The sequence below is a fragment of the Bradyrhizobium iriomotense genome (assembly GCF_018129405.1).
GTDB classification, from domain to species: Bacteria; Pseudomonadota; Alphaproteobacteria; order Rhizobiales; family Xanthobacteraceae; genus Bradyrhizobium; species Bradyrhizobium iriomotense_B.
Map to the genome: position 1 here is coordinate 1 of NZ_JAFCLP010000016.1, position 57,671 is coordinate 57,671.

The following is a 57,671-nucleotide window of genomic DNA, read 5'->3' on the forward strand; positions in this document are numbered from 1 at the left end:
AGTACCTGCTTCCTGCTGGAATAGCCGGGCATGCGCTGCGACACAGTGAATCATTCCCCGGACAGCCCTGCCCTTGCTGGAGAAGGTGGCGCGAAGCGCCGGATGAGGGGTTCGATCCGCGAACTCAAATGTGAGACGGACTCGCGGAGAGTCCCCCTCACCCGGAATTTGCTCTCGCAAATTCCGGCCTCTCCCCGCAAGCGGGGAGAGGCGAAGAGCGAGCCCTAGAAATTCACTCCGAACACCAATCGCGCCTGATGCCGCTCGAAATTGACGAGGTCGAGATTGCCGCCTGAGCCGGCCGGGCGGCCCCAGGCCTGCATGCTCCAGCTCATGGTCAGCCGCGATTTCTCCGATAGCTGGAAATACGCCGTTGGGCCGACAAACAGGGCCTGGCCTGAAAACTCGCCAAGGCCAATGCCCTCATATTGACGGAAGTAGCGCATCTCGCCGCCGAGCAGCACATTGGGGCGCACCCGCGCCAAGGCGGCGAACGCAGCGCCGATCGTCGAACTCTTCTCGGACGTCCCCGCAACCTCGAAGCGCGCCCATTCCGGCTGATAGATCAAATTGAGCGCGCCGATGACGAAGTTCGGAACGAGCTCGCGGTCGAAGGCGAGCGTGAATTCGGTGCCGTACATCCGACCCTTCGCGCCGCTGGTCTCATCGATACGGTCGCCGTGGAGCTCGGCAGCGACCGTGAACCCAAACGGTGACCGTTCGCGGTCGAGCAGGCGATAGCGCAGGTCGAGCGAGGCGCCCTGGAAGTTGAACTGGCGGCGGTCGTCGATGTCAGGAACGCCCGTGATGTCGTGCAGGCTGGCGGTGGCGCCGAGCTCGATGCGAAAGTTCGGCAGCGGCACGACCTCGATCTCGACCTCGTGCTCGAGGGCGCGATAAGTGCCCCCGCCCCTGCCGAAGCGCCCTGTCGTCTGGGTCTGGAATTCGCGCTCGCCGACGTTGCCGACGTCGGTGCCGATCATGAAGCCGAAGATATGCTCGGTGTCAAAGCCCTCCTCGGCCCTGGCGCATGCCGGCGGGAGCGCAACCGTGCACGCGACCGCCATCCAAATTGTGTGAGCTCCAATGCGCATCCGGCGAACACTACCACGGCTCCGATGGCATTCGCCACCGAAGCCGCGGCAGGTTCGTCAGTCTTACTTGCGCGCAGCGCAGGCGTACATGTTGATTTCCATGCCGACCGGCACTTCCACGATCTTCGGAGCTTTCCAAGCCATTCGGGGTCTCCCCAAGGTATTGAGCGCGACATCGCGCGGGGCAAAACCTAGGGCTGCGTCAAGCACAGCGCAAGCTGGAATCGAACCGACGATACAGCGAACTGTCGCATATTGCTTGCGAATTTCGCTCTCGTGCAAATCGCCTTCGCTCCCAGTCAAGCGCTGCCGCACTCACCGCAACAAGCGCAGCAGCGCGCGGCCTGCGCGCGAGTTGAGCTCCTTTGCATCCAGCGTTCCGTCCTTGTCGGGATTGGCCGCATTGAAGCGCTGCTCCACCACGGACAGATATTCGTCCAGCGTGAGAGTCCCGTCGCGATCGGGATCGGCGGCGGCGAGCTCTTTGGCCGTCAACCGTCCGCGCAATTCGCGCGCGTCCAGCGTGCCGTCGTGATCGGGATCGAGTTTTGCGAACAGCGCGGTCGCGGCCTTCTTCACCTCGGCCAGATCGAGCGTGCCGTCATTGTCGGTATCGAACATCTTGACGGCGGATGCCGACCAGGCCGGACCGGACAGAACTGCAAGCGTGAGCGCAAGCGCAACAGAGCGACGCGATATCATCATGACCTCCCAGACCAAGAGCCCCGATTCGGGCGGGATCAAACAACATTAAGTCCGCAAGGCGAGCCCCGGTTCAAGCGGAATTGCAACCTGCGCGCCGCAACCTCAGGGAACCCAACTGCCCGCAGCTGCGTCCGGCACTGCATCATGCCGCGGAATTTTTCCAGCGCCTGCGCACAAGTGAGAGCAGGCTGTAAGGTCTCCGTCAGGTGACCGGCATCTGGCATCCAACATATCGGCAGCGCGCATTCGACTTTCGTATTGACGCGTTTTGCATTCGGGCGGAGTGTTGCTGTCGCAGCGTCAAAAGGCGCGCATATTGGGAGGAACGGATGAAACGCTTTGCGATGGCCGCGAGCCTCGTCATGCTTGCATCGAATTGTGCGTACGCACAGACCACCGAGCAGCTGGTCAAGGGCGCGACCGATACATCGAACGTTCTCAACTACGGGATGGGCTACAATCTGCAGCGCTTCTCGACCCTGAACCAGATCAACAAGGACACCGTCAAGAACCTCGTCCCGGTCTGGAACTACTCCTTCAACGACGATCGCAGCGAGGAATCGCAGCCGCTGGTGTACCAGGGCGTGATCTACGTGACCTCGCACAACGCGACCATGGCGGTCGACGCCAAGACCGGCAAGCAGATCTGGAAATCCAAGGTCGAGTACCCCGCCGAGACGCCGCGTATCGTTTGCTGCGGCATCATCAACCGCGGCGCGGCGCTCTATGACGGCAAGGTTTTCCGCACCACGCTAGATGCCAACGTGATCGCGCTCGACGCCAAGGACGGCAAGGAGCTGTGGCGGCAGAAGGCGGCCGACATCAAGGAAGGCTATTCGATGACGGTGGCCCCGCTGGTCGCCGACGGTGTCGTCATCACCGGCATCTCCGGCGCCGAGTTCGGCACCCGCGGCTTCATCGACGGCTGGGATCCGGCGACGGGCAAGCATCTCTGGCGCACGCATTCGATTCCCTCGCCGGACGAGGCAGGCGGCGACACCTGGAAGGGCGACACCTGGAAGCTCGGCGGCGGCTCGACCTGGATCACCGGGTCCTACGATCCTGAGCTGAACACGGTCTATTGGGGCATCGGCAATCCCGGCCCGTTCAATTCGGCGGTGCGCCCCGGCGACAATCTCTACACATGCTCCGTGCTGGCGATGGATCCCAAGACCGGCAAGATCAAGTGGCACTACCAGTTCTCGCCGAACAATCCGTTCGACTATGACTCGGTGGCCGAGATGGTGCTCGCCGACATGAACGTCGAGGGCAAGCCGACCAAGGTCCTGATGGATGCCAACCGCAACGGCTTCTTCTACGTGCTCGACCGCACCAATGGAAAGCTGCTCGCGGCCAATCCTTACGTGAAGGTCAACTGGGCGACCGGCATCGACATGAAAACGGGCCGTCCGATCGAAACCGACGTTTCGAAGGACGCGCGCGATGGCAAGAAGGTGACGGTCTATCCATCGATCCTCGGCGGCAAGAACTGGGAGCCGATGTCGTTCAACCCGCAGACCGGCCTCGCCTATGCCAACACCCTCGCCTTCGGCGGCAGGTACAAGACCGAGCCCGTCACCTTCAAGCAGGGTGAATGGTATCTCGGCATGGACCTCACCGACCTCTGGGAATGGGGTGACGGCCCGCGCGGTCATCTGAAGGCGATCGATCCCATGACCGGCAAGGCCAAGTGGGAAGCTCCCGCCGACATCCCGCGTTTCTCGGGCGTGCTGTCGACCGCGGGCGGCGTGGTGTTCACGGGCGCGCTGACCGGCGAGTTCGAGGCGTTCGACGCCGACACCGGCAAGAAGCTCTGGCAGTTCCAGACCGGCTCGGGCATCGAGGGACAACCGGTGACCTGGCAGCAGGACGGCGTGCAATACGTCGCCGTGACGTCCGGCTATGGCGGCGTCTACTCGCTGTTCTCCGGCGACGAGCGACTTGCCAAGGTGCCGCCCGGCGGCTCGCTGTGGGTTTTTGCGGTCAAGCAGTAACCACGGCACGATGCTGAAAGACGTAGCTCAGAAGACGGTGGCGACGATCGCCACCGTCGGGGTGCTGACGGTCGCGCTTGCGGCGACCGTTCGGGCCGCGGATGACGCAACCGGCAATCCCCTGCAGGCGCAGATCGACCATGGCAAGTCGACCTATGCTTCGAAATGCTCGCACTGCCATGGTCCCAACATGATGAACTCCGGCACCATCACACCGGATTTGCGCGTCTTCCCCGACGACAAGACGCGTTTCGTCACCACCGTGAAGAACGGCAAGAACAACAAGATGCCGCCCTGGGGCGACATCCTCAGCGACGACGAGATCGGCGATCTCTGGGCCTTCGTCTCGAGCCGGAGGAAACCGTGAGGGGCCGGCTGGCGCTCGGTCTTGCCGCGTTGCTCGCCGCGTTGGCGACGCCCGCGCGCGCGGCCGATCCCTTGAGCATCTGCCTCGACGAGGACCGGCCGCCGCTCTCGGCGCATCGCAAGGGCAAGCCGGACGCCGGCTTCGACGTGCTGCTGGCGCAGGCGATCGCGGAGCGTCTTGGCCGGCAGCTGAAAATCCAGTGGTTCGAAAGCAAGCTGGACGAGGATTCCAGCCCGCAGCTCGAGGCCAATGCACTGCTCTCCGACGGTCGATGCTCGCTGGTCGGCGGCTATGCGCTGACGCAGGATTCGCTCGTGAAGCCCGGGATGAAGACGGCGCGCCTGCCGGACTTTGCCGGGGCCACCCGCGAAGACCGCCGCCGCCGCGTCGCGCTCGGCGTGCTCGCGCCGAGCCGGCCTTACGTCTATTCGCCCATGACAGTGGTGCTCGGGCCGAAGGCGCAGGGGCGCAAGATCGCCGACATCGGCGATCTCACCGGCCTCCGCCTGGTGATCGAAAGCGGCTCGCTCGGCGATGCCATCCTGATGACCTTCGACAAGGGGCGCCTGATCGACAGCATCACCCATCTCGTCCCCGGCCGCGACGATCTCCTCGGTGCGCTCAACCGCGGCGACCATGACGCAACGCTGATCGACCTTGCGCGCTTCGACGCCTATCGCGCCGCGCATCCTGATACGGCGATCGCAGCGTCCGGCTACTACTACCCGATCGGCGCCAATCGCGGTTACGTCGGACTCGCCAGCGACCCAACCCTGATCGACGCGGTCAACGAGGCGCTGACGGAGCTTGCGGCGGACGGCAAGATCGCAGAGTTCGGCAAGCAGGCCGGCCTGACCTATCTGCCGCCGCGCGAGCCCGCGATCCTCGGCGATGTCTGGATGAAGATCATTCGGAAGTAGAGGCGGCTCACGTGCCTCCACACTACGCGGTGTCATGCCCCGGCTTGACCGGGGCATCCAGTACGCCGCGGCGGACGTGGCGAGAGCGAACTCTTCAATGCCGGCCTCTGGAATACTGGATCGCCCGTTGCGGTTCTCGCGGCCACCCTCACGCTGATCTCGTTCTCCCGCTATTTCCTCGGCTTCGGCCTGCGCTGCTTGTTCATTGCGCTCGCCGCCTCCTTTGCCGGCGGCGCCAGCGGCATCGCCGAGGAGCGCATCATCAACGTGCTGATCGGCGGCACGTTCGGCCTGATCGCGGTGGCCCTGACCGAGATCGTCTGGCTGCGGGTCATGCGACAGGTGCGATCGTCCGGGTGACGCACACATGAGCACCGCGCCAGCCTGACCGAATGCGCCAATCTGTCTCGCCCACCGGGCCATGCCGGCGCCAGCCTGATGCAGTACCTTCGGCAAAAATCCGGGAGAGAATCATGTCCGCAAAACTCGATCGCCGTCACTTCGTCGCCGCCGGCAGCGCCGCACTCGCGATGCCCTTTGTCTCGCGCAGCGCCTCGGCACAAGGTACGTGGCCGTCGCGGCAGATTCGCATGATCTGCAGCTACCCGGCCGGCGGACAGACCGACCTGCTGGCGCGCGCCTACGGCGAATTCATCTCCAAGCAGGTCGGCAAGACCGTCGTTGTCGAGAACAAGCCCGGCGCCTCCGGCGCGATCGGCACGGCTGAAGTCGCCCGCGCGGAGCCCGACGGCCACACGATCCTGTGCTCGATCTCGACCACCTACATCATGAACCGGGTGGTGATGAAGAACCCGGGCTACGACATGGACAAAGACCTGACCCTCGTCAGCGTCATTCCGGGCGCCGGACTGTTGCTGGTGGCAAACCCCAAGACCGGCGTCAAGACGCTGGAGGATTTCGTCGCGTTTGCGCGCAAGAGCGGCAAGGTGAATTTCGGCACCTACAGCGCGGGCTCGTCGCCGCACATGACGATCAACGAGCTCAACAAGCAGTACGGCCTCAACATCGAGCCGGTGCACTATCGCGGCGAGGCGCCGATGTGGACGGGAATGCTGGAGGGCACGCTCGATGCCGCCATGGGCAGCTACACGGCCGCGCAGTCGGTTCTGCAAAGCGACCGCGGCACCGTGTTTGCGGTGCATTCGAAGAAGGTCGACGCGATCCCGAACGTCAAGACGCTGCCGGAACAGGGCGCGACGTCAAAATTCTTCACGGTGAGCGGTTTCTCAGGCTGGGCCGTGCCGAAGGCGACGCCGCAGCCGGTGGTCGATCGCCTCGCCGAGCTCTGTGTCGCCGCCAACAGCGATCTGAAGGTGAAGGAGGTTCTCGCGACCTTCGTGCTCGAGCCCGCGATCGGATTCAAGGAAAGCAACGCGCTGTACCAGCGCGAGCTGCCGATCTGGATCGAGAGCGCGCAGTCGCTCGGCCTCGAGCCGGCTTGAATTCGAGCCGCCGCCCGGCGCGCCAGTTGCTCCCATCCCGGCCCGGCGTCCGACCAAAGCCTAGTGTCGGGAACGCATTTTCCCGCTATGATTGTGCGCCGCCGGAAGCCTTGCAAGGGCGGTCAAAAAGGGGCCGATCGCATGACACCGGATGCAGTCGCCGTCGCCGTTATGGTCGTCCTGCTCTTTCCGATGGGCTATTTCACGCTGGCATCGCCCGCCTTCCTGCTGGTGAAGCTCGATATCAAGCCCGTCGCCCAGTTGCTGCGTGGAATGTTCAATGCCCATTTCCTGGTGATGCGCGTTGCCGGCGTCGTCGGAATGGCGGCTCTCCTCCTCGACGGCCGCCTGCTCGCCGCGATGGGCGTCGGAATCATCGCAGCCCTGGCCATCTGGGGACGCGGGTGGTTCATGCGACGGATGGACGACCAGCTCAGCGCGAGGGATGCCGGCGATGCCGAGGCCCCGCGACGGCTGCGCCGGCTGCACTGGAGCGGAATGCTGGGCAATGCGGCGCTGCTCGTCGCTCTCGTGGCCAGCATTCCCTATATCGCGGCGAAAACGTAAGCGCGTCGGCCACCGCGCCGGAAGTTCTCAGGCATGCGCCTAATGCCCGCTCGAGCTTGCCGTGCTCTGCTGCGCCTTGTGGATCGAGGACGGCACCACGCCGAAATATTTCCGGAACACGCGGCTGAAATGCGACGAGCTTGAGAAGCCCCAGGAGAACGCCACGTCGGTGATGGTCTTGCCGGCGTGGGCCTCGAGCTCCTGGCGGCAGTTCTGCAAGCGCGCCTGCCAGATGTAGTCGCTCACCGTGGTGCCGCGCTCGGAGAACAGCATGTGCAGATAGCGCTTGGAGCAGCCGAGTTCGGCGGAGATCTGGTCGATGCACAGGTCCGGATCGCGCAGGTGCTCACGGATGAAGAACTGGGCGCGCACATACATCGCTTCGGGCCCGACACGGTCGAACATCGTATCGGCTTCGCGCAGCGGCAGCAGCAACAGGTCGATCAGAGAATCGGCGACGCCGACCGCGCTGTTCGCCGACAGTTTTGCCGCCTCGTCGAAGGTCGCATGGACGAAATCGTGGGCGATCCGCCCCGTCCCTGTCTTCGCCGACAATTTGCACGCAGGCATCCGCTGCGAGGGGAAGCCGCGATCGCGCAGCAGCGCCTTCGGCACGATCACCACGTCGTGACGCGTGAAGGCGGGGCTGATGATCGAATGCGGGCAGGAGACGTCATAGGCGATGATGTCGCCGGGGTTGATTTCGATGTGGCGGCCTTCCTGCTCGAAATAGGACACGCCGTAGGTCTGGAAGTGAATCTTGATGTACGGGTGTTCATTGGCCTTGGCCCGCGCCATCGTGTGCGCGATGCGGTGCTGACTGACCTCGATCTGGCAGAGCTTCAGGCGCGAGACCGTGGTGTAGTCGATGCGGCCTTCGAGCGAGGACGCCTCCAGCGGATCGACGTCGAAATACCCGCACAGGCTCGTCAGCCCGTCGATCCAACTCTGGATCTGCCGCTTCGGCGTCATTCCGGTCGTCGAGAGCGTGTGAATTGTGTCGGACATTAATCCAGCCACTGGTTTGATCCGGAGATTCGACGCGAATCGCGACCAGCGCTGCCGGAGCCCTCAGCCGTGATTGCGTGACGTTTACCTCGAAATTGAGTGGTCTTTTGCAACGAGCGCCATCGTTCCATTGCCACTCTTGAAACTTAATCCTCCGCCTTAGTTGCAGCGCCGTCAAGGGGAACCTGAGCGTAGAAGGCGGTGCAAAAGGCTTACCGAAGCCGCTGAATTCGCTACTGCAAAATCAAAATCTTCGCCTCCGTGCGCTGTCGAGCAAACCGCCTTCTCTCTTGGGCAAGTTTCCCGGTGGCGAAGTGGCTAGGGATTGCGTCAGGAACAACAAGAACGGGCCGCTCCTGCACGTGGACCCGTGGCTCTCATCAGGAGGAGGAAACAGCACAGCATCGTTTCTGGTCCCAATCGTGACCGCCCTGCACGAGCAGACGCCGGACGAGAAGCCCGGTGATTGAGCATTGCTTCGGAAACAATAAACGAGACCAACGGAGGAAATGACTATGCGCAAGGTGCTACTGGCGACCTATCTTGGCTCCGCGGCGGCTCTCGCCGTCGGCAGCGCTTCAGCTAATGACGAGCTGATCAAGATGTCGCAGAACCCGAAAGACTGGGTCATGCCGGCGGGGGACTACGCCAATACCCGCTATTCCAAGCTGAACCAGATCAACGCACAGAACGTGGGCAAGCTCCAGGTCGCCTGGACCTTCTCGACCGGCGTTCTGCGCGGCCATGAAGGCGGCCCGCTGATCATCGGCAACGTCATGTACGTCCATACGCCGTTCCCGAACAAGGTCTACGCCATTGACCTTTCCAACGAGAACAAGATCATCTGGAAGTACGAGCCCAAGCAGGACCCGAACGTCATCCCGGTGATGTGCTGCGACACGGTCAATCGCGGCCTGGCCTATGGCGACGGCAAGATCATCCTGCATCAGGCCGACACCAACCTCGTCGCGCTCGATGCCAAGACCGGCCAGGTGGCCTGGAGCTCGACCAACGGCAACCCTGCGAAGGGTGAGACCGGCACCTCGGCGGCGCTCGTCGTCAAGGACAAGGTCCTGGTCGGCATCTCCGGCGGCGAGTTCGGCGTGCAGTGCCACGTCACCGCCTATGACCTCAAGACCGGCAAGCAGGCCTGGCGCGCCTTCTCCGAAGGTCCGGACGACCAGATCAAGTTCACCGCTGCCACCACCGCGCTCGGCAAGCCGGTCGGCGCTGACTCCTCGCTGAAGACCTGGCAGGGCGATCAGTGGAAGATCGGCGGCGGCTGCACCTGGGGCTGGATGTCCTACGATCCCGCTCTGAACCTCGTGTACTACGGGTCGGGCAATCCCTCGACCTGGAATCCGAAGCAGCGTCCGGGCGACAACAAATGGTCGATGACCATCTTCGCGCGCAACGCGGACACCGGCGAAGCCAAGTGGGTCTATCAGATGACGCCCCACGACGAGTGGGACTATGACGGCGTCAACGAGATGATCCTCTCGGATCAGCAGATCAACGGCCAGGCACGCAAGCTCCTGACCCATTTCGACCGCAACGGTCTCGCCTACACCATGGACCGCGAGAGCGGCGAGCTGCTGGTCGCCGAAAAGTACGATCCGAAGGTGAACTGGACCTCCGGCGTCGATATGGACAAGAACTCGCCGACCTATGGCCGTCCGAAGGTGCTCGACGCGGCTTCGACCGACAAGGCCGGTGAAGACCACAACGTGAAGGGCATCTGCCCGGCCGCGCTCGGCACCAAGGACGAGCAGCCGGCAGCCTACTCGCCGGACACGCAGCTGTTCTACGTTCCGACCAACCACGTCTGCATGGACTACGAGCCGTTCAAGGTGAGCTACACCGCGGGCCAGCCCTATGTGGGAGCGACGCTCTCGATGTATCCGCCGCAGGGTGAAAGCCACATGGGCAACTTCATCGCCTGGGACGGCAAGACCGGCAAGATCGTCTGGTCGAACAAGGAGCAGTTCTCGGTCTGGTCGGGTGCGCTCGCGACCGCCGGCGGCGTGGTGTTCTACGGCACGCTCGAAGGCTACCTGAAGGCGGTCGACGCCAAGTCCGGCAAGGAGCTCTACAAGTTCAAGACTCCGTCCGGCATCATCGGCAACGTCACGACCTATGAGAACGGCGGCAAGCAGTATGTCGCAGTGCTCTCCGGCGTCGGTGGCTGGGCCGGCATTGGTCTCGCCGCAGGCCTGACTGATCCGACCGCCGGTCTCGGCGCAGTCGGCGGCTACGCGGCCCTCAGCAACTACACGGCACTCGGCGGTACGCTGACCGTGTTCTCGCTGCCCAACTAGGCCCTTCAGCATCGCTCCGGCGCGTGGATCGCTCCACGCGCCGGCTCGTCTCCACCGAACGCCTTCCGAGGAAAAAACTCTTGCGTAAAATCTGCTTTGTCATTGCTGCGATGATGTTCGTTGCGTCGGGAGGAATTGCGACCGCGGACGGTCCGGGCGACCCGGCCGCCGTGAAGAAGGAAGAAGACGGCAAATGGCTCGATAAGGAAGGAAACCCGACCTACAAGATTTCGGCCGACGGCACCGTGGACTGGTTCACCTATTCCGGTTACCGCCGCTATCACTCCGACTGCCACGTCTGCCATGGCCCCGACGGCATGGGATCCACCTACGCACCGGCGCTGAAGGATTCCGTCAAAAGCATGAGCTATGGCGACTTCCTCGGCGTGATCGCCTCCGGCCGCAAGAACATCTCGACGGCGCAGGAGAACGTCATGCCGGCCTTCGGCGACAATCCGAACGTCGCCTGCTACATGGACGATCTGTACGTCTATCTGCGCGCGCGCTCCACCGAAGCCTGGGGCCGGCAGCGTCCCTCCAAGAAGGAGGAGAAACCCGAGGCCTACACCAAGGCGGAAGACGCCTGCATGGGCAAGAAATGAACGCTACAGGGACTGCCGAGACTACTTCCTGGCGTCTTACGAGAATTTGAGGAGCTACCAATGAAGACACGTGCCGCAGTCGCTTTCGAAGCCAAGAAGCCGCTTGAGATCATCGAAGTCGACCTGGAAGGGCCCAAGGCCGGCGAGGTTCTGGTCGAGATCAAGGCAACAGGCATCTGCCATACCGACGCCTACACGCTCGACGGCTTCGACAGCGAGGGAATCTTCCCGTCGATCCTCGGCCATGAGGGCGCCGGGATCATCCGCGAGATCGGCCCCGGCGTGACCTCGGTGAAACCGGGCGATCACGTCATCCCGCTCTACACGCCGGAATGCCGGCAGTGCAAAAGCTGCCTGAGCCAGAAGACCAATCTCTGCACCGCGATTCGCGCGACGCAGGGCAAGGGCGTGATGCCCGACGGCACCAGCCGCTTCTCCTACAAGGGCAAGCCGATCTACCACTACATGGGCTGCTCGACCTTCTCGAACTTCACCGTGCTGCCGGAGATCGCGGTCGCCAAGATCCGCGAGGACGCGCCCTTCGACAAGAGCTGCTACATCGGCTGCGGCGTCACCACCGGCGTCGGCGCCGTCGTCAACACCGCCAAGGTCGAGCCGGGCGCCAACGTAGTCGTGTTCGGCCTCGGCGGCATTGGCCTCAATGTCATCCAGGGCGCCAAGATGGCCGGCGCCGACAAGATCATCGGCGTCGACATCAACGACTCCAAGGAGGATTGGGGCCGCCGGTTCGGCATGACCCACTTCGTCAACCCGAAGAAGGTCACCGGCGACATCGTCCAGCACCTGGTCGGCCTCACCGATGGCGGCGCCGACTACACCTTCGACTGCACCGGCAACACCACCGTGATGCGCCAGGCGCTGGAAGCCTGCCATCGCGGCTGGGGCACCTCGATCATCATCGGCGTCGCCGAAGCCGGCAAGGAGATCGCCACCCGCCCGTTCCAGCTCGTCACCGGGCGCAACTGGCGCGGCACGGCCTTCGGCGGCGCGCGCGGCCGCACTGACGTGCCGAAGATCGTCGACTGGTACATGAACGGAAAGATCCAGATCGATCCGATGATCACCCATGTGCTCAAGCTCGAGGAGATCAACAAGGGCTTTGACCTCATGCACGAGGGCAAATCCATCCGTTCAGTCGTCGTATACTAGCCTACAGACATCACACCCAGGAGGATCGACCCATGACTGTTGCACTCCATCCATCGATCGACAACGGCGTCAAACAGGGTAGCGGCAGCTTTGCCGGCGGCACCCTGGTCTGCAAATGCAGCGACCATCCGGTCAAGGTCGGCATCAAGGGCGACGTCGCCCATAACCACGCCTGCGGCTGCACCAAATGCTGGAAGCCGCAAGGCGCGACGTTCTCCGTCGTCGCCGTGGTGCCGCGCCAGAACGTGACCGTGCTCGAGAACGGCGACAAGCTCCAGATCGTCGACCCCTCGGCGGTGATCCAGCGCCATGCCTGCAAGGCCTGCGGCACGCACATGTACGGCCGCATCGAGAACAAGAACCATCCGTTCTACGGCCTCGACTTCATCCATCCCGAACTGTTCCAGGAGCAGGGATCGCAGGCGCCGCAATTCGCCGCCTTCGTCTCCTCGGTGATCGAATCCGGCGTGAAGCCGGAGCAGATGGCCGGCATCCGTGCGCGGCTGAAGGAGATCGGGCTCGAGCCGTATGACTGCCTGTCGCCGGCGCTGATGGACGCGATCGCGACCCACGTGGCCAAAGCCAAGGCAGCTTGAACTGAACAGGCCGCCTGAGCCGGCGGCCTACGCTCTCGCCACGCCCGTCCGATCGCTGGTTCCCCCTCCCCCACTCCCAGCGAACCGGACGGGCCTGGCTCCCGGACGATCGCGGCGAAGCCGCCTCCTCGCCTGCGCTGGACTGGCGAGAACCGTCGGCTCCCTCAGTCCTGGTCTCTGAATGACTGCGCAGTGCCGCACGCTTCCTGCTTGAGGTTTGCGGTCCCTGCGTTTCTCCCTCCCTCGACTGAGGCATCCTGCTTCGTCCGCGCAGTTTTCCTGGCGGACGAAGCCTTTTTGCTGCAAGGCGCATTTGCGGCCGCGCGATGCACGCGGCGCGATGTTCGCGCCCTGCTTTTGACAAACCATCGATGCAATCTTTTCCCGGTGAGAACACTCGGCTGTGAACGCCGGGTCGGCGCGATCTCTGCTACGTTCGCGCCGTCACGATGCCGCACGACGTTCAAAACAATTAAGAACAAAACGGGAGGTATCGAGAACATCCAGACATCGTCATCGACGTTCCTGCCTCCCTCCGGGATTTGCCCGTGCGGGACGACGGCAGGCGGCGAAGCAATGCCACGGACCACCGCCCGCCGACATCGGCGGATTTCAATCAAGATGCTTATGAAGAGCGAGGGACGATCATGATCAAGGTGAAGATCAATGGCCAGGAACAGAGCTGGGACGGCGACCCGGATCTCCCGCTACTCTGGTTCTTGCGGGACGAAGCCGGGCTGACCGGCACCAAGTTCGGCTGCGGCCAGGCCCTGTGCGGCGCCTGCACCGTCATCGTCGACAAGCAAGCCGTGCGCGCCTGCATCACGTCGGTGAACGACGTCGCCGGGCGCGAGGTCACGACGATCGAGGGGCTGCACCCAACCGGCGATCACCCGGTTCAAAAGGCCTGGCGCCAGGTCAATGTTCCCCAATGCGGCTTCTGTCAGGCCGGCCAGATCATGCAGGCCGCGGCGCTTCTGATGGACAACCCAAAGCCGTCGCACGACCAGATCCGCGAGTCGATGGCCGGCAACATCTGCCGTTGCGGCTGCTACCAGCGCATCGAGAACGCAGTCCATCTCGCATCGACGGGAGTGTGACATGAATTTCATCGACAATCCCCGCAAGCTTCGCGGCTTCGAAAAGAACATCAGGGTGGAGAAAGTCTCGCGCCGCAGCATCCTGAAGGGGCTCGGCGTCACCGGTGGCTTCGTGCTTGCCGCGCCCGTGATGTCACGCCAGGCGCTCGCCTACGAGACAGGCGCCGGAAAGATGCCGCACGGCGTCGTGGTCGATCCGCGCGTGTTCGTTTCGGTCGCCCCGGACGGTATCGTCACCATCGTCGGGCACCGTTCGGAAATGGGCACCGGCGTGCGCACCAGCCTGCCGCTGATCGTGGCGGAGGAAATGGAAGCCGACTGGTCCCGGGTCAAGGTGCAGCAGGCCCATGGCGACGAGGTCAAGTTCGGCAACCAGGACACCGACGGCTCGCGCAGCACCCGGCACTATCTGATCCCGATGCGCCAGATCGGCGCCTCCGCCCGCACCATGCTGGAGCAGGCCGCGGCCAAGCGCTGGGGCGTGCCGGCGACCGAGGTCAAGGCCGTCAATCACGAGGTCGTCCACAGCGCCAGCGGACGCAAGCTCGGCTTCGGCGAGCTTGCTGCCGACGCCGCCAAGGAATCGGTGCCGAGCATCGAAGGCCTCAAGCTGAAGGACCCCAAGGACTTCCGCTATCTCGGCAAGGGCCAGATCGGCATCGTCGATCTCCACGACATCACCACCGGAAAGGCGCGATACGGCGCCGACGTGCGTCTGCCCGGCATGAAGTACGCCGTGATCGCGCGGCCGCCGGTGACCGGCGGCAAGCTCGTCAAGTTCGAGCCGGACGCGGCGCTGAAGGTGCCCGGCGTCGAAAAGGTGATGCAGGTGCGCGGCTGGCCGTGGCCCTCGAAGTTCCAGCCGCTCGGCGGCGTCGCCGTGATCGCGCGCAACACCGGCGCGGCGATCAAGGGCCGCGACGCGCTGAAGCTGACCTGGGACGACGGTCCCAACGGCAAGTACGAGTCGGCTGCCTACCGCAAGGAGCTCGAGGAGGCCTCGCGCAAGCCCGGCCTGGTCCTGCGCCAGGAGGGCGATGCGGACGCCGCCCTGAAGGGCGCCGACAAGGTCATCGTCGGCGAGTACTACATCCCCCATCTGGCCCATGTCAGCATGGAGCCGCCGGTGGCGGTGGCCGACGTCAAGGGCGACAAGGCCGAGATCTGGGCGCCGGTGCAGAGCCCGGGCGGCACGCGCGAGGACGTCGCCAAGACGCTCGGCATTCCGGAAGCGAACGTCACCGTCAACGTGACGCTGCTCGGCGGCGGTTTCGGTCGCAAGTCGAAATGCGACTTTGCGCTCGAAGCCGCGCTGCTGTCGAAGGAGCTCGGCGCGCCGGTGAAGGTGCAGTGGACGCGGGAGGACGACATCCACAACGGCTTCCTGCACACCGTCTCGGTCGAGCGCATCGAGGCCGGTCTCGACAAGAGCGGCAAGGTGATCGCCTGGCGCCACCGCAGCGTGGCCCCCAGCATCGCCTCGACCTTTGCGGCCGGCACGGTGCACCAGGCGCCTTTCGAAATCGGCATGGGCCTCGTCGACATGCCGTTCGAGATCGCCAACATCTCTTGCGAGAATCCGGAAGCGGCCGCGCACACCCGCATCGGCTGGTTCCGCTCGGTCTCGAACATCCCGCGCGCCTTCGCTGTGCAGTCGATGGTCGGCGAGATCGCGCAGGCCACGGGTCGCGACCAGAAGGAGACGTTGCTCGCGCTGATCGGAAGTCCGCGCATCGTCAAGCCGGCGGTGAAGGACCTCTGGAACTATGGCGAGCCCCTTGACAGCTACCCGATCGACACCGCGCGGCTGCGCAAGGTGGTCGAGCTGGTCGCCGAGAAGGGCGAATGGGGACGGAAGGTGTCGAAGGGCCACGGTCTCGGCATCGCCGTGCATCGCAGCTTCGTCAGCTACATCGCGACCATCGTCGAGGCGGCCGTCGATGAGAAGGGCAAACTGACAGTGCCGCGGGTCGACACCGCGATCGACTGCGGCACCTATGTCAACCCCGAGCGCATCGCCTCGCAGATCGAGGGCGCGGCGATCATGGGCCTGAGCATCGCCAAATACGGCGAGATCACGTTCAAGGACGGCAAGGTGCAGCAGAAGAACTACGACGACTTCCAGGTCATCAGGATGGACGAATCTCCTGTCGTGACCAACGTCTACATTGTGCCGCCCGGCCCGGACACGCCGCCGAGCGGCGTCGGCGAACCCGGCGTGCCGCCGTTCGCGCCAGCGCTGATCAACGCCATCTTCGCGGCGACCGGAAAGCGCATCCGGAGCTTGCCGATCGGCAAGCAATTGGAGGCGTGAGAGAACGGAACAGAGGCGGCCTCGCGCCGTTTCCATCGATCTGACAGGAGCAGATCGATGATCAACATCTCAAAGGCGCTCGCAGTCTCGCTGTCGGGCGCCTTTCTTTTGACGGCCGCGGGCGCATTCGCCCAGAGCAACACCACGCCCCCGACCACGGCGACGCGCCCCACCGCGCCGGACCAGAACTCGCTACCCAACGCCAACGCCCCGCCGGCGTCGACGACCCAGACCACCGGGCAGCACAATCCGGATCCCAAGGTTCGGGAGATGAACCAGAAGGAGAAGGACAAGGTGGAGCGGCAGGGGAAATAGCTATTGTGAGTGAGGACGACGCTGGTTCCTAAGGGAACGAAAGAGAGACCGCGCGAAAAATGCGGCGGACGTTTCCGTCCGCCGCATTCGCCACCCCCCTGCTGCTCCGCCTTCGTCGATCCGCCCGCGGAGCTATTTCTTCAGCGCGAACACCCAGATCACGCCGCCCTGCGGCACGTTGGATTCGATGCCGATATTGTTGGTGGCGAGCGCATCCTGGATGCGCTGCGCGTCCACGCCCCATCCCGACTGGATCGCAATGTACTGGGTGCCGTCGACCTCATAGGACACCGGCATGCCCATGATGCCGGAGTTGGTCTTCTGCTCCCACAACAGCTCGCCGGTCTTGGCGTTGAAGGCGCGGAAGTTGCGGTCGTTGGTGCCGCCGGCGAAGACGAGATCGCCCGCGGTTGCCGTGACCGAGCCAAACAGCTGCGACTTCGGGAAGTTGTGCTGCCACACCTTCTTGCCCGTGGCGGGATCCCACGCCTGCAGCTCACCGAAATGATCTGCGCCGGGCTTCGCTTTCAAGCCGATATCTTCCGGCTTGGTGCCGAGCCAGAGTTCGCCCGGCTTCAGCGGAAGCTTCTCGCCGGTGAAGCCGCCGCAGAAATTCTCGTTGGCGGGCACGTAGACGAGCTTGGTCCTTTCGCTATAGGCCGCCGACGGCCAGTCCTTGCCGCCCCACAGCGACGGGCAGAACTCGACGCGCTTGCCGATGACAGGCTTGTGTGCGGGATCGACGATCGGCTTGCCGCTCTCGGCATCGATGCCCTTCCAGACATCGGTGGAGACGAACGGCCAGCCCGCGACGTAGTTGATCTTGGTCGGCGTGCGTTCGAGCACCCAGAAGATCGCATCACGTCCCGGATGGACCAGGCTCTTGATGTTGCGGCCGTCGCGTTGCAGGTCGATCAGGATCGGCGCCTCGACCTCGTCCCAGTCCCAGGAATCGTTCTGGTGGTACTGGTGATAGGTCTTGATCTTGCCGTTGTTCGGATCGAGCGCGAGCACCGACGAGGTATAGAGATTGTCGCCGGGATGCATCTCGCCGGGCCAGGGCGCGGCGTTGCCGACGCCCCAATAGATCGTCTTGGTGTCCTTGTCGTAATTGCCGGTCATCCAGGCCGAGCCGCCACCGTTCTTCCAGTCGTCGCCCTGCCAGGTGTCGTGACCGGGCTCGCCTTCGCCGGGAATGGTGTAGGTCCGCCACAGCTCCTTGCCGTCCTTGGCGTCGAAAGCGGCGACATAGCCGCGCACGCCGAACTCGCCGCCGGAGCCGCCGACGATGACCTTGCCGTCGACGATCAGCGGCATCAGGGTCATGTACTGGCCCTTCTTGTAATCCTGCACCTTGGTGTCCCACACCACCTTGCCGGTCTTGGCATCGAGTGCGACGACGTGGTCGTCGGTGGTGGCGAGATAGAGCTTGTCCTCCCAGAGGCCGACACCGCGGCTGGTCGGATGCAGCTGGAACAGATCGTCGGGGAGCTGCCGCTTGTAGCGCCAATATTCATCGCCCGTCTTCGCGTTCAATGCGATCACCTGCCCCATCGGGGTCGCCACGAACATCACGCCGTTGTTGACGATCGGCGGCGCCTCGTGGCCTTCGACGACGCCGGTGGCAAAGGTCCAGACCGGCGTGAGATTCTTCACGTTCGAGGCGTTGATCTGGTCGAGCGGGCTGTAGCCCTGCCCGTCATAGGTCCGCCGGTAGAGCATCCAGTTGGCGGGCTCCGGATTTTCCAACCGCTGCGCGGTGACCGGAGAATAACTCTCGATCGGGCCGGCCGTCGCGGCGGTCGCGGCAAGACAGGTGAAGGCGACGAAGCCGGACAGGTACCATTGCTTTCTGGCGATCGACGTTTGCTTGGACGCTTCCTTGGACGTTTTCATGGACGTTCCCCTTTTTCATCCGTTTTGAATTCTTGATTTGAATTCTTGTCGTTCGTCCCGTCGTCCGCCCCTCGGCGGATGCGGCCTCTCGTGACGCGGGCATACCCCGCACCGTCCATCATCCCGGCTGCGCGCCACCTACCTTTCCGATGAAGTTGCCGGCGACGCTGAGCGAGCCGTCAGCAAGCGCCAGCGGCAGCGCTGCGAGCCGCCGCGGTGCCGGCCCGAACACGACCTGCGCCCCCGCGCGAGGATCGTATTCGGAGTTGTGGCACATGCACTTGAACACCTCCTTGTCGCCGACATCGCTCTTCACCCAGGCGGTGACGGGACAGCCGGCATGCGAGCAGATCGCCGAATAGGCGAGGATGCCATCGACCGCGCGCTCGCGGGTCTTTTCGTCGAGCTCGGCTGGATCGAGGCGGATGATCAGGATCTCGTTGAGCCGGGACGCACTGCGCACCACCGATGTCTTGGGATCCTTTGGCCAGGCATGCACCGGCGGCCCGCCGGCCGGCAGGTCGACCAACGTGACCGGCTTGCCTTCCTGATCGCCTTCGGAAAAGACGAGCACGTCGCCCTTCTGCGGCCGTTCGTCGGAGCCGGGCGCATCCTCGCCGGCGCGCGCTTGGGAGGAACAGCCGAGGCATGCGGTTGTGGCGAGTGCACCGAGCAGCAGCGTTCGCCGCGTCTGCTCCGTGCCCGCGTCGACGTCAGGTTCCGCAGCACTCTCGGAGGGTGAAGATGTGGTGTCGAACGATGCACGCGCCATGCCCGCTAGCAGGCGCCGGAACTCTGCCGAAAACAAGGCGAAGACTTGGCGCCGCAGTGCATCAATATGTCTTTGCTCGCGTTGATTGAACGCGACTGAACGCGTTCAAGCGCGTTTTCGCAAATTCTACATCGCATTGCGCGAACAGCATGATGATTTTGCAGATCAGACCGATGATGCAGGAATTGGTGCAACGCCACGACGCGATGCGGGCTGCACGTTTCTCAGGCAGGCATTTTGTATTTCAAGACCTGAGCACGTGACGCGGCGAAGCGATACGGCCCGCAACAGTTGCCGACGCCATTTCAAAACTGTCGGCGATGCGACGCGCCTTGTCGATGAAGAGTGCAGCCGCGGGAGGCGGGCACACGTCGCGTGCGGTCTGTTCGAACAGATCGAGCCAGCGATCGAAATGGCCGCCGATCAGATTCAGCGGCAGATGCGCCCGCATCGGCGAGCCATGATAGCGGCCGCTCATCAGCACGACCGACGACCAGAAATCCCTCAGCTTGGCGAGATGCTCGTCCCAATTCTGCACGATCGCGAACACCGGTCCGAGCAGCGCGTCCTCGCGTACGCGCCCGTAGAAGTGAGTGACGAGTTCCCCGATCATCTCCTCGGTGATCCCGGTGCGCTCGATCGCATCCTGGGTCAATAGGTTCCGCCGCGCGGCCGCAGCTTCCCGCTCGGCCTTCAGTCGATCCGACATGTCCTTTGTTATCCGTTCCGTTGTTCCCGCGAGGTCGCCCGTTCGACATTGTCGGGCTCATTGCGCGCGGCGTCTTTGTCGCAGCGCAAATTGCAGGACTTGGCGGCGGACGTTCATCGCCCGCCGCCGACGCCTCGATCAGGCGCTGTAAGTATAAAAGCCCTGCCCGGTCTTGCGGCCGAGATGGCCGGCATCGACCATTTCTTTGAGCAGCGGCGCTGGCCGATACTTGGGATCGTTGAAGCCTTTGTAAAAGACCTCCATCACCGACAGCATGGTGTCGAGCCCGACGAGATCGGCGAGCGCCAGCGGCCCGATCGGGTGGTTGCAGCCGAGCTTCATGCCGGCGTCGATCTCTTCGGCTGTCGCGATGCCTTCCTGGAGCGCGAAGATCGCCTCGTTGATCATCGGGCAGAGGATGCGGTTGACGGCGAAGCCCGGGCTGTTCTTGGCCGTGATCGCCACCTTGCCGACGCGCTGGGCGAAATCGAGCGCCTTGGCATGGGTGTCGTCGGAGGTCTGCAAGCCCCGGATGAGCTCCAGCAGCGCCATCACCGGCACCGGGTTGAAGAAGTGCATGCCGATGAAACGGTCGGGACGGTCGGTCGCGGCCGCGAGCTTGGTGATCGAGATCGACGAGGTATTGGTCGCAACCAGCGTGCGCGGCGACAGCGTCGCGCAGAGGTCCTTCAGGATCTTGACCTTGAGCTCCTCGTTCTCTGTGGCGGCCTCGATGACGAGATCGCAATCCGACAGCTTCGCCCGGTCGGTCGTGCCGGTGATGCGCTTGAGCGTCGCCTCGCGGTCGGCGGCCGACATCTTCTCCTTCTTGACCAGGCGCTCGAGGCTGCCGCCAACGGTCGACAGGCCGCGGTTCACCGCCGCATCGGAAATATCGACCATCACGACCGAAAGCCCCGCCGCCGCGCAGATCTGCGCGATGCCGTTCCCCATGGTCCCTGCCCCGATGATGCCAACGCTCTGGATCATTGCCTCATATCCTTCATCCTTGCGGGCCAGCCGGCCACCGGCCCGGCCCCATTGTTCCTGCATCAGGGTCTAGCACCGCCAACGGGCGCCTGCGACCTGATCCTGCCTTTCCTTAAAGCATCCATGGCGGGAATAAAGCCGCTCGTCCGCGGCGAAAAGGCATGATTTGGCACCTTTGTGGCCTGTTTGGCCGGGTTTGCACCACATCCCGCCCCCCGATGCTCCCGGACGGCCGGCCGACCTATGCCGCCGGCCCTCGCTCACCCGAGACGCAGCACCTTGCCCGGATTCATGATGTTGTCGGGGTCGAGCGCCCGCTTGATCGTGCGCATGATGTCGAGCTCGGTCCTCGAGCGATAGTGTTGGAGTTCGTCGAGCTTCTCGATGCCGATGCCGTGTTCGGCCGAGATCGAGCCGCCCATGGACGTGATGAGGTCGTTGACGGCCCGCGTGATCGCCGGGGAATACTGGCCGAGCGTCTCGCGATCCATGCCCTTCGGACCCATAAAGGAGAAGTGCACATTGCCGTCGCCGATATGGCCGAGCGGATAGGGGCGGATCGTCGGCAGGATGTCGAGCGCGGACTTCAGGCCCTTGTCGATGAATTCGGGAATCCGGGAGATCGCGACCGACACGTCGTAGCTCAGGCCCGGCCCCTCGGCGCGCGAGGCCTCGGCCACGCTTTCGCGAATGCGCCACATGTTGCGCGACTGCGTTTCGGTTTGCGCGATCACCGCATCGAGCAGGCGGCCCGCTTCGAGCTGATCGGCCAGGAATTGCTCCATCCTGTCCGACATGCCCGCACCGCCGTCCTGCCGCGGGCGGGCCGACGACCATTCGAGCAGGAGATACCAATCGGTCTCCGCCTTGAGAGGATCCTGGGTGCCGGGAATATGCCGCAGCACCATGTCGGTGCATGCGCGGCTCATCAGCTCACAGGAGCCGACATTGTCGTCGGACGCCGCATGCGCCTCCGACAGGAGCTCGATCGCCGCGCTGGGATCGCGGATCGCGAGCCATGCCGTGCAGACGTCCCTTGGCGCGGGCCAGAGCTTCAGCACCGCCTTGGTGATGATGCCGAGCGTGCCTTCGGCGCCCATGAACAGGTGCTTGAGGTCGTAGCCGGTGTTGTCCTTCTTGAGCGCCCGCAGCCCGTCCCAGACATCGCCGTTGGCCAGAACGACCTCGAGACCCAGCACCAGATTGCGCGCATTGCCGTAGCGCAGCACCTGCACGCCGCCGGCATTGGTGGAGAGATTGCCCCCGATCATGCACGAGCCCTGTGCACCCAGGCTGAGCGGAAAGAGGCGGTCATGGCGCGCGGCCGCGTCCTGAAGCGTCTGGAGGATGCAGCCCGCCTCCACGGTCATGGTGTAGCCGACGGGATCGACATCCAGCACGTGGTTCATGCGGCCGAGCGAGAGCAGGATGCCGCGATGCGCAGGCCATGGCGTGGCACCGCCCATCAGGCCGGTGTTGCCGCCCTGCGGAACGATGGCAATGCCGTTGTCATGGCAGAGCTTGACGACCGCGGAGACTTCCGCGGTGCTGGCCGGTCGCACGACCGCTGCAGCCTGACCGGCGAGCTCGCCGCGCCAGTCGGTCACGAACGGCCGTTTGTCGTGCTCGTCCAGGATCAAGCCCTTGTCGCCCACGATGGCCTGCAGCCGATCGAGAACGGCCGGCGTCACGGGCGCGGTCGGAATGGAGGGAGCGGTGACAAGGGCTGCACCCGGCATGTGTTCCTCTCTTTGCGGCTCTTCTGCGCAGCCTTGTGGCGCGCCGGCCTTCTTTGTTGTCTTCAGGTCTTGCGTTTGCACGATGAGGCTAGCATGAAGGCCGCGCTTGGGGGAACGTCGCCGGCCATGAGGCCCGTGCGGATCTGCCAAGGATGCTGAAGGCGGCGCACTTCCGCCGATGCCCCGCATGCCCTACTGTGCCGGATCAACCCGGATTGGAGATCATGAGCCGCTTCTGGAGTCCGGTCGTCCACACGCTTTCGCCCTACGTGCCGGGCGAGCAGCCGAAGCAGGACGGCGTCGTCAAGCTCAACACCAACGAGAATCCCTATCCGCCCTCGCCGCGCGTGCTGACAGCAATCGCATCGGCTGCGGAGCGGCTGCGCCTCTATCCCGACCCGCACGCCACGCGCCTGCGCGAGGCGATCGCGTCCTATCATAACGTTGCGCCCGAGCAGGTGTTCGTCGGCAACGGGTCGGACGAGGTTCTGGCCCACACCTTCCAGGCGCTTCTGAAGCACGATAGGCCGCTTCTGTTTCCGGATGTCACATACAGCTTCTATCCGGTCTATTGCGGCCTCTATGGCATAGCGTACGAGGAGGTGCCGCTCGATGCCGCGATGAGGATCGAGACCGCCGACTACAGGCGGCCGTCGAGCGCCATCCTGCTCTGCAATCCGAACGCGCCCACCGGTATCGCGCTTCCGCGCGAGACGATCGCTGCGGTGCTCGCGGAAAATCCGGACCGGCTGGTGGTGGTGGACGAGGCCTATGTCGATTTCGGCGCCGAGAGCGCCGTGCCGCTCGTTGCACGCCACGACAATCTGCTCGTCATCCAGACCTTCTCGAAGTCGCGCTCGCTCGCGGGCCTCAGGGTCGGCTTTGCCATCGGCCGACGGCCGCTGATCGAGGCGCTGGAGCGGGTGAAGGACAGCTTCAACTCCTATCCCGTCGACTGTCTCGCTATCGCCGGCGCGGTCGCCGCGATCGAGGACGTGGAATGGTTCGTCGAGACCCGCGCCCGTATCATCGCAAGCCGCGACGTGCTCGCGCGCGATCTCGGGCAACTCGGCTTCGAGGTATTGCCCTCGCTCGCGAACTTCGTGTTCGCACGTCATCGGAGCCGGAGCGGTGCCGATCTCGCGACCGCACTTCGCCAGCGCGGCGTGCTGGTCCGGCATTTTAGGAAGCCTCGCATCGCGGACTTCCTGCGCATCACGGTCGGAACGGAGGAGCAGTGCGGCCGGCTGATCGACGAGTTGCGCGGGTTGATCTGACCAAGGATTTTCCGAACGCACGCTCGGCGAGTTCGCAGGGACGGACAAATCTCCGGCGACATTTTTGTGACATAGGCCACATCGGCCTCGTGCCCGACCTGTTAGCGTCGCGCACATGAAGAGACCCATCAAGCTCCCCATCATCCTCGCCGCTCTGCTGGTCGCCACGCAAAGCCTGGCCGCCGAGATCAAAGGAGCCGGCTCAACCTTCGTTTCGCCCGTGATGGCGAGATGGATCGACGCGTACAAGGCCAAGACCGGAAACATCGTCAGCTATCAAGCCGTCGGCTCGAGCACCGGTATCGGCCTGATCAAGACAGGCGCCGTCGATTTCGGCGCAAGCGACATGCCGCTCGATCCGAACGAGCTGGAAAAGCTGGGCTTGATGCAATTCCCGATCGTGATCGGGGGCGTCGTGCCTGTCGTCAACATCAACGGCGTCAAGCCCGGCCAGATCCGCTTCACCGGCCAGATGCTCGCCGACATCTATCTCGGCAGGCTCAAATCCTGGAACGATCCGGCCATTCGCGCGATCAATCCCGATATCAGGCTGCCGAATGCGCCGATCACGGTGGTCCATCGCATCGACGGATCCGGGACCACGTTCAACTGGTCGAATTACCTCTCGAAGGTCAGCCCGCAATGGAAGACGAGCGTGGGCGAAGGCACCTCGGTCGAATGGCCGCTCGGCCTCGGCGGCAAGGGCAATGACGGCGTCGCCTCGCTCGTCAGCTTGGTCCCAGGCGCGATCGGCTATCTCGAATACACCTATGCGCTGCAACGGCTGGATAGAATCTCGTTCGGCATCGTGCAGAACAGCGCCGGCAATTTCGTCGTCCCCGACGCCGCCTCGTTCCAAGCCGCAGCCTCGAGTGCAGACTGGAAGGCGGAGAAGGATTTCCATCTCGTGCTCACCAACGCAACCGGCGAAGACGCCTATCCGATCACGGCCACCACCTTCGTGCTGATGCCGAACGCGCCGAAATCTCAGGAGCGGTCGGCGGCAGCGATCGATTTCGTCCGCTGGTCGCTGGAGAACGGAAAAGCCCAGGCCGCAACCCTGAACTACGTTCCGCTGCCCTCCGCCCTGATCGACCTGATCGAGCGCTACTGGCAGCAGAACATCAAGGCCGGCCCTGCGGTCTCGGCATCGGCTACCGCGAAGCGCTGAGGCGCGACGGATCGACGCGAAGCGCTGCTCGGACACGTCCGGGAAGCCCGTGCAACGCGGTACTGGGACACATTTTGTGGACGAAACGCGTTTCCAAATCGTTCGCCCTGGGTATTCTGTGTACGTTAACAAGACTCGCAGAGACCAGGTCGTGAAGCAGTTGCGCGCCCCTGATATCGTCGACCCCGAGGCATTCTGTCCATCGCCGAAGCGTCCGGCCGGATGAACGACTTCGCGCGATCCATTGGCGCCGCCTTCGCTCTGATCGGCGATGCCGATTCCGAGCTTCTGGGCATCGTCGCGTTGTCGGTCCGCGTCAGCCTGACCGCCAGCCTGGTCGCGCTGGCGATCGGCGCACCGTTTGGCGCCTTGCTCGCGATCACCCGTTTCCGTGGACGGCAGGTCATCATCGTGCTCACCAATGCGCTGCTCGGCCTGCCGCCGGTCGTGGTCGGGCTCGCGCTCTATCTGCTGCTGTCGCGATCCGGCCCGCTCGGGTCGGCCGGCTTGTTGTTCACACCCACCGCGATGGTGATCGCGCAGACGCTGCTCGCGACGCCGATCGTGGTGGCGCTGGTGCATCGGCCGGCGAGCCTGCTCTGGGCGGAGTATGGCGATCTGGCGCGGATCGACGGGCTGTCCGCCTACCGCAGCATGGCACTCCTGCTCGCGCTGGGACGGACCTCGCTGCTGACGGCGTTTCTCGCCGCCTTCGGGCGCGCCATCGCCGAGGTCGGCGCCATCATCATCGTTGGCGGCAATATCCGCGGCTTCACGCGCACGATGACGACCGCGATCGCGCTGGAGACCAGCAAGGGCGACCTGCCGCTGGCGCTCGGTCTCGGCCTGATCCTGCTCGCGCTCAGCGTGGCGGTGTCGACCGTCGCCTTTTTGCTAGTTGGCCGCGTTGGGGAAAAATAGCTGCTCGCCGCCGACCTTGTAGCCGGCAATTGCCTGCTGTCCCTTCGGGGACACCAGCCAGTCGATGAAGGCCTGCCCGTCCCGCGCCTTCACGTTCGGATGCTTGGCCGGATTGACCAGCATGACGCCATACTGGTTGAAGAGCCGCTTGTCGCCCTCGGTGAGAACGGTGAGCTCGCCGCGATTCCTGAACGACAGCCAGGTGCCGCGATCCGACAGCAGATAAGCGTTCGAGGACGAGGCCATGTTCAGCGCGGGACCCATGCCCTGGCCGATCTCGCGATACCAGTTGTCCTTGCCGGCAGCGAGGTCGACGCCCGCCTCCTTCCACAGCCTGAGCTCGGCCGCGTGCGTGCCGGACTTGTCGCCGCGTGAGATGAACGGCGCCTTTGCCGCCGCGATCCTGCGCAGCGCATCGGTAACATCCTTGCTGCCGGCGATCTGCGCCGGATCGCTTTTCGGACCGATGATGACAAAGTCGTTGTACATCACGTCAAAGCGCTTCACGCCCTGCCCTTCCGACATGAACTTGTCCTCGGCAGGCCTGTCATGGACGAACACCACGTCGGCATCACCTCGCCGCCCGATGTCCAGCGCCTGGCCGGTGCCGACGGCAACGACCTTCACGTTGATGCCCTCGGCCTTCGAGAACAGCGGCAGCAGATGGCCGAACAATCCCGATTGCTCCGTCGACGTCGTCGAAGCCACGGTGATGGTGCGATCCTGCGCGAATGCGATGGTGGACCAGAGCAGAACTGCTCCGATGGCGACTATTCTTCTCATGCGTCGTCCCTACAGCAGATGTCCAGGGTGCTCCAAACTAACCGCGGGAGAAGGCCGATGGAACCCCGACGTTCGGCGCCCAGCCGCGACGTCTCGCAACATCGTGGCGGTGCATTGTCGCATCCGGGCTTTCGCACAAGCGGTTGCAGCGCATCATGCGCAGGACTCGCCGACAGCGGCTTCAAGGCGAGATGGACTTCATCACTCGCGCGCGCAGAATGCGTGGATGTTCTGCAATTGGTCCCACCTACATTGACATCGGTGTGACGGCCGGGGCAGTTTTTCATATTGCTGACGAATCAGCGATTGCCTCACGCCGAGTACCTCTTGGACAACTCCCAGTGCTTTCGAGACTGATATCGTTGCTGCGCCGCATTCCTGCGGTGGAATGGGCGTTGACCCGGCTTCGGCCCTCGCCGCACGGCGGCAGCATCGACACCGCCCCGATTGCCGCAGGCGACTCACCCGCCCTCATCGGCGACGCCGCAGAAACTGCGCCGGCTCCGAACATCAGCATCAGCGCCGACCCACTGCCCAGCGATGGGGTCGCCGCGGACGAAGCCGCGATCTCTGTCGTCGTCGCGGAGACCCCGTCGGCAGCGCCGACCGATGTGAGCGACACCGACGATTCATCCCGGGAGACGCCGACAGAAGCCGAGCCGGTCGTCGTGGCGGAGGCTGCAATCTCGCCGATCGACGTCGCGCCCGAGCCGGCCGATATTCCTGAGCTCATCATCGACAACGATCCGCCGGCGCAAGATCCGGTGGACGTTGCGCGCAGCGAGGCCGAGCAGGCCGTGGTCGCATCTGTCGAGGCCGAAACTGAATCGGCCGACGCGGAGCCCATTGCTATCAGCAGCGATCCATCTCCCGAGCTTCCGGCTGGCATCGAGCCGGTCGTCGCGGAGGAGACCGAGGTCGTGTCTGTCGACGTGGCGGTCGCGCCGGTTGACGCCCTCGATCTCATCGTCAACGACGATCACTCCTCCGGCATTCCCGCTGATGTCGAGCCCGCCGTCGGAGACGCGACCTGCGTTGCGCTTGCCGGCAGCGACGTCCCGGTGGAGAACGTCACGGAGAGCTGCATCGACAGCGCGCCGACCTCCAGCGTCACGATCGAGATCGAGCCGGTCGCTGCTGATCCTGCGCCCGTCGTCACAGCAGTCGCCATTGAGGACTCTTCCGAGACCTCCGACGCCGTCACGGACATCGCGCCGGAGCCGGTCCTTGCGCCTTCCGCCCCCGAGGTCCGCAGCACACCGAAAGTTCGCGCCAAGGCCGCGGAACCGGCTGATCGCACCGCGCTGATCCGGCAACGCTGGGCCGAGACCGGGATCAGGATGTGGAATCCGCGGCTTCACGGCACCGGCGATGCCACGCTGAACATCCAGGGCAGCATCGAGCTGCTGCCGCCGGCGCCCGGCGAGACCATGCCGCGCTACGACAAGCTGGAATTCAGGATGCTCGGCGGGCAGATCGTGTGCGAGGGCGTCATCGTCGAGGCGCCCGTGCAGGCGGGCCATCGCAGCTTCACCCGGCTCGCCGAGCCGCGAGTTCCGGAGCGGGTCCGCGAGCCCGTGCGGGAACGGCAGGCCGCCCTCGCCTGATCCTTTTCTCTGCGAACGATGCTTGCCATATGCTAGGCTGGCGCCCCGGATATGGGAGATCGCATGCGCGCGACATCGTTGCGATTGATCGTCATCGCCGCTCTCTGCTTCTCGCAAGGAGCTCTTGCAGCGTCCAGCAAGCGGCCGCGCCACGTGCCGGCAACGGCGCATGCCGCCGATGCCGCAACGCGCTACAAGGCCGACCGGCTCTCGTCCTCGCGTGGCGAGACGATCCTCAACACGCCCGGCCAGACCACTGTGCTGACGCGAGAGGTCCTCGACGACATGAAGGCGACGAGCCTGCGGGACGCCATGCGCTCGACCGCCGGCGTGACGATCGGGCGATAGGCTCCCGCTCCTCTTTCACCAAACCCGCCGATATTCCCGCAAGGCGCCCACGAAATTTTGCGGACACAAGGCAGTTGCCCTCGACGCCGGCCACGACGTAACTTGCGCACCGCTCGGGCCACAACGTCCGCGCCCGACCAGAACGACAAGAACACTGTGGGAGGCAAACTATGAGAAGGCTCGCGGCCGCGCTGTGTGCACTGGCCCTGCTCTCGACTGGCGCGCAAGCGCAGACCATCAAGGATTTCCTGGCAATAGCCATGAAGAAATGGACGGCGCCGTTCGAACCGTTCCAGCTCATCGGCAACATCTACTATGTCGGCACTGACGGCATTGCCGTCTACGTCATCAAGACCTCGCAGGGCATGATCCTGATGGATACGGCGATGCCGCAGTCGACCGGCATGATCAAGGACAACATCGCCAAGCTCGGCTTCAAGGTCGCCGACATCAAGATCATCCTCAACTCGCACGCGCATCTCGACCACACCGGCGGCTTCGCCGAGATCAAGAAAGAGACCGCTGCACAGCTCATCGCCGGCGAGCGCGACAAGCCGCTGCTCGAAGGCGGCTACTATCCGGGCGACGAGAAGAACGAGGACCTCGCCTTCCCCGCGGTGAAGGTCGACCGTACCGTCAAGGAGGGCGACAAGGTCACGCTCGGCGACACCACGCTGACCGCGCACGCCACGCCCGGCCATTCGCCGGGCTGCACCAGCTGGGAAATGACCGTCAAGGACGGCAAGGAGGACCGCGAGGTGCTGTTCTTCTGTAGCGGCACGGTGGCGTTGAACCGCCTGGTCGGCCAGCCGACCTTCCCCGGCATCGTCGACGACTATCGCGCGACCTACGCCAAGGTGAAGGCGATGAAGATCGACGTGCTGCTCGGGCCGCATCCTGAAGTCTATGGCATGCAGGCCAAACGCGCGGAGATGAAGGACGGCGCGCCGAACCCGTTCGTCAAGCCGGGCGAGCTCGCGACCTACGCGACCGGCCTCTCCGAGGAATTCGACAAGCAGCTCGCGAAGCAGACCGCGGCGCTGGAGAAGAAATAGCGGCCGGCAGGCGCCGCCCGCCTCTCCCCGACGAGGGAGAGGTGCGACAACACGTTGCGCCGGCGCGCATGGTTAGCAGAGTGTAGCCGCAGCTCTACTTTGCAGTTGATGCGGGTCGCTTCCCCGGCCTCATGTCGTTAATGCGGCTTCATCAATGCACGCGGCCGGAATTCATGCGGTCGCGTGCAACCTGCGCTGGCCTTTCCGCATGGAACCCGTCTAACGCGCCCTTTACCCCAGCCGTGCAAGATCGCGCTCGTTTTGAAGGGATCCGGGGCGCGTATTGCAATGCCTGTCGTCGATTTGAAGTCTCACCTTGCCGCCGCAATGCGGCTGTTTCGCGTGCCGGCTGACAACCCGGACCTGACGCGCGCGCAGTTCGACGCCTTCTCCAAGCAGATCCCGCTGCTCTACTTCATCCTCATGAGCAACACGATCGCCGTCGCCTACACCTATGTGAACGTGGCGCCGGACTGGCTGACGATGATCGTGCCGAGCGTGCTCACCGTGCTGGCGGCTCTGCGCACCTTCTGGTGGCTGCGCCAGCGCCATCTCGTGCGCAGCGATGCCGATATCCTGCGCAATCTGCGCGCCACCAACTGGATGACGCTGCCGATCGGTGCGGGCTTCACCCTCTGGTCCTTCGCGCTCTTCCCTTACGGCGATCCTTTCGCCAAGAGCCAGGTCGCCTTCTACATGGCGGTCACCGTGATCGGCTGCATCTTCTCGCTGATGCATCTGCGCTCCGCGGCGCTGATCGTGACGCTGGTCGTCGACGTACCCTATGTGCTGTTCTTCTGGACCACCGGCGAGCCGACGCTGAAGGCGATCGCGGTCAACAACCTGCTCGTTTCGGGCGCGATGGTGACGGTGCTGTTCATCTACTATCGCGACTTCGCCGATCTCGTCGCCAGCCGCAAATCGCTGCTGGCACAACAGGCGGCGACGCAAGCGCTGTCGGACGAGAACTTCCGCCTCGCCAATCTCGATTCCCTCACCGAGCTGCCGAACCGCCGCCGCTTCTTCGCCGAGCTGTCGAGTGCCTTCACGGATGCCGAGCGCAGGAACGTTCGCGTCGCGGTCGGCATCATCGATCTCGACGGCTTCAAGCCGATCAACGACAATTACGGTCACTCGGTCGGCGACCGCGTGCTGATCGAGGCCGGCCGGCGCATCCGCGAGGTCTGCGAGGGTTTTGGTCCGCAGCGGGTCGAATTCGCCCGACTCGGCGGCGACGAGTTCGGTCTCGTCGTGTGCGGCGATCCCGATGACGCGGATCTGCTCCGGCTCGGCCAGCGCATCGGCGACCAGGTCAAGCTCCCGTATCAGCTCGACACCGCCCATACGGGGCTGTCCTGCTCGATCGGTTTTGCGTTGTTCCCGCAATCGGCAACGACGGCGGAAGCGCTGTACGAATGCGCCGATTATTCGCTCTATCACGCCAAGCGCCATCTGCGCGGCCGCACTGTGATCTTCTCGAGCGAGCTCGAGGCCGAGATTCGCAGCCGCGGCGTGATCGAGAACCTGTTGCGCACCGCCGATTTCAGCACCGAGATGGACCTGGTGTTCCAGCCGATCGTGGACGCCATGAGCGAGCACACTGTGGGCTTCGAGGTTCTGGCGCGCTGGCACAGCTCCCGCCTCGGTCTGGTGTCGCCGGCCGACTTCATCCCGGCTGCCGAGCGCATCGGTCTGATCCGGCCGCTGACGCAGGCGCTGCTGGTTCGCGCGCTCGCGACGGCCAAGACCTGGCCCGACCACATCCGCCTGTCGTTCAACCTCTCGGCCCACGACGTCTGCGCGGCGGAGGGCATTCTGCCGCTGATCTCCATCATCGAGAAAAGCGGGCTGCCGCCGCACCGGATCGACTTCGAGATCACCGAGACCGCCGTCACCTTCGACTTCGTGCGCGCGCAGCAATCGATCGCCACGCTGAAGGCCATGGGCTGCGGCATTTCGTTGGACGATTTCGGTACCGGCTATTCCTCGCTGAGCCACGTGCACCGGCTGCCGCTCGACAAGCTCAAGATCGACCGCAGCTTCGTCGCCGACATCAACGACAATCCGGTGAGCCACAAGATCATCAAGTCGCTCACGGGCCTGTGCGACGACATGGAGATCGCCTGCGTCGTCGAGGGGGTCGAAACGCGCGCCCAGCTCGATACCCTGCGGCGCCTCGGATGCGACTTCATCCAGGGCTATTATTTCGCAAAGCCCATGCCGGGCCATGCAATCGACGAATACTTGGCCCAGGAAAACCAGCGCCTTGCGGGCGCGGCCAAGGTCGTGGCCTGAGGCGCGACTACTTCGAAAGGCTCGGCAGATCGAGTCCCTTGTCACGGGCACAGTCGATCGCAATGTCGTAACCCGCATCCGCATGGCGCATGACGCCACTGGCGGGATCGTTCCAGAGCACGCGCTCGATGCGCTTTGCAGCCTCAGGCGTGCCGTCGGCGACGATCACCATGCCCGCGTGCTGCGAATAGCCGATGCCGACACCACCGCCATGATGCAGCGAGACCCAGGTTGCGCCGCTGGCGCAATTGAGCAGCGCGTTGAGCAAGGGCCAGTCGGACACCGCGTCCGATCCGTCCTTCATCGCCTCGGTCTCGCGGTTGGGGCTCGCCACCGAGCCGCTGTCGAGATGATCGCGGCCAATCACGATCGGCGCTTTCAACTCGCCGCGCGCCACCATCTCGTTGAAGGCAAGGCCCAGGCGGTGGCGATCGCCGAGGCCGACCCAGCAGATCCGCGCCGGCAGACCCTGGAACTTGATGCGCTCCTTGGCCATGTCGAGCCAATTGTGCAGATGCTTGTCGTCCGGCATCAGCTCCTTGACCCTGGCGTCGGTCTTGAAGATGTCCTCGGGATCGCCCGACAGCGCGGCCCAGCGGAACGGCCCGACGCCGCGGCAGAACAGGGGGCGGATATAGGCGGGAACGAAGCCGGGGAAATCGAACGCGTTCTTCAGGCCCATGTCCTGCGCCATCTGGCGAATGTTGTTGCCGTAGTCGAGCGTCGGGATGCCCTGGGCATGGAAATCCAGCATGGCCCGGACGTGCTCGACCATCGAAATCTTCGAGGCGCGCTCGACCGCCTTCGGATCTGAGGCGCGCTTGGCTTCCCATTCCGCAAGCGTCCAGCCCTTCGGCAAGTAGCCGTTGATCGGATCATGTGCGCTGGTCTGGTCGGTAACGATGTCGGGCTTGACGCCGCGGCGCACCAGCTCCGGGAAAATCTCCGCGGCATTGCCGAGCAGGCCGACCGAGACAGCCTTCTTCGTCCTTGCGGCGTCCGCCATGATCGCGAGCGCTTCGTCGAGCGTCGCGGCCTGCCGGTCGAGATAGCCGGTACGCAGCCGCATCTCGATGCGGCTCGGCTGGCATTCGACCGCGAGCATCGACGCGCCGGCCATGGTCGCCGCCAGCGGCTGCGCGCCGCCCATGCCGCCGAGACCGGCGGTCAGAATCCATTTGCCAGCAAGGCTGCCGCCATAATGGCGACGGCCGACCTCGACGAAGGTCTCGTAGGTGCCCTGCACGATGCCCTGGCTGCCGATATAGATCCAGGAGCCCGCCGTCATCTGGCCGTACATCATCAGGCCCTGGCGATCGAGCTCGTTGAAATGATCGAGCGTCGCCCAGTGCGGCACGATGTTGGAGTTCGCGATCAGGACGCGCGGCGCATCGGCGTGGGTGCGGAAGACACCGACCGGCTTGCCGGACTGCACCAGCAGCGTCTGGTCGCCTTCGAGCTTGCGCAAGGCGGCCGTGATCCGGTCAAAGCTCTCCCAATCGCGCGCGGCGCGGCCGATGCCGCCATAGACCACGAGCTCGCTCGGACGCTCCGCAACGTCAGGATCGAGATTGTTCATCAGCATGCGCAACGGGGCTTCCGTCAGCCAGCTCTTGGCGCTGATGTCGCTGCCGCGCGGGGCGCGAATGGTGCGGTCGTTGTCCAGTCGGCGGTTCATGCGGAGCACCTCTTCAGTCAAGTCGCGGAAACGGATCGGTTGGAAGCGCGGTGAGCGCCACAGCCGGCAGCGCATCGGCTTCGATCAGCGCAGCGGCCCTGGCGAGATCGCCGGCCATGTAGCGGTCGGCGCCGAGCGCGGGCACCTGTTCGCGCAACGCGGCGATGACGGCGACCAGCGGCGCGCTGGTCGCATGCGGCGCGCGCAGCGTGATGCCCTGGGCTGCGACCAGCAGCTCGATGCCGAGAATTGCGGCGAGATTGTCGGCCATGTCGGAGAGGCGCCGCGCGGCATGGGCGGCCATCGAGACGTGGTCTTCCTGATTGGCGCTGGTCGGCGTCGAGTCGATCGAGCAGGCAGCTGCGCGCTGCTTGTTCTCGGCATAGAGCGCGGCTGCCGTCACCTCGGCGATCATGAAGCCGGAGTTGAGGCCCGGATCTGGCGTCAGGAACGGCGGCAGGCCAAAATTCAGCGCGGGGTCGACCAGCGTCGCGATACGCCGCTCGCTGATCGCGCCGATCTCCGACAGCGCCAGCGCGATTGCATCGGCAGCGAAGGCCACCGGCTCGGCGTGGAAATTGCCGCCAGAGACGATCTCGCCGGTCTCGACCAGCACCAGCGGATTGTCGGTGACGGCATTGGCTTCGACAATCAACGTGCGCGCGGCCTGCGCGATCAGGTCAAGCGCTGCGCCTGCGACCTGCGGCTGGCACCGCAGGCAATAGGGATCCTGCACGCGTTCATCGCCCTCGAGATGCGACAGACGGATGTCGCTGCCGTCGAGCAACGCGGTCAGCGTCGCAGCCGCAGCGATCTGGCCGGCATGGCCACGCAGCGCCTGGATCTCGGGACGGAACGGCGCCGTCGAGGCCATCGCCGCATCCACCGACAGCGCGCCGGTCACGAGCGCGGCACGGGCGAGGCGAAATGCGCGCAGCACGCCCGATATGGCATAGGCGGTGGAGAACTGTGTGCCGTTGATCAGCGCGAGGCCTTCCTTGGGCCCGAGGGTCAGCGGCGCGAGACCGGCGGCAGCGAGCGCCTCGCTGCCGGATACGATCTTGCCATCGACGATCGCCTGCCCCTCGCCGATCATCACCGCGGTCATATGCGCAAGCGGCGCGAGATCGCCGGAGGCACCGACCGAGCCCTGCTGCGGCACCAGCGGATAGACGCCGCGCGCCAACATGCCCTGCAATTGCTCGATCACCTCGCGCCGCACGCCGGAGGCACCGCGCCCGAGCGAGACGATCTTCAACGCCATCATCAGGCGGACGATCGGCTCCGGCGTCGCCGGGCCGATGCCGCAGCAATGCGAGACGATGAGATTGCGCTGCAGCAGCGCGGTTTGATCGGGCGGAATGCGTTTCGAGGCGAGCTTCCCGAAGCCGGTGTTGATGCCATAGACGGGGACGTCGGCATGCGCGGCCTGCGAAACGATCTGCGCAGCCGCCTCTACGCGCGACCAGAACGACGTATCGAGGACGACAGGGGCGCCTTCGAGCACGCGCACGAGATCGTCGAGGCTCACCGCTCCCGGCTTGACGACGATTGCCGCGCCCTGCTCCGTCACTGTGCCCTCCACACTCGCCGATACAGCGGATTGAAGCCGATGCGATAAACGAGTTCGGCGGGACGCTCGATATCCCAGATCGCGAGGTCGCACCATTTCCCCGCCTCCAGCGTGCCGGTCTCATCCAGGACGCCGAGCGCACGCGCACCTTCACGGGTGATGCCGGCGAGGCACTCGGCCACATTCATCCGGAACAGTGTCGCCCCCATGTTCATCGCGAGCAGCAGCGAGGTCAGCGGCGAGCTGCCGGGATTGCAGTCGGTCGCGAGCGCCATGGGAACACCATGCTTGCGGAACGCCTCGACCGGAGGCTTCTGCGTCTCGCGAATGAAGTAGAACGCGCCGGGCAGCAGCACGGCCACTGTGCCGGCTCTCGCCATCGCGGCGGCGCCGGCTTCGTCGGTATGCTCCAGATGATCGGCCGACAATGCGGAGAATTTTGCGGCAAGCGCAGCACCGCCGAGATTCGACAGCTGGTCGGCATGCAGTTTCACCGGCAGCCCAAGCCCTCTCGCGGCATCGAACACAAGCGCGGTCTGCTCAGCCGAGAATGCGATGCCTTCCATGAAGGCATCGACGGCATCGGCAAGGCCGGCCTTTGCGACAGCCGGCAGCATCTCCTTGCGGACGAGATCGATGTAGCGATCCTTGTCGCCATTGGCTTCCACCGGCAGCGCATGGGCGCCGAGAAAGGACGTACGGATCGCAACCGGCCGCTGGCGCCCGAGACTGCGCGCGGCCGCGAGTTGCCGCATCTCGGTTTCAACATCGAGGCCGTAGCCGGATTTGATCTCCACCGTGGTGGCGCCCTCGCCGATCAGCGCGTCGAGCCGCGGCAGCGCGCTTTCGACGAGCTCGGCTTCGCTCGCCTTGCGCGTCGCGGCCACCGTCGAGACGATGCCGCCGCCGGCGCGCGCGATCTCCTCATAGCTTGCGCCCTTCAGGCGCAGCTCGAATTCATGTGCGCGGTTGCCGCCATAGACGAGATGCGTGTGGCAGTCGACGAGGCCCGGCGTGATCCAGCGCCCCTCGCAATCGATCCGATCGACCGCATCCGCATCAACAGGGAACTCCGCCTGCGCGCCCACATAGGCGATGCGGCCGCCGCGCGCGGCGATGACACCATGCTCGATCTCGCCGAGATCGGGACGGTCGGCCCGCATCGTGGCGAGGCGGGCATTGTGCCAGATCCGGTCGAAGCGCTCTGCCATGCGGGTATCCATTCGCCGTGGGGATGCTTGACTTATATGTCTAGACATATAATCGTAAGGCGGTTCTGTCCAGCCGGCGTGTCATCATGTCCCGACTGCATTTCGCTTCCGCGCTCCTGCCTTCGGGCTGGGCCAATGACGTGCAGGTGGTCGTCACCGCCGGCGCGATCGCAGCGGTGACGCCGGGTGTGGCGCCGTCCGCCGGCGACGAGCGCCACGCAATCGCGCTTCCGGGACTTGCGAGCCTGCACAGCCACGCGTTCCAGCGCGGCATGGCGGGACTTGCGGAGCTGCGTGGCGAGTCCACCGACACGTTCTGGACATGGCGCGAGACGATGTATCGCTTTGCGCTGGCGATGACGCCGGACGACGTCGCTTCTGTTGCGACGCTGCTCTATGTCGAGATGCTGGAACAGGGCTTTACCCGCGTCGGCGAATTCCACTATCTGCACCACGATCGCGACGGTTCGCCCTACGCCGATCTCGCCGAGATGGCCGCGCGGATCGCGCAGGCTGCGGAAGCCTCCGGCATTGCGCTGACGCTGCTGCCGAGTTTTTATGCGCATGGCTCTTTTGGAGGCGCTGCACCGCATGCCGGGCAGCGCCGCTTCATCTGCTCCGTCGATCAGTTCGACGCGCTGATGACCGCCTCGCGCAAGGCCATCGCGAAGTTGCCGGGCGCCAATATCGGCATCGCGCCGCATAGCTTGCGCGCGGTGACGCCGGACGAACTTGGCGCGATCATTCCGATCGCCGAGGGCGGCCCGGTGCACATTCATGCCGCCGAACAGGTCAAGGAAGTCGAGGATTGCCTCGCCTGGTCGGGCCGACGTCCGGTGCAATGGCTGCTGGAGCACACCCCCGTCGATCAACGCTGGTGCCTCATTCACGCAACCCACACGACGGATGAGGAAGTGGCGGCGTTCGCGAAGACCGGCGCGGTCGCCGGCCTCTGCCCGATCACGGAAGCGAGCCTCGGCGACGGCATCTTCTCGGCGCGCGCGTTTCTCGACGCGGGCGGCCTTTTCGGCGTCGGCACCGATTCCAACGTGCTGATCGGCGCCGCCGACGAATTGCGCCAGCTCGAATACGGCCAGCGGCTGAAGCATCGCCAGCGCAACGTCCTCTCCGGCGGCGCAGGTCGCTCGACCGGACGCACGCTGTTCGACGATGCGCTTGCCGGCGGCGCGCGGGCGCTGGCGCAGCCGACTGTCGGCCTCGTGCCCGGCGCACGCGCCGACATCGTCACGCTCGACGCCGCGCATCCGTCGCTGGCGGGACGCGCGCACGACGCTGTCATCGATGGCTGGATCTTTGCCGCGGGCGGCGCCGCGGTCGATTGCGTCTGGGCCGGCGGCAACAAAGTGGTCGAAGGCGGGCGGCACAGGCTGCGCCAGGCGGCGCGCGAACGCTTCAACGCCGCGGTGCGGAGGCTCGTCGCATGAGCCTCACCGCAGACGCAGCCGACCAGCCGACGCTCTACAAGCGCATCCGCGCCGACATCCAGAAGCGCATCCTGACCGGCGAATGGCCGCCCGGCCATCGCATTCCCTTCGAGCACGAACTGGTCGCGCGCTACGGCTGCTCGCGCATGACCGTGAACAAGGCGCTGTCGGAGCTCGCCCAGGCCGACCTGATCGAGCGGCGGCGTCGCGCCGGTTCGTTCGTGCGCCGGCCGCAGCATCAGTCGGCGGTGCTCAAGATCGCCGACATCCGCGCCGAGATCACCGCGCTCGGGCGCTCCTACGGCTATGAGCTGATCGGCCGCAAGCTGCGCGCGGCGACTGCTGCCGACCGCGACCGTCTCGGCGTCAAGAAGGCCGGCAAGGTGGTCGCGATCACCTGCCGGCACAGCGCCGACAAGGTACCGTTCGCGGTCGAGGACAGGCTGATTGATCTCTCATCTGTGCCGAATGCCGCGACCGCGGATTTCTCGCGCGAGCCGCCCGGTTCCTGGCTGCTTCACCATGTCCCATGGACAGAGGCTGAGCATACGATCAGCGCCATCGTTGCGGACGATCGCACGGCGGAGGCGCTCGACATCGCCGTCGGCGCGCCTTGCCTCGTGATCGACCGCTACACCTGGCGCAGCGCACGCACCATCACCGCGGTGCGCCTGCTCTATCCCGGTGACTCTCACCGCCTTGTCGCCCGATTCAAGGGAGGCTGAGAGAACGATGTCGGCACAATTCGTGCAACGCTTCGGGCAACGGTCCATGCGGGCCCACAGAGATCAACAGGACGTCAATCCATCGATCGGCAAGAGGACGACAATCATGCGTAATTCGACAATATTTGCGACAATCATTGCGCTTACGGCTTCCACTGCGGTGCTGGCCGACGACGTCAAGGTCGGCGTCGGCATCTCCGGATGGACCGGCTTCGCGCCGCTGACGCTGGCGAAGGAAGCCGGCATCTTCAAGAAGAACGGGCTCGACGTCACGATCAAGAAGATCCCGCAAAAGGACCGCCATCTCGCGATTGCGTCCGGCGACATCCAGTGCGCGGCGACCACGGTCGAGACCTGGATCTCCTGGAACGCCAACGGCGTCGCCACCAAGCAGATCTTCCAGCTCGACAAGAGCTACGGCGCCGACGGCATGGCCGTACGCAACGACGTCGCCGCGATCAAGGACCTGAAGGGCAAGACTGTCGCCGCGTCCGCGCCGGGCACCTCGCCCTATTTCGCGCTGGCCTGGATGCTCAAGAAGAACGGCCTCACCGTGAAGGACGTCACCGTCGTCAACCTCGAGCCCGCTGCCGCTGCGCAGGCCTTCGTGTCCGGCCAGAACGACGCGGCGATGACCTACGAGCCGTATCTGTCGACCGTTCGTGCCGCACCCGACAAGGGCAAGATCATCGCGACCACGCTGGACTATCCGATGGTCATGGACACCTTTGGCTGCACGCCGAAGTTCCTGAGCGAGAACCCGAAAGCCGCCAAGGCACTCGCCGACAGCTATTTCGAAGCGCTCGACATGATCGCCAAGGACCAGGCCAAGGCTTATGAGATCATGGGCGCGGACGTGAAGCAGACCGGCGAGCAGTTCGGCAACTCGGCAAAGTACCTGCGCTGGCAGGACAAGGCCGCGAACCAGAAGTTCTTCGCCGGCGACTTCCTCACGTTCAACAAGGACGCTGCCGAGCTCCTGCTCGAGATCGGCATCATCAAGGCGGCGCCGAAGGTCGAGGACCTCTACGACGCCAGCTTCATCAAGTAAGCTCCGACGAGCTGCCGGTCTCGCCGCAAGGCGGGACCGGCGCCTGATCGACCACCCGGATAGACAGTTTGATGCGTCCCCTGGATCCTGTGACATCGAGGCAGCGCGTGGCCTTCGGCCTCGCGTTCTTCGTGCTGTTCGTTGCCCTCTGGTCGTGGGCGACCTTCGGCGGCCATGTGTCGAAGACCTTTCTCGCCAACCCGCTGACAATGGTGCAGGAAGGTTTTGAGCTGCTGACCAAGCAAGGCTTCGTATTCGACATCGGCATGACGATCTGGCGCGTCGTCGGCGGCTTTGCGCTCGCGGCGATCATCGCGGTGCCGCTCGGCGTGCTGATGGGCGCCTACAAGCCGGTCGAGGCCTTCCTCGAGCCATTCGTATCCTTTGCGCGCTATCTGCCTGCTTCCGCCTTCATTCCGCTCCTGATCCTGTGGGCCGGCATCGGGGAATTGCAGAAGCTGCTCGTCATCTTCATCGGCTCGGTGTTCCAGGTCATCCTGATGGTCGCGGTGACGGTCGGCGCCACGCGGCGGGACCTGGTCGAGGCGGCCTACACGCTCGGGGCCGGCGACCGTGGCATCATCCGCCGCGTGCTGCTGCCCTCCTCCGCGCCGGAGATCGCGGAAATCCTGCGGCTGGTGCTGGGCTGGGCCTGGACCTATGTCATCGTCGCCGAGCTGATCGGCTCGTCCTCGGGCATCGGCCACATGATCACCGACAGCCAGGCGCTGCTCAACACCGGCCAGATCATCTTCGGCATCATCGTGATCGGACTGATCGGACTTGTCTCCGACTTCCTGTTCAAGGCGTTCAACGCCTGGCTGTTTCCGTGGAAGCTCGCATGACGACGCTCAAGATTGAACAGGTCTCGCGCACCTTCCCCGCACGCCACGGCAACGCGCCCACAAGGGCGCTGGAGCCGACCGACCTCACCATCGGCAACAACGACTTCGTCACCATCCTCGGCCCGTCCGGCTGCGGCAAGTCCACGCTGCTGCGCATCGTTGCCGGCCTCGACCGCCCAACCGGCGGACGCGTCACGCTCGACGGGCGCGAGGTGACCGGCCCGGGCGCCGATCGCGGCATGGTGTTCCAATCCTACACGCTGTTCCCCTGGCTGACCGTGCGCGAGAACATCGCCTTCGGCCCGCGCGAGCGCGGCGTGTCCGAGGCGGAGCGAAACAAGATCGCGGATGCCTTCATCCGCCAGGTCGGGTTGTCCGGCTTCGAGAACCACTGGCCGAAGCAGCTTTCCGGCGGCATGCAGCAGCGCACGGCGATCGCGCGTGCGCTCGCCAACGATCCCAAAATCCTGCTGCTCGACGAGCCCTTCGGCGCGCTCGACAACCAGACCCGCGCCCTGATGCAGGAGATGCTGCTCGGGATCTGGGAGCGCGACCAGAAGACCGTGCTGTTCGTGACCCACGACATCGAGGAGGCGATCTTCCTCGGCAGCCGCGTCATCGTCATGAGCGCGCGCCCCGGCCGCATCAAGGCCGAGATCAATGTGGACCTGCCGCATCCACGCTCGTACAAGATCAAGACCACGCCCGAATTCGTCCAGCTCAAGGAGCGGCTGGTCGAGGAAATCCGCACCGAGGCGTTGAAGGTGGCCGAACATGCCTGACACTCAGCCCCGCGCCAACGGGACTCGCGTCCTCGCCGACCTCAATGCACTGCGCGCCATCGGCGCCTACAAGACCGGCGTGCACAAGCCGACCTTCTCCGAGCCGCACAAGCTTTCGCTGGACTGGCTGGTGCGGAAACTGCCCGACGCAGGTCTCTCCGCGACGATTGACGGCATCGGCAATGTTTTTGGAACCAGCACCAAGCCAGGGCCGAAGCTGCTAGCCGGCTCGCACCTGGAGAGCCAGAATTATGCCGGCTGGCTCGATGGCCCGCTCGGCGTCGTCTACGCGCTCGAAGCCGCGCGGGTGCTCAACGCCGATCCCGCGCTCAAGGGCGCCGTCGAAGTCGCGGCCTGGTGCGATGAGGAAGGTCATTTCGGCAGCTTCCTCGGCTCGCGCTCCTATGTGGGGCAAGTGACTGAGGCTGAAATCGACGCCGCGCGCGACCGCACCGACGGTCGCCCCATGCGCGATGCGCTCGCCGGCATGGGGCTCTCGGGGCGCGCGCGTGTCGCCGTCGAGCCGGGCCGGCACGTCGGATATCTGGAAGCGCATATCGAGCAAGGCGACACGCTCGAGAGCAGCCATCTTGCGGTCGGTGTCGTGACCTCGATCGTCGGCATCTGGCAATACCGGATCAATTTCAGCGGCGAACAGAACCACGCCGGCACCACGCGCATGGCTGTGCGTAAGGACGCCGGTCTCGCGCTGGCGAAATTCTGCGTTGCGATCGACGAACGTTTTCCTGCCGCATGCGGTCCGCGCACGGTCTGGACCACCGGCCGCATTACGCTCGATCCGGGCGCGCCGAGCATCATTCCGGGCGACGCCGAAATGCTGTTCCAGATCCGCGATGACAATCCCGCCGTCATCGCACGGCTGGAGGAGCTGCTGCGGACCATGGCGAGCGAAGCCAGCGCGAAAGGCCCCTGCACCGTCACGGTGGAGAAGATTCGCACCGGCGCGCCCGCGATGATGAACGCCGGCTTCCAGGACGCGATCGAAGCTGCGAGCAAGGCCGTTGCCGGTGGTAGATCCATCCGCATGCCCAGCGGCGCCGGCCACGATGCGCAGATGCTCGCGACCGTCATGCCCGCCGGCATGCTGTTCGTGCCGTCGATCGGCGGCATCAGCCATCACTGGACCGAAAACACCGCCGATGCCGATATCGTCACCGGCGCGCAGGTCTTCGTCGATGCCTGCCGGCGCATCCTCAACGGCTAGGCGGCCGATGCCGGCATCATGACCGCGGGCGCATCTTATACCGAGGCGACAACCGGTTATTGGCAGGACTTGACGCCGGACATTCCCGCGCGCTTCTCGGCAACGGCACCCCATCGCTTCGGCTACCCTGTCACCCTGCCCTGCGGCCGCATCCTCGTCCTGCCGCTGCGACAGCTGCCCGATGGCGATCACGCGGTCGCCTCGCTCATCGCCAACCAGGCCTCGCACCTCGTTGTCGCGACGCTCGCCGACCACATGGCGACGCAGGCGCGCTCATTCGACGCCGAGATCATCGTGGGATTGCCAACCCTCGGCCTTGCCTTTGCGTCGCTTGTCGCCGAACGGCTCGGACAGCCGCGCTATGTCCCGCTCGGCTATTCGCGCAAGTTCTGGTACGACGACGCGCTGTCCGAGCCCGTCACCTCAATCACCAGCCCCGAGGCCGGCAAGAGGCTGCGGCTGGATCCGAACCTGCTGCCGCTGCTCGAGGGACGTCGGGTGGTGATGGTTGATGATGCGATCTCGACCGGAACGACCGCGATCGCGGCCGCGCGCCTGCTGCAGAAGATCGGCGCCGACATCGCCGGCATGGTCGTCGCGATGAAGCAGACCAACCGCTGGCAGGCTTCGACCGCAGCGCTTCCGGTTCGCGCGGTCTACGGCTGCCCGCTCTTCCAGCGTAGCGAGGCCGGCTGGATACCGCTGACCGAAACTCAACCCGCCATTCCCTGATCGGCCGGGTGCCGATCGTAACTCTCCCACACGCCGCGAGGCAGGTTGTCTTGAGCAGGATTGGGCAAATCCTGGCCGCTTTGGGCAAGACGCCGGTTCGCACAACACCTAGCCTGCCCGCCCCCACGCGAGAAGGCTTCCATGTCCGACGTCCCCGCCGCAACGCCCGCATCCATCGTCGACGCCCTGAAGGCCGTTGCCGGCAACCCGCCAAAGGTCCGCGCCAGCTTCGCCAAGGGCTGGTGCGTTCGCGGCACCTACACCCCGTCGGACCGGGCGGAAGAAGTCACGCGATCGCAAAGCTTCACGAGGCCATCGCGCGTGCTGGCACGCTTCTCGGTCGGCGGCGGCAATCCTGACGTCGCCGACACCAACAATCTGGTGCTGCGCGGCTTCAGCTTCAAGCTCGGCGACGACGAGCACCGCTCGGATATCCTCGTGGAGAGCGCGCCGGTGCATTTTGCGCGTACGTTCGACCAGATGCTGGCTTTCCTCGAGGCGCGCATCCCGGGGCCGGATGGCAAGCCGGATATGGCCAAGGTCGAGGCGTTCTCGGCGGCCAATCCGGAAACGCTCAACCAGGCGAACTACATCGCCGCGCGACCGCTGCCCGGAAGTCTTGCCGGCACGACCTATTGGGGCGTGCATTCCTTTCCCGCGACCAACGCGGAGAACGAGACGCGCTTCATCAAGTTCAAGGTCGTCCCGGCTCGCGGCGAGATCACGCTGAGCGACGACGAAGCCAGGACCAAGCCGGTCGATTTCCTGCGCGACGATCTGGGTGCGCGGATCGCTACGGGCCATGTCCGATTCAACGTGATGGCGCTGCTCGACCGCCCGGGCGATCCCACCATGGACGTGACGATCCGCTGGCCGGATGAGGATCGCCGCGAGGAGGTGCGGCTCGGCACGATCGTGATCACGGGCTTCGAGCCGGACCCCGCTTGCGACGCCTCCATTTTCAATCCGGCCAACCTCGCCGACGGCATCGGTCACCCGCCGGACGAGATCTTTGCAGCGCGGCGCGCCGCCTACACCATCTCGCTCGCGAAACGGCGCTGAGCACCCGGCTTCGCGCGCTTCACCCCTCGCCGCTCGAGTCGCCGAGCGTCTCGCGGCGCCACGCTGCGGGGCTGACGCCGGCGATCGAGGAGAACACGCGCGTGAAGTGGCTCTGGTTGGCAAACCCGGCCGAGATCGCGATCTCCGACAGCGGCAGGTCGCGGACACCCATCAACTGCTTGGCCGCCTTTAGGCGCTGATGCAGCAGCCATTGGTGCGGCGGCAGGCCGACGGAGATTCGAAACGCACGCGAGAAGTGGCTGACCGACAGGTCGAGCTCGGCCGCGATCTTCTGCAGCGAAAGCTTGCCGCTGAGGTCGGATTCGAGCCGCTCGCAGGCGCGTTTCGCCTGCCATGGAGCAAGCCCCCCGCGCGCAAGTCCAGCCGTGCGCTGAAGTCCGCCATAGGTCCGGGCGACATGGGCGGTCAGCGCGAGCATCATGTGGTCGACGAAGAGCTGGTTGGCCTCGTCCGGCCGACGCAGGCCCTCCTGCAGCGACGCGCCGATGTAGCGGACGATTCCATCGTCGTGGCCAACGCCGACCTGACAGTCGAGCTGGTCGACCCGCGGCGCATTGCACTGCCGGGCGATGCCGTCGAGCGCCGAGCGTGGAATATAGAAGAACAGCGAGTGGAACGGCTTGTCGATCACGTAGCGCGGATCGCGCTTGAGGTCGTAGAGGTAGGTCGTGCCAGCGCGGACGTCCGCCTTCATGATGGACTTGCCGCGCTCCCAGAGCTCGCAGTCCGGATAATCGTGAAGCTTCAGGCTGACGAGAAAGGCATCTTCAGCCGCCAGCGAGCCGGACAGACCAGGCACCGGGCGGTCATTTCGCGTCTCGGTGACGGCGAGCTCGGCGCTGTGCAGCGAGCGCGCGACCAGCGCGGGCGGCGCATCCTTCAAGCGCAGGAATTGCCCGAGCCTCTGTCCGTAAGCGCCAGCCTGTGTCATCAGGGTCGTCCTTCTGTGGCAGTCCAAGTGCAGGCCACAGTGCCCTGCAATTTACAGCGCACATTATCGGACATTCGCCGACGGCTGTCCACGCTCGCGCACCCGAGCCCGATCACGGATTTTCACAAACGCACGACAGACCCCCGCGGCTTCTTGCGGCCACGTCGCGTCCTAGAACGAGGTGCCCCCTCCGAACCTGAACTCCTGGACCACATCATATTTGCCTTTCGTGATCGGCACCGCGTAGTCGAAGCGCAGCGGTCCGAACGGTGAGGCCCAGATCAGGCCGATACCGACCGAGGAGCGCACCACGTTGCCGTCGTCATATTGCAGCCCGCAGGTCGGACAGGCCTTGGTGTTGACCTCGCCCGTGGCCGTCCACGACGTCGGGCCCTGATAGCCCCAGAGCGAACCGGCGTCGGCGTAAACCGCGCCCTTCAGGCCGACCTCCTTCGGCAGGAACCAGAACGGCATCTGCAATTCCATGGAGGCGCCCCAGTACTTCGTGCCGCCGAGCGCATCACCGCTCGCGCCGTAATTGTAGTAGGTGATGTCGCGCGGACCGATGCCGTTGGAAGCGAAGCCGCGCACGAGGTTCGGGCCCATCTGGAAGTGATCCAGCATGCGCAGATCGTTGTTGCCGATCTTGTTGAGGATGCCGCCCTGCAGGTGGATCACATTGACGATCTCGGACACCAGCGGCGTGTAGTACTTGGTATCCACCGCAGTCTTGAGATAAGTGACGTCGCCGCCGACACCGGCGAAATCCTGGCGGAAGTCGATCAGCAAGCCGTCCGTGGGGTTCTTGGTGTTGTCGAGCGTGTTGTAGTTCAGCGTGTAGCCGAGCGCCGACGTCCAGGTCGCGCCGTTTGCCAGTTCTTTCCGGACCGGCAGGCTCGACTCGCCGTCACCGTAGCAGCCATAGCCGTAGACGCCGGAATCCGTGGCATTGGTCGGATCCACGCCGCCCAGAACGTTCTTGATGTAGGCCGGCGTCGGGTTGAAGGCCAGCGAGCTGTTCGATGCGTTGTTGTTGCAGTTATTGTACGCGCTGGCGAGCGTGATGCTCTGCTGATAGAGCGAGTAGCGGAGCTGGAGCGAGAGATCCTCGCGCAACGCAAAGCCGAGGCGAGGCGAAAAGCCCAGCGTCGTCACGCCGTAGCTCGTATAGCTGTTCGACAATTGCTGGCGCCAGTAAGTGTCGAATCCTAGCGCCAGCCGGTAGTCGAGCAGATACGGCTCGACGAAGGACAGCGAGATGCCGCGCGAATACTGGCCGTAGCTGACGGACGCCTTGGCGTAGAGGCCCTTGCCGAGCAGGTTGCGCTCGGAGACCGAGACCTCGGCGAGCGCACCGTCGGTCGTGGAATAGCCGCCGGAGATCGAGAAGTCGCCGGTCGACTTCTCTTCCATGTCGACGATCAGGATGACGCGGTCGCTGGAGGAGCCCGGCTCGGTGACGATCTTGACGCTCTTGAAATAGTCGAGGTTCTTCAGCCGACGCTCGGCACGATCGACCAGCGCGCGGTTGTAGGCATCTCCTTCCGAGATGTCGAACTCGCGGCGGATGACGTAGTCCCGCGTGCGGGTGTTGCCGCGCAGGTTGATGCGCTCGATATAAGTGCGCGGGCCTTCGTCGATGTTGAACACGACGGACACGGTATGCGCCTCGAAATTGCGGTCGCCGCTCGGCCGCACCACGGCGAAGGCGTAGCCTCGACGCGAGGCCTCGATCTGCATCTCCTCGGTCGATTTCTCGACCGATTCGACGTTGTAGAGCGAGCCGACACCGATGCGCGAATAGACCCGCATCGAGCTCGCGTCGAAATTGGCGATGCTGGAGCGGAAATCGACGGATCCTACACGATATTGCTGCCCCTCCTCGATCTTGAAGGTGACGTTAAAACCCTTCTTCTCCGGATCGTATTCGGTGAGCGCGGCCACGACCTGGGCGTCGGCGAAGCCATTCTTGAGGTAGAAGCGGCGGATGAGGTCGCGATCGGCCTCGATGCGGTCGGGGTCGTAGAGGTCGTTGTTGCCGAGAAAGCTGAGCAGATTGCTCTCATGGGTCTTGATCACGTCGCGCAGGCGCGCCGCCGAATAGGCGCTGTTGCCGATGAACTCGACCGACTTCACGCCGGTCTTGGCCCCCTCAACGATCGTGAAGATGAGATCGACGCGATTGCTCGGCTGCTCGATGATCTCGGGCGTGACGCGCACGTCGTAGCGGCCGGAGCGGCGGTAGATCTCGGCGATCCGCAGCGTGTCGGACTGCACCAGCGCCCGCGAGAAGGTCCCGCGCGCCTTCGACTGAATCTCCGCGGTGAGCTGCTCGTCCTTGATCTTCTTGTTGCCCTCGAAGGCGATACGCCCGACCACGGCATTTTCCACCACCGACACGACGATTCGGCCGCCGGCCTGGTTGATCTTCACGTCCTGGAACAAGCCTGTCGCGATCAGCGCCTTGAGACCTTCGTCGATCGCCGGTTGATCGAGACGCCCGCCCGGGCCGGGCCGGAAGTAGGAGCGCACGGTCTCGGCCTCGACGCGGCGATTTCCCTCGACGACGATCGTCTCCACCGCCTGCGCGGCTGCCGGCTGCGGCAACAGCAGGACCGGAATTGAACTCGCAATCGATACGCCGCACATCGCCACCGCGATCAGCCAGGGCCGCAAAAACAACATTCCACACCTCAAGAGCACCTAGCCTGCTCTGAAACGAGACGGCTGTGGCCGCGGTGTGGCTTTGTGATTGCTGCATTGTTTCCGGTCGTTCAATTTGATTGGCGGATCAGCACGTGGGCGCGGCAGCCATGACGATCGCGCGAGCCTGCGGCGGTGACTGAACGGCATCGAGCCCGCTGCGCATATGGCTCGCTCATGCAGGCCTTCAGCAACATCGCGCAACACCCGGATTCTTTACAGACGCTTAAGCCGGTGCGAGAGGCGACGACATCAGGAACTCTCATGGGTATTCGTCGATGAACGCGCTTGTCATGACCAGAACGGTTCTGGTCGCCCTCCTCGCCTCGACCTTGGCCGCTCATGCCGCGACCACCGGCAAGCGCGATCGACGACAGACGACACAACACGCCGTCTATGAGTACGGTCCGCACGGCCCCAACCGGTCCTACCAGTCCGATCCGCACACGCGCATCTATGTCAGCAAGCGGTCCTGGCTCGATGGAGGGACCGAGGTGCTCCCCGGCGAGCGCAAGTTCAGCGACTATGCCTTGCCGCCCGGCGTCTCGTTTGCGCGCGAGAACAACAACCGGCCGCTCGATCGCCAGCCACTCAGCCCGGACTCGGATCTGGGCGGGTTCGTGCAGAGAATCCCGATCTCGTGGTGACCGGTTTGCGAGACTCCCGGCCGTCGTCTCGATGAACGAGGCGACAGTCAATGCGCTGCCTTCAGCAGTATTCCGCCGATCATACGTTGGCAATCGCGCGCGAGCGGAGATGACGTGCGCGTGCGCGCATCTGCCGCACGCGATTTCGTGTTCTCCACATTCATCTTGAATCATTCCAAAATCGCTCACCGCACGTTCAAGCAATTCTATTTTGCGCGTGTAGAATTCCGATCGCTCCACCCATAGAAGTCCGCGTCGCTCGACGCGCATCAGCACGCAGCTGCACGCGTTCGCGTGAATCAGTTCGGCGAAATTGGGGATCATCATTGGTGGGCGTTGCTTTGTCGGAGAGGAAACATCGTTGGTTTGGAAGCGCAGCAGCGATCAACGCCACGATGTTCGGTTCGGTCGTATTCGTCTCTGTTGAAGTCCTGGCCTCCCAGGCGCAGGCCCAGAGCAGCAATCTGCCACCGGTCACCGTCGAAGCGCCGAGCGCGCCGAAGACGCGCACACGCGCGGCCTCGGCGAATCGGCGCGGCAATTTGGCAGCCGATCAGAATCGCGCGCCGCAGGCATCTGGAGGCGCGTTCAGCGCGACGACCGGTTACGTCGCGACCAGCGGCACGGCAGGCACCAAGACCAACACACCGCTGATCGAGACGCCGCAATCGCTCTCCATCGTGACGAAGAAGGAGCTCGAGGATCGCAACGTCCAGACGCTCAAGGACGCCGTCAACTACACACCCGGCGTCACGACCACGGCATTCGGTTACGATCCGCGCTTCGACGCCTTTTCCATCCGCGGCTTCGACGTGACCTATACCGGCATCTATCGGGACGGCCTGCGGCAAGGCGGCGGCAATTTCGCCATTCCCAAGATCGAGCCCTATGGGCTCGAGAGCGTCTCCATCCTCCGCGGGCCGGCCTCCGGCCTCTATGGCCTCGGCTCCCCCGGCGGCATCGTCGACGTCACGACGAAGCGGCCGCCGCAGACGGCGTTCGGCGAGGTGCAATTGCAGGCCGGCAATTACGATCGCTACCAGGGCGCCTTCGACGTCGGCGGACCAGTCCCCGGCAGCGACCAGCTGTACTACCGGCTGACGGGCTTGCTGCGCGACGCAAAAACGTGGTTTCCCGGCAACGACGACGACCGCGCCTATATCGCCCCTGCCCTGACCTGGAAACCGAACCTCGATACGACCTTCGCGATCCTCGGCGAGTATCAGACCAGCCGCACCGCCGCGAGCATCGGCAATGCGCGCACGGTGGATGGAAAGCTGACCAATATCTACTCGAACGATCCGGCGTTCAGCGCGATGGACCAGAAGCAGTTCCGCGTCGGCTATGCGTTCGAGCACAACGTCAACGACACCTGGACCGTCCGGCAGAATTTCCGATTCTATCAGGTCAACACCGACGCGAAGTACACCCAGATCGATAATCTCGACTTCGCGACCCAGACCGCGACGCGTTCGGCCTGGCGAATCCTCGACAATTTCAAGACCGCCACCCTCGACAACCAGGCCGAAGCCAAGTTCATGCTCGGCGCGGTCAAGAACACCGTGCTGTTCGGCGTCGACTACAGCAATTCCCGTTACGACGACAAGATCGGGTGGGGGGCAGCGCCCGATCTCAATCTTGCGACCATGAACTACGGCACGCAGGCGATCGCCACGCCGGCATTCTCGATCTTCACCAAGCAGTCGACCAACGAGATCGGAGTCTACGCGCAGGAGCAGGCCAGGCTCGGCGGATTCATCCTGACGCTCAACGGCCGTCAGAGCTGGGTCTCGCAGAGCACGACCACGACGCTGAATGGGGTGCCGGATACCTCGAAGCCTTCGGCCTTCACCGGCCGCGCGGGTCTGAGCTATCTGTTCGACAATGGTGTTGCGCCCTATGTCAGCTACGCGACGTCGTTCAGCCCGCAGACCGGCGTCGACGTGACGGGCGCCACGTTCAAGCCGACCACCGGGGAGCAAACGGAAGTCGGTGTCAAGTATCAGATGCCAAATGTTCCGCTGCTGCTGACCGCCGCTGCCTTCGACATCAAGCAGGACAATGTCCTGCGCACCAACCCCGACGCCATCACGTTCCAGGCCGCAACCGGACAGATCGAGTCCAAGGGCGTGGAACTCGAGGCCAAGCTTGCGCTCACACCTAGCTTCGATCTCACCGCGGCCTACACCCACCTCAACGTCGTGATCACGCGGGGCAATACCGACACGACGGGCCATGAGTATTCCGGTATCCCGAGAGACTCGTTCGCGGCATTCGGCAAGTACACGTTCCGGTCCGGCATACCGGTCGAAGGGCTGGGACTGGGCCTCGGCGTGCGCTATATCGGCGCGAATTTCGGCAACGACCAGAATACTTTCGAGAATGCGGCTGTCACGTTGCTCGACGCCGTGATCGACTACGATCTCGGCAAGCTCGACCGCAGCTTCCGGGGCGCCTATATGCGCGTGAATGCCACCAACCTGCTCGACAAGAAGTATGACACTTGTCAGTCCGGCTATTGCTACGCCGGCGCACGGCGCCAAGTGATCGGGACGTTGAGTTATCGGTGGTAGCGCCATTGCTCACTCTCGTGTCCCGGACAAGCTGCAACGCGTGAAGCGTTGCGGCGCAGAGCCGGGACCCAGGGCAACACGGCACCGCGCGGATAAATGGGCCCCGGCTCTGCAGCGGACCGTCGAAGTGACGCTGCGCTGCGTCCGGGGCACGGGAGCGGAGTAGAGCGCGCGCTGCTTCATCAGCGTCATTGCGAGCACAGCGAAGCAATCCAGACTACCGCCGCGGGAAGATTCTGGATTGCTTCGCTGCGCTCGCAATGACGGAGTATGAGGCAGCATCGTAGTTCTCCGACAGGCACTCGTAGGATGGGTAGAGCGAAGCGAAACCCATCACTTTGTGTACGCCGATGCATGATGGGTTTCGCAAGTGCTCTACCCATCCTACGGCATCGCAGACACGCCTTCGCATCCTCGCGGCTGATTTCGCCCGAGCTTTGCTTCGTCGCTCCACCCTCTTTAATCAAGAGGGCGCAGGGAAGGCCGGGTGCTGACCTCGCACCCGCGGTCCGCTGCGCGAAGATGTAGCGCAAAAGAACCGCACAGCAGCATACAGGTGAAGCCCAACACACGGCCTTCCCTGCGCAGTGGTCGGACGGCTTATGCCGCGCTCTCCTGGGAGCCGAATTCCTTCTGGCCTCCCTCACCCCAACGGAATTCACCGGCACCGCGCCGGTTGACGCGAGGGCCGCATCCGCAAGAGCTTGACCGTAGCAACGACGGCCAGGACCACACGGTTTTGCCGTACGCGCGGCCCGCCATTTCGCCGCAGTTTTTCCAGCCCTGTCGACGGAGCCGGAAACTTACAGACGAGACGAACCTGACAGCGCCGTTCGTCCGCACGAAGCCTAAAGGGCTCACGGAGAGCAATCCGCCCTGCCCTTGGCTTCTCGTGCCCGACGCTGCCGCGTCCACCGCAAGCCCGGCTCGCGAAAATGACGACCACACGATCGCCCCTCAAGGATGAGCCGGGATGGGCGACACATACGACAAATCCGAATTTCGGTAAAGCGGAATATCTTTGCCGAGAGTACTTGACTCAGCTGCGAAACAGGGCCGATGTTGTCCCTGACGAACTATCCGCCGCGGACGCCGAGACGCCGCGCAACATCTGTTTACATTCAGCAACATCCGGGCTGCCGAAAGGCCACGATCCCTAGGCTAGTGGTTCCTGCCTCGTCCTGGCCCTCCGAGGGCCATGAGCGCCCTCCTCCTTCCGGGGCGAGGCCAATGAATCTCAGCCGATTTGATGCCGTCACACTTGTCCGTCGAAATCCCCGCGCCTTCCGCAAAGGAGAACCGTCATCCGACGCCCCGCCTGCTGCGCGACGTCCTTTCCTGTGGCGGATCGGCTTGCCTCGCGCTGGCGCTGATCGGCTCGTTGGCTGGCTGTGCCGTGGGCCCGGACTATGCGGGGCCGCCCCGGCTGGAGCTGCCGTCGCACTGGAGCATCAAATCCGACTCGCGGCGGGATGGCGACACGCTCGATCGCTGGTGGCTTCGCCTGCGCGATCCCCTGCTCAACCGCCTGATCGAACAGGCCGTCGAGGCCAATCCCGACGTCGCCAAGGCGAAGGCGGTGGTGCGCGAGGCACGTGCAACGGTGCAGCAGACCAGCGCCGGCCTGTTTCCGTCGGTCAGCGGCTCGGCCTCGGTGACGAACAACAAGACCAGTTCGGGCTCCGCATCAGTTGTCGTCGACAGCGCGCCCTACGCGCTGCACCAGGCGAGCTTCGATTCGAGCTGGGAGCTCGACCTGTTCGGCGGCACACAGCGGAGCATCGAGGCCGCGGTGCGCGGGGCGCAATCGGCCGAGGAGGACTTGCGCGACAGCCTCGTCACGCTGATCGGCGACGTTGCCGCCTATTACGTCGAGGCACGCGGCTACCAGGCCCGGATCGCGCTGGCGCAGCGCACGTCGGTCTCGCAGCGCGACACCGAAAAGCTCACCCGCAGCAAATACGAGGCCGGCAGCGGCAACGCCGTCGATCTCGCCAAGGCCACCGCGCAGGCCGCCAGCACCGAAGCCAACGTTCCGACCTATCAGGCCGCGCTCGCCGCCGACATCCATCGGCTCGGCATCCTGCTGGGACGGCCGCCCGACGGCGTCGCCACGCTGATGGCACGGTCCGCACCCGTGCCGGCGCCGCGCATGCCGCTGCCGACGGGCCTGCCCGCCGATCTCCTCATGAGCCGTCCGGACGTTGCCAGCGCCGAGCGCAAGCTCGCCCAGGCCACCGCCAAGATCGGCGCGGCCGAGGCCGATCGCTATCCGGCGGTGTCCTTGACCGGCTCGGTCGGCACCTCGGCGATGCGCATCGGCGACCTCGCCAAATATTCCAGCGTGAGCTGGTCGGTCGGGCCGTCCGTCACCGTGCCGGTGTTCGACGCGGGCAAGCGCCTCGCTACCGTCCGGATCGCAGAGGCACAGCGCGACCAGGCGTTCGCGACGTTCCATGCCACCCTGCTCACCGCGCTCGAGGACGTCGAGAACGCACTGGTATCGCTGTCGCAAGAGCGCGTGCGCGCGACCAAGCTGACCGAAGCGACGAAGAACTATCGCGAGGCCGCAAAGCTGTCGCGGTCGCTGTTCGAGACCGGCAGCGCCAGCTTCATCGACGTGCTGGACGCCGAACGTTCGCTCTATTCGGCCGAGGATTCGCTGATCCAGAGCAAGGTGGCGGCGGCCAAGGATTACATTTCGCTGGCCAAGGCGCTCGGCGGCGGCTGGGCCGATCCGGTCGACGTGTCGACGCCGATCATCGTGGACACCAACACGGGACCTCACGTCCGGGAGGCGCAGAAGTGACCGAGATCATCACCGTCAAGCGCGTGAAGATCGCCGCCGCGGTGTTTGCCGTGGTTGCGACCGGCACGGTGCTGGCGACGCATTCGCCGGGGACGGCGAGCAAGGCGCAATCCTACATCACTGCGCAGGTCGCGGTCAGCGATCTCCGCGAGGAGGTGCTCGCCAGCGGCACCTTGAAGCCGGCACGGCTGACCGCCGTCGGCGCGCAGGTGTCCGGCCGGATCACCGCGCTCAACGTGCGTGTCGGCGACACCGTGAAGGCCGGGGACGTCATCGCCCAGATCGACCCCGTCACCAAGCAGAACGACCTGCGCAACTCGGAAGCCTCGCTGAAGAATTATCGCGCGCAGAAGGTGGAGAAGGAGGCCGCGCTGGTGCTGGCCGAAGCGAACCTTACGCGCCAGCAAGCGACACTGGCGCAGCGCGCGACCTCACGCAGCGATTTCGACAGCGCGGAATCGACGGTGCGCCAGACCCGCGCCCAGATCGCCGCGCTGGAGGCGCTGATCGTCGGCGCCGAGGCCAGCGTCGAGACGGCGCGGGTGAACCTCGAATACACCCGCATCACCGCACCGATCGACGGCACGGTGCTCGCGACCGTGGTGCAGGAGGGGCAGACGGTCAACGCGGTGCAGTCCGCACCGACCATCGTCGTGCTCGGCCAGCTCGAGACCATGACCGTGCGGGCGGAGATCTCCGAGGCCGACATCGTCAAGGTCCGGCCGGGGCAATCGCTCTACTTCACCATCCTCGGCGACCAGGACCACCGTTACGAGGCGCGGCTGGAGCAGATCGAGCCGGCGCCCGAATCGATCAAGAACGACGCCAGCTTCTCCTCGACCACCACGACATCGAGCTCAAGCTCGAGCTCGTCGAGCTCGACCAGCACGGCGATCTACTACATCGGCGTCTTCAACGTTCCGAACAAGGACTATGCGCTCCGGACCTACATGACCGCCGAGGTGCACATCGTCACCGGCGAGGCCAAGCGGGTGAAGGTCATCCCGGCGCTGGCGGTGATGCGCAAATCCGACGGACGCAGCACTGTACGCACCCTCGGCACGTCCGGCGACGTTCGCGAGCGCGAGGTCAAGACCGGCCTCAACGACCGCACCACCGTCGAGATCAAGTCCGGCTTAGAGGAGGGCGAACGGGTCGTGACCGGCGAGGCCAGCGAGCAGACCGCTTCGCGCGGCATGCCGGGCGGCCCGCCCGGCGGAGGAGGTCCCTGACATGACCGATCCGATCATCGATCTCCAGAACATCCGCCGCGAGTTCGCGGCCGGCGACACGAGCGTGGTCGCGCTCGACGACCTCTCGCTCAGCATTCAGCCCGGCGAGATGGTGGCGATCATCGGCTCGTCCGGATCGGGTAAATCGACGCTGCTCAACATCCTCGGCTGTCTCGACCGGCCGACGTCCGGCACCTATCGCGTCGCCGGCAAGAACGTCTCCGAGCTCGATGCCGACGCACTGGCGGCGCTGCGCCGCGAGCATTTCGGCTTCATCTTCCAGCGCTACAACCTGCTCGGCGATCTCACCGCCGCCGCGAATGTCGAGATCCCTGCCGTCTATGCCGGCCTCAATGCGCGCGAGCGACGGACGCGTGCGAACGCGCTGCTTGAGCGGCTCGGCGTCGGCACACGAGGCGGCCATCGCCCGAACCAGCTCTCCGGCGGCCAGCAGCAACGCGTCTCGATCGCGCGGGCGCTGATCAACGGTGCCGAAGTGATCCTGGCGGACGAGCCCACCGGCGCGCTCGACCGGCGCAGCGGCGAGGAGGTGCTGAAGATCCTGAAAGAGCTGCATCGCGAGGGGCGGACGATCATCATCGTCACCCACGATGCCGATGTCGCCGCGCGAGCCGAGCGCATCATCGAGCTGCGGGACGGCAGGATCGTCTCCGATCGCCACACCGGGACCGCAGGCGCATCGGAGCCGGTCGCCCGCACCGCATGGGACAGCGGTGCCGGCTGGACCGGCGCTTTGGGACGCCTGCGAGAAGCATCGCGGATGGCACTGGTGGCGATGGCCGCGCACCGGCTGCGCGCATTTTTGACCATGCTCGGCATCATCATCGGCATCGCCGCGGTGTCGTCGGTGGTCGCGCTGGGTAATGCCTCGCAGCGCAAGGTGCTGTCCGACATTTCGAGCCTCGGCACCAACACCATCGAGGTGTTTCCGGGCAAGGATTTTGGCGATGCGCGCGCCGGCAAGATCAAGACGCTGGTGCTCGACGATGCCCGCGCGCTCGATCGGCAGGGTTTCATCGCCGGCGTCACCCCGACGGTGTCGACCAGCACCACGGTGCGCTATCGCGGCAACGAATCCAACGTGCTGGTGAACGGGGTCGGCGAGAACTATTTCCTGGTCAAGGGCGCCAAGCTGGCGAAAGGCCGCCTGTTCGACGCGGATGCCGTCCGCAACATCGAGCGGCAGGCCGTGATCGACGACAACACGAGAAAAACCTTCTTCGCCGACGACCAGACCTCCGGGATCGGCCGCGTGATCTGGCTCGGCAAGGTGCCGTGCCGCATCGTCGGCGTGATCGCCCAGCAGCAGGGCGGGTTCGGCTCGAACCAGAACCTGTCGGTCTACCTGCCCTACACCACCGTGCAGGCGCAATTCACCGGCGATCGCGCGCTGCGCAGCATCCTGTTGCGGATCAGCGACGAGATCTGGCGCAGGACGCGGTGACCACGCTCCTGACGCAGCGGCACAACACCAAGGATTTCGTCATCCTCAACACCGACGACATCCGCCGCACCATCACCAGCACGACGCAGACGCTGGCGTTTCTGGTGGCGGCGATCGCGGTGATCTCGCTGGTCGTCGGCGGCATCGGCGTCATGAACATCATGCTGGTGTCCGTCTCCGAGCGGATCAGCGAGATCGGCGTGCGCATGGCGGTGGGCGCGAGGCGCAGCGACATCCTCCAGCAATTCCTGGTGGAGGCGACCCTGATCTCGTCGATCGGCGGCATCGCCGGCATCCTGATCGCGGTCCTGCTCGGCGTCGTCATCAACGTCGCGGTGCCCGGCTTCCAGGTCAGCTATTCGCCGTTCTCGATCGGCGCGGCGTTCCTGACCTCGACCGGGATCGGGATCGCGTTCGGCTTCTTCCCCGCCCGCCGTGCCGCCTTCCTCGACCCCGTGGTGGCGCTGAGCCGTGACTGACCGTAGGATTGCACCATGACCGTAGTTCTTCGGACGAGACAATCGTCCGCAAATCGACCAACGATCGGCGCCCCCGATGCGATCTCAACCATGACCAACGGCACGCCCAACATCCTGCTCGTCGAGGACGACCAGCCAACCCGCGATCTCATCTCGCGTTATCTGCGCGAGCACTCGTTCGCGGTCAGCGCCGTCACCAACGGCAGGGAGATGGACCGCCACCTCGCGCAAAACCGCGCCGATCTGATCGTGCTCGACCTGATGCTGCCGGGCGAGGACGGCCTCAGTCTCTGCCGCCGCCTGCGGATGGAAACGACGACGCCGATCATCATCCTCACCGCAAAGGGCGAGGACCTCGACCGCATCCTCGGGCTCGAAATGGGCGC

Annotated in this window: 47 protein-coding genes and 2 pseudogenes (1 of these 49 running past the window's edge); 34 read left to right on the forward strand and 15 right to left on the reverse strand. The window is 64.7% G+C overall.

Annotated features, from left to right (window positions below; translation table 11 throughout):
- Positions 1-224: 224 nt before the first annotated feature.
- From JQ592_RS27025 to JQ592_RS27035, 3 genes and pseudogenes are all read right to left on the reverse strand, one after another.
- A pseudogene (locus JQ592_RS27025) lies at positions 225-1,132 on the reverse strand (hypothetical protein).
- Between the two features lie 25 nt (positions 1,133-1,157).
- Positions 1,158-1,238, reverse strand: coding sequence for a pyrroloquinoline quinone precursor peptide PqqA (gene pqqA / locus JQ592_RS27030; protein WP_012029362.1), 81 nt, complete (start codon positions 1,236-1,238; stop codon positions 1,158-1,160).
- Positions 1,239-1,409: 171 nt separating this feature from the next.
- Positions 1,410-1,796, reverse strand: a complete 387-nt coding sequence (locus JQ592_RS27035; protein ID WP_211405822.1) for a calcium-binding protein — start codon at positions 1,794-1,796, stop codon at positions 1,410-1,412.
- A gap of 332 nt (positions 1,797-2,128) precedes the next feature.
- On the opposite strand from JQ592_RS27035, the gene JQ592_RS27040 reads away from it, so the two are divergent.
- From JQ592_RS27040 to JQ592_RS27065, 6 genes are all read left to right on the forward strand, one after another.
- Positions 2,129-3,793, forward strand: a complete 1,665-nt coding sequence (locus JQ592_RS27040; protein WP_211405823.1) for a methanol/ethanol family PQQ-dependent dehydrogenase — start codon at positions 2,129-2,131, stop codon at positions 3,791-3,793.
- 10 nt (positions 3,794-3,803) lie between these two features.
- On the forward strand, positions 3,804-4,160 hold the full coding sequence (locus JQ592_RS27045; protein ID WP_211405824.1) for a c-type cytochrome: 357 nt from the start codon (positions 3,804-3,806) through the stop codon (positions 4,158-4,160).
- The gene (locus JQ592_RS27050) at positions 4,157-5,080 is read left to right on the forward strand and encodes a transporter substrate-binding domain-containing protein (protein WP_211405825.1); all 924 of its coding nucleotides are present in this window, start codon (positions 4,157-4,159) and stop codon (positions 5,078-5,080) included. The genes JQ592_RS27045 and JQ592_RS27050 overlap by 4 nt, the downstream gene beginning before the upstream one ends.
- Before the next feature lie 198 nt (positions 5,081-5,278).
- Complete coding sequence (locus tag JQ592_RS27055; protein ID WP_246820696.1) at positions 5,279-5,440, forward strand: hypothetical protein; 162 nt, start codon at positions 5,279-5,281, stop codon at positions 5,438-5,440.
- Between the two features lie 113 nt (positions 5,441-5,553).
- Positions 5,554-6,543, forward strand: coding sequence for a Bug family tripartite tricarboxylate transporter substrate binding protein (locus tag JQ592_RS27060; RefSeq protein ID WP_211405826.1), 990 nt, complete (start codon positions 5,554-5,556; stop codon positions 6,541-6,543).
- A 141-nt stretch (positions 6,544-6,684) separates the two neighbouring features.
- Positions 6,685-7,110 (forward strand): hypothetical protein, encoded by a 426-nt coding sequence (locus JQ592_RS27065; protein WP_211405827.1) that lies wholly within the window; start codon positions 6,685-6,687, stop codon positions 7,108-7,110.
- A 39-nt stretch (positions 7,111-7,149) separates the two neighbouring features.
- On the opposite strand, the gene JQ592_RS27070 is transcribed toward JQ592_RS27065, so the two are convergent.
- On the reverse strand, positions 7,150-8,118 hold the full coding sequence (locus JQ592_RS27070) for a helix-turn-helix domain-containing protein (protein WP_211405828.1): 969 nt from the start codon (positions 8,116-8,118) through the stop codon (positions 7,150-7,152).
- 515 nt (positions 8,119-8,633) lie between these two features.
- On the opposite strand from JQ592_RS27070, the gene xoxF5 reads away from it, so the two are divergent.
- The 7 genes from xoxF5 (at position 8,634) to JQ592_RS27105 (ending at position 16,533) form a co-directional block, all read left to right on the forward strand.
- Complete coding sequence (gene xoxF5 / locus JQ592_RS27075; protein WP_211405829.1) at positions 8,634-10,436, forward strand: lanthanide-dependent methanol dehydrogenase XoxF5; 1,803 nt, start codon at positions 8,634-8,636, stop codon at positions 10,434-10,436.
- Positions 10,437-10,546: 110 nt separating this feature from the next.
- Positions 10,547-11,038, forward strand: a complete 492-nt coding sequence (locus tag JQ592_RS27080; protein ID WP_211405962.1) for a c-type cytochrome, methanol metabolism-related — start codon at positions 10,547-10,549, stop codon at positions 11,036-11,038.
- A 60-nt stretch (positions 11,039-11,098) separates the two neighbouring features.
- Positions 11,099-12,208 carry an S-(hydroxymethyl)glutathione dehydrogenase/class III alcohol dehydrogenase gene (locus JQ592_RS27085; RefSeq protein ID WP_211405830.1) on the forward strand — a complete coding sequence of 370 codons (1,110 nt, stop codon included), beginning with the start codon at positions 11,099-11,101 and terminating at the stop codon, positions 12,206-12,208.
- Positions 12,209-12,240: 32 nt separating this feature from the next.
- A complete protein-coding gene (gfa, locus tag JQ592_RS27090) occupies positions 12,241-12,804 on the forward strand; it encodes an S-(hydroxymethyl)glutathione synthase (RefSeq protein WP_211405831.1) in 564 nt (187 codons plus the stop codon).
- Positions 12,805-13,451: 647 nt separating this feature from the next.
- Positions 13,452-13,904 carry a (2Fe-2S)-binding protein gene (locus tag JQ592_RS27095; protein WP_211405832.1) on the forward strand — a complete coding sequence of 151 codons (453 nt, stop codon included), beginning with the start codon at positions 13,452-13,454 and terminating at the stop codon, positions 13,902-13,904.
- A 1-nt stretch (position 13,905) separates the two neighbouring features.
- On the forward strand, positions 13,906-16,218 hold the full coding sequence (locus JQ592_RS27100; RefSeq protein WP_211405833.1) for a xanthine dehydrogenase family protein molybdopterin-binding subunit: 2,313 nt from the start codon (positions 13,906-13,908) through the stop codon (positions 16,216-16,218).
- A gap of 57 nt (positions 16,219-16,275) precedes the next feature.
- Complete coding sequence (locus tag JQ592_RS27105) at positions 16,276-16,533, forward strand: hypothetical protein (RefSeq protein ID WP_211405834.1); 258 nt, start codon at positions 16,276-16,278, stop codon at positions 16,531-16,533.
- 132 nt (positions 16,534-16,665) lie between these two features.
- On the opposite strand, the gene JQ592_RS27110 is transcribed toward JQ592_RS27105, so the two are convergent.
- The 5 genes from JQ592_RS27110 to JQ592_RS27130 form a co-directional block, all read right to left on the reverse strand.
- Positions 16,666-18,429 carry a methanol/ethanol family PQQ-dependent dehydrogenase gene (locus JQ592_RS27110; protein ID WP_246820697.1) on the reverse strand — a complete coding sequence of 588 codons (1,764 nt, stop codon included), beginning with the start codon at positions 18,427-18,429 and terminating at the stop codon, positions 16,666-16,668.
- Positions 18,430-18,547: 118 nt separating this feature from the next.
- Positions 18,548-19,201, reverse strand: coding sequence for a ubiquinol-cytochrome c reductase iron-sulfur subunit (locus JQ592_RS27115; protein ID WP_211405835.1), 654 nt, complete (start codon positions 19,199-19,201; stop codon positions 18,548-18,550).
- A gap of 244 nt (positions 19,202-19,445) precedes the next feature.
- On the reverse strand, positions 19,446-19,910 hold the full coding sequence (locus tag JQ592_RS27120; protein ID WP_211405836.1) for a group III truncated hemoglobin: 465 nt from the start codon (positions 19,908-19,910) through the stop codon (positions 19,446-19,448).
- A 138-nt stretch (positions 19,911-20,048) separates the two neighbouring features.
- Positions 20,049-20,900 (reverse strand): 3-hydroxybutyryl-CoA dehydrogenase, encoded by an 852-nt coding sequence (locus tag JQ592_RS27125; RefSeq protein ID WP_211405837.1) that lies wholly within the window; start codon positions 20,898-20,900, stop codon positions 20,049-20,051.
- Between the two features lie 260 nt (positions 20,901-21,160).
- Positions 21,161-22,639 carry an FAD-binding oxidoreductase gene (locus JQ592_RS27130; RefSeq protein WP_211405838.1) on the reverse strand — a complete coding sequence of 493 codons (1,479 nt, stop codon included), beginning with the start codon at positions 22,637-22,639 and terminating at the stop codon, positions 21,161-21,163.
- Positions 22,640-22,863: 224 nt separating this feature from the next.
- Here JQ592_RS27130 and hisC point away from each other — a divergent pair, with 224 nt between their 5' ends.
- The 3 genes from hisC to JQ592_RS27145 all read left to right on the forward strand — a co-directional run bounded on the left by hisC (position 22,864) and on the right by JQ592_RS27145 (position 26,008).
- Positions 22,864-23,916, forward strand: a complete 1,053-nt coding sequence (gene hisC / locus JQ592_RS27135; RefSeq protein WP_211405839.1) for a histidinol-phosphate transaminase — start codon at positions 22,864-22,866, stop codon at positions 23,914-23,916.
- Between the two features lie 115 nt (positions 23,917-24,031).
- Positions 24,032-25,087, forward strand: a complete 1,056-nt coding sequence (gene pstS, locus JQ592_RS27140) for a phosphate ABC transporter substrate-binding protein PstS (RefSeq protein ID WP_211405840.1) — start codon at positions 24,032-24,034, stop codon at positions 25,085-25,087.
- A 222-nt stretch (positions 25,088-25,309) separates the two neighbouring features.
- Positions 25,310-26,008: an ABC transporter permease gene (locus JQ592_RS27145; protein ID WP_211405841.1), complete on the forward strand. Its 699-nt coding sequence runs from the start codon at positions 25,310-25,312 to the stop codon at positions 26,006-26,008.
- Here JQ592_RS27145 and JQ592_RS27150 read toward each other — a convergent pair.
- Entirely contained in the window at positions 25,982-26,791 is an 810-nt protein-coding gene (locus JQ592_RS27150; protein WP_211405842.1) for an extracellular solute-binding protein, read from the reverse strand. The two genes, JQ592_RS27145 and JQ592_RS27150, sit on opposite strands and share 27 nt — an antisense overlap.
- A gap of 191 nt (positions 26,792-26,982) precedes the next feature.
- Between JQ592_RS27150 and JQ592_RS27155 the strand changes: the two genes are divergently transcribed.
- From JQ592_RS27155 to JQ592_RS27170, 4 genes are all read left to right on the forward strand, one after another.
- Entirely contained in the window at positions 26,983-28,398 is a 1,416-nt protein-coding gene (locus JQ592_RS27155; RefSeq protein ID WP_349630499.1) for a hypothetical protein, read from the forward strand.
- Between the two features lie 63 nt (positions 28,399-28,461).
- Entirely contained in the window at positions 28,462-28,746 is a 285-nt protein-coding gene (locus JQ592_RS27160) for a TonB-dependent receptor plug domain-containing protein (protein WP_211405843.1), read from the forward strand.
- 170 nt (positions 28,747-28,916) lie between these two features.
- Positions 28,917-29,801, forward strand: coding sequence for a BJP family subclass B3 metallo-beta-lactamase (blaBJP, locus tag JQ592_RS27165; protein ID WP_211405844.1), 885 nt, complete (start codon positions 28,917-28,919; stop codon positions 29,799-29,801).
- 288 nt (positions 29,802-30,089) lie between these two features.
- Positions 30,090-32,096: a putative bifunctional diguanylate cyclase/phosphodiesterase gene (locus JQ592_RS27170; protein ID WP_211405845.1), complete on the forward strand. Its 2,007-nt coding sequence runs from the start codon at positions 30,090-30,092 to the stop codon at positions 32,094-32,096.
- A gap of 7 nt (positions 32,097-32,103) precedes the next feature.
- On the opposite strand, the gene hutU is transcribed toward JQ592_RS27170, so the two are convergent.
- The 3 genes from hutU to hutI are packed head-to-tail and all read right to left on the reverse strand — an operon-like array spanning position 32,104 to position 36,558.
- Positions 32,104-33,774 carry a urocanate hydratase gene (gene hutU / locus JQ592_RS27175; RefSeq protein ID WP_211405846.1) on the reverse strand — a complete coding sequence of 557 codons (1,671 nt, stop codon included), beginning with the start codon at positions 33,772-33,774 and terminating at the stop codon, positions 32,104-32,106.
- Positions 33,775-33,787: 13 nt separating this feature from the next.
- Positions 33,788-35,347, reverse strand: coding sequence for a histidine ammonia-lyase (hutH, locus tag JQ592_RS27180; RefSeq protein WP_211405847.1), 1,560 nt, complete (start codon positions 35,345-35,347; stop codon positions 33,788-33,790).
- A complete protein-coding gene (gene hutI / locus JQ592_RS27185) occupies positions 35,344-36,558 on the reverse strand; it encodes an imidazolonepropionase (protein ID WP_211405848.1) in 1,215 nt (404 codons plus the stop codon). Before hutI ends, hutH begins: the two co-directional genes overlap by 4 nt.
- Positions 36,559-36,644: 86 nt before the next feature.
- On the opposite strand from hutI, the gene JQ592_RS27190 reads away from it, so the two are divergent.
- From JQ592_RS27190 to JQ592_RS27225, 8 genes are all read left to right on the forward strand, one after another.
- Complete coding sequence (locus JQ592_RS27190; RefSeq protein WP_211405849.1) at positions 36,645-38,003, forward strand: formimidoylglutamate deiminase; 1,359 nt, start codon at positions 36,645-36,647, stop codon at positions 38,001-38,003.
- Positions 38,000-38,728, forward strand: coding sequence for a histidine utilization repressor (hutC, locus tag JQ592_RS27195; protein WP_211405850.1), 729 nt, complete (start codon positions 38,000-38,002; stop codon positions 38,726-38,728). The genes JQ592_RS27190 and hutC overlap by 4 nt, the downstream gene beginning before the upstream one ends.
- A gap of 106 nt (positions 38,729-38,834) precedes the next feature.
- A complete protein-coding gene (locus JQ592_RS27200) occupies positions 38,835-39,779 on the forward strand; it encodes an ABC transporter substrate-binding protein (protein WP_211405851.1) in 945 nt (314 codons plus the stop codon).
- A 71-nt stretch (positions 39,780-39,850) separates the two neighbouring features.
- Positions 39,851-40,624, forward strand: a complete 774-nt coding sequence (locus tag JQ592_RS27205; protein ID WP_211405965.1) for an ABC transporter permease — start codon at positions 39,851-39,853, stop codon at positions 40,622-40,624.
- Positions 40,621-41,406: an ABC transporter ATP-binding protein gene (locus tag JQ592_RS27210; RefSeq protein ID WP_211405852.1), complete on the forward strand. Its 786-nt coding sequence runs from the start codon at positions 40,621-40,623 to the stop codon at positions 41,404-41,406. The genes JQ592_RS27205 and JQ592_RS27210 overlap by 4 nt, the downstream gene beginning before the upstream one ends.
- Positions 41,399-42,631 carry a Zn-dependent hydrolase gene (locus JQ592_RS27215; RefSeq protein WP_211405853.1) on the forward strand — a complete coding sequence of 411 codons (1,233 nt, stop codon included), beginning with the start codon at positions 41,399-41,401 and terminating at the stop codon, positions 42,629-42,631. Before JQ592_RS27210 ends, JQ592_RS27215 begins: the two co-directional genes overlap by 8 nt.
- Before the next feature lie 18 nt (positions 42,632-42,649).
- A complete protein-coding gene (locus JQ592_RS27220; RefSeq protein WP_211405854.1) occupies positions 42,650-43,363 on the forward strand; it encodes a phosphoribosyltransferase in 714 nt (237 codons plus the stop codon).
- Positions 43,364-43,504: 141 nt separating this feature from the next.
- A complete protein-coding gene (locus JQ592_RS27225) occupies positions 43,505-44,425 on the forward strand; it encodes a catalase family peroxidase (RefSeq protein WP_211405855.1) in 921 nt (306 codons plus the stop codon).
- A 19-nt stretch (positions 44,426-44,444) separates the two neighbouring features.
- On the opposite strand, the gene JQ592_RS27230 is transcribed toward JQ592_RS27225, so the two are convergent.
- Both JQ592_RS27230 and bamA read right to left on the reverse strand, forming a co-directional pair.
- Entirely contained in the window at positions 44,445-45,377 is a 933-nt protein-coding gene (locus JQ592_RS27230; protein ID WP_211405856.1) for a helix-turn-helix domain-containing protein, read from the reverse strand.
- A gap of 171 nt (positions 45,378-45,548) precedes the next feature.
- Entirely contained in the window at positions 45,549-48,062 is a 2,514-nt protein-coding gene (bamA, locus tag JQ592_RS27235; RefSeq protein WP_211405857.1) for an outer membrane protein assembly factor BamA, read from the reverse strand.
- 311 nt (positions 48,063-48,373) lie between these two features.
- Between bamA and JQ592_RS27240 the strand changes: the two genes are divergently transcribed.
- The 6 genes and pseudogenes from JQ592_RS27240 to JQ592_RS27265 form a co-directional block, all read left to right on the forward strand.
- Positions 48,374-48,727: a hypothetical protein gene (locus JQ592_RS27240; RefSeq protein ID WP_246820698.1), complete on the forward strand. Its 354-nt coding sequence runs from the start codon at positions 48,374-48,376 to the stop codon at positions 48,725-48,727.
- A 395-nt stretch (positions 48,728-49,122) separates the two neighbouring features.
- A complete protein-coding gene (locus JQ592_RS27245) occupies positions 49,123-51,300 on the forward strand; it encodes a TonB-dependent siderophore receptor (RefSeq protein ID WP_211405859.1) in 2,178 nt (725 codons plus the stop codon).
- Positions 51,301-52,549: 1,249 nt separating this feature from the next.
- Positions 52,550-54,109, forward strand: coding sequence for an efflux transporter outer membrane subunit (locus JQ592_RS27250; protein WP_433996440.1), 1,560 nt, complete (start codon positions 52,550-52,552; stop codon positions 54,107-54,109).
- Complete coding sequence (locus JQ592_RS27255; protein ID WP_211405860.1) at positions 54,106-55,341, forward strand: efflux RND transporter periplasmic adaptor subunit; 1,236 nt, start codon at positions 54,106-54,108, stop codon at positions 55,339-55,341. The genes JQ592_RS27250 and JQ592_RS27255 overlap by 4 nt, the downstream gene beginning before the upstream one ends.
- Before the next feature lies 1 nt (position 55,342).
- Positions 55,343-57,285, forward strand: a pseudogene (locus tag JQ592_RS27260) (MacB family efflux pump subunit).
- Positions 57,286-57,375: 90 nt separating this feature from the next.
- Positions 57,376-57,671, forward strand: partial view of a response regulator gene (locus tag JQ592_RS27265; protein ID WP_211405861.1) — the 5' end (the start) only. It continues 418 nt past the right edge of the window; 296 of the gene's 714 nt are visible here — the first part of the coding sequence; its start codon is at positions 57,376-57,378; its stop codon lies off the right edge, out of view.

Bases quoted from the DNA above. Each gene is read 5' to 3' on its own strand.
- bamA (WP_211405857.1), bottom strand. From the start codon at position 48,062: ATGTTGTTTTTGCGGCCCTGGCTGATCGCGGTGGCGATGTGCGGCGTA.
- blaBJP (WP_211405844.1), top strand. From the start codon at position 28,917: ATGAGAAGGCTCGCGGCCGCGCTGTGTGCACTGGCCCTGCTCTCGACT.
- pqqA (WP_012029362.1), bottom strand. From the start codon at position 1,238: ATGGCTTGGAAAGCTCCGAAGATCGTGGAAGTGCCGGTCGGCATGGAA.
- JQ592_RS27190 (WP_211405849.1), top strand. From the start codon at position 36,645: ATGTCCCGACTGCATTTCGCTTCCGCGCTCCTGCCTTCGGGCTGGGCC.
- JQ592_RS27205 (WP_211405965.1), top strand. From the start codon at position 39,851: ATGCGTCCCCTGGATCCTGTGACATCGAGGCAGCGCGTGGCCTTCGGC.
- JQ592_RS27035 (WP_211405822.1), bottom strand. From the start codon at position 1,796: ATGATATCGCGTCGCTCTGTTGCGCTTGCGCTCACGCTTGCAGTTCTG.
- JQ592_RS27100 (WP_211405833.1), top strand. From the start codon at position 13,906: ATGAATTTCATCGACAATCCCCGCAAGCTTCGCGGCTTCGAAAAGAAC.
- JQ592_RS27210 (WP_211405852.1), top strand. From the start codon at position 40,621: ATGACGACGCTCAAGATTGAACAGGTCTCGCGCACCTTCCCCGCACGC.
- JQ592_RS27060 (WP_211405826.1), top strand. From the start codon at position 5,554: ATGTCCGCAAAACTCGATCGCCGTCACTTCGTCGCCGCCGGCAGCGCC.
- JQ592_RS27200 (WP_211405851.1), top strand. From the start codon at position 38,835: ATGCGTAATTCGACAATATTTGCGACAATCATTGCGCTTACGGCTTCC.
- JQ592_RS27095 (WP_211405832.1), top strand. From the start codon at position 13,452: ATGATCAAGGTGAAGATCAATGGCCAGGAACAGAGCTGGGACGGCGAC.
- JQ592_RS27225 (WP_211405855.1), top strand. From the start codon at position 43,505: ATGTCCGACGTCCCCGCCGCAACGCCCGCATCCATCGTCGACGCCCTG.
- JQ592_RS27215 (WP_211405853.1), top strand. From the start codon at position 41,399: ATGCCTGACACTCAGCCCCGCGCCAACGGGACTCGCGTCCTCGCCGAC.
- JQ592_RS27080 (WP_211405962.1), top strand. From the start codon at position 10,547: ATGATGTTCGTTGCGTCGGGAGGAATTGCGACCGCGGACGGTCCGGGC.
- JQ592_RS27130 (WP_211405838.1), bottom strand. From the start codon at position 22,639: ATGCCGGGTGCAGCCCTTGTCACCGCTCCCTCCATTCCGACCGCGCCC.
- JQ592_RS27085 (WP_211405830.1), top strand. From the start codon at position 11,099: ATGAAGACACGTGCCGCAGTCGCTTTCGAAGCCAAGAAGCCGCTTGAG.
- hisC (WP_211405839.1), top strand. From the start codon at position 22,864: ATGAGCCGCTTCTGGAGTCCGGTCGTCCACACGCTTTCGCCCTACGTG.
- JQ592_RS27065 (WP_211405827.1), top strand. From the start codon at position 6,685: ATGACACCGGATGCAGTCGCCGTCGCCGTTATGGTCGTCCTGCTCTTT.
- xoxF5 (WP_211405829.1), top strand. From the start codon at position 8,634: ATGCGCAAGGTGCTACTGGCGACCTATCTTGGCTCCGCGGCGGCTCTC.
- JQ592_RS27240 (WP_246820698.1), top strand. From the start codon at position 48,374: ATGACCAGAACGGTTCTGGTCGCCCTCCTCGCCTCGACCTTGGCCGCT.
- pstS (WP_211405840.1), top strand. From the start codon at position 24,032: ATGAAGAGACCCATCAAGCTCCCCATCATCCTCGCCGCTCTGCTGGTC.
- hutU (WP_211405846.1), bottom strand. From the start codon at position 33,774: ATGAACCGCCGACTGGACAACGACCGCACCATTCGCGCCCCGCGCGGC.
- gfa (WP_211405831.1), top strand. From the start codon at position 12,241: ATGACTGTTGCACTCCATCCATCGATCGACAACGGCGTCAAACAGGGT.
- JQ592_RS27220 (WP_211405854.1), top strand. From the start codon at position 42,650: ATGACCGCGGGCGCATCTTATACCGAGGCGACAACCGGTTATTGGCAG.
- JQ592_RS27110 (WP_246820697.1), bottom strand. From the start codon at position 18,429: ATGAAAACGTCCAAGGAAGCGTCCAAGCAAACGTCGATCGCCAGAAAG.
- JQ592_RS27170 (WP_211405845.1), top strand. From the start codon at position 30,090: ATGCCTGTCGTCGATTTGAAGTCTCACCTTGCCGCCGCAATGCGGCTG.
- JQ592_RS27125 (WP_211405837.1), bottom strand. From the start codon at position 20,900: ATGATCCAGAGCGTTGGCATCATCGGGGCAGGGACCATGGGGAACGGC.
- hutC (WP_211405850.1), top strand. From the start codon at position 38,000: ATGAGCCTCACCGCAGACGCAGCCGACCAGCCGACGCTCTACAAGCGC.
- hutI (WP_211405848.1), bottom strand. From the start codon at position 36,558: ATGGCAGAGCGCTTCGACCGGATCTGGCACAATGCCCGCCTCGCCACG.
- JQ592_RS27155 (WP_349630499.1), top strand. From the start codon at position 26,983: ATGGACTTCATCACTCGCGCGCGCAGAATGCGTGGATGTTCTGCAATT.
- JQ592_RS27245 (WP_211405859.1), top strand. From the start codon at position 49,123: ATGTTCGGTTCGGTCGTATTCGTCTCTGTTGAAGTCCTGGCCTCCCAG.
- JQ592_RS27250 (WP_433996440.1), top strand. From the start codon at position 52,550: ATGCCGTCACACTTGTCCGTCGAAATCCCCGCGCCTTCCGCAAAGGAG.
- JQ592_RS27105 (WP_211405834.1), top strand. From the start codon at position 16,276: ATGATCAACATCTCAAAGGCGCTCGCAGTCTCGCTGTCGGGCGCCTTT.
- JQ592_RS27150 (WP_211405842.1), bottom strand. From the start codon at position 26,791: ATGAGAAGAATAGTCGCCATCGGAGCAGTTCTGCTCTGGTCCACCATC.
- JQ592_RS27120 (WP_211405836.1), bottom strand. From the start codon at position 19,910: ATGTCGGATCGACTGAAGGCCGAGCGGGAAGCTGCGGCCGCGCGGCGG.
- JQ592_RS27040 (WP_211405823.1), top strand. From the start codon at position 2,129: ATGAAACGCTTTGCGATGGCCGCGAGCCTCGTCATGCTTGCATCGAAT.
- JQ592_RS27145 (WP_211405841.1), top strand. From the start codon at position 25,310: ATGAACGACTTCGCGCGATCCATTGGCGCCGCCTTCGCTCTGATCGGC.
- JQ592_RS27230 (WP_211405856.1), bottom strand. From the start codon at position 45,377: ATGACACAGGCTGGCGCTTACGGACAGAGGCTCGGGCAATTCCTGCGC.
- JQ592_RS27115 (WP_211405835.1), bottom strand. From the start codon at position 19,201: ATGGCGCGTGCATCGTTCGACACCACATCTTCACCCTCCGAGAGTGCT.
- JQ592_RS27160 (WP_211405843.1), top strand. From the start codon at position 28,462: ATGCGCGCGACATCGTTGCGATTGATCGTCATCGCCGCTCTCTGCTTC.
- JQ592_RS27045 (WP_211405824.1), top strand. From the start codon at position 3,804: ATGCTGAAAGACGTAGCTCAGAAGACGGTGGCGACGATCGCCACCGTC.
- JQ592_RS27070 (WP_211405828.1), bottom strand. From the start codon at position 8,118: ATGTCCGACACAATTCACACGCTCTCGACGACCGGAATGACGCCGAAG.